63 protein-coding genes (2 of these 63 running past the window's edge) are annotated in these 53,956 nt (G+C 69.6%); 37 read left to right on the forward strand and 26 right to left on the reverse strand.

What is annotated here, in order from left to right:
• Positions 1-29 carry the beginning of an LLM class flavin-dependent oxidoreductase gene (locus HD557_RS26875; protein WP_196876120.1) on the reverse strand. 1,009 nt of this gene lie to the left of the window's left edge, so 29 of the gene's 1,038 nt are visible here — the first part of the coding sequence; its start codon is at positions 27-29; the stop codon falls past the left edge of the window.
• Positions 30-43: 14 nt separating this feature from the next.
• Positions 44-838: a deoxyribonuclease IV gene (locus HD557_RS26880; RefSeq protein ID WP_196876122.1), complete on the reverse strand. Its 795-nt coding sequence runs from the start codon at positions 836-838 to the stop codon at positions 44-46.
• A 71-nt stretch (positions 839-909) separates the two neighbouring features.
• Here HD557_RS26880 and HD557_RS26885 point away from each other — a divergent pair, with 71 nt between their 5' ends.
• From HD557_RS26885 to rplI, 7 genes are all read left to right on the forward strand, one after another.
• Positions 910-1,230, forward strand: coding sequence for a metal-sensitive transcriptional regulator (locus HD557_RS26885; protein ID WP_008355454.1), 321 nt, complete (start codon positions 910-912; stop codon positions 1,228-1,230).
• Positions 1,231-1,264: 34 nt separating this feature from the next.
• The gene (locus tag HD557_RS26890) at positions 1,265-1,468 is read left to right on the forward strand and encodes a heavy-metal-associated domain-containing protein (protein WP_008355452.1); all 204 of its coding nucleotides are present in this window, start codon (positions 1,265-1,267) and stop codon (positions 1,466-1,468) included.
• Between the two features lie 5 nt (positions 1,469-1,473).
• On the forward strand, positions 1,474-4,635 hold the full coding sequence (locus HD557_RS26895; RefSeq protein ID WP_196876123.1) for a heavy metal translocating P-type ATPase: 3,162 nt from the start codon (positions 1,474-1,476) through the stop codon (positions 4,633-4,635).
• 103 nt (positions 4,636-4,738) lie between these two features.
• Positions 4,739-5,026 (forward strand): 30S ribosomal protein S6, encoded by a 288-nt coding sequence (rpsF, locus tag HD557_RS26900; RefSeq protein WP_008355448.1) that lies wholly within the window; start codon positions 4,739-4,741, stop codon positions 5,024-5,026.
• Between the two features lie 104 nt (positions 5,027-5,130).
• The gene (locus HD557_RS26905; protein WP_196876124.1) at positions 5,131-5,718 is read left to right on the forward strand and encodes a single-stranded DNA-binding protein; all 588 of its coding nucleotides are present in this window, start codon (positions 5,131-5,133) and stop codon (positions 5,716-5,718) included.
• A gap of 71 nt (positions 5,719-5,789) precedes the next feature.
• Positions 5,790-6,026: a 30S ribosomal protein S18 gene (gene rpsR / locus HD557_RS26910; RefSeq protein ID WP_008355445.1), complete on the forward strand. Its 237-nt coding sequence runs from the start codon at positions 5,790-5,792 to the stop codon at positions 6,024-6,026.
• Positions 6,027-6,037: 11 nt separating this feature from the next.
• Positions 6,038-6,490, forward strand: coding sequence for a 50S ribosomal protein L9 (rplI, locus tag HD557_RS26915; RefSeq protein ID WP_045550262.1), 453 nt, complete (start codon positions 6,038-6,040; stop codon positions 6,488-6,490).
• Between the two features lie 71 nt (positions 6,491-6,561).
• On the opposite strand, the gene HD557_RS26920 is transcribed toward rplI, so the two are convergent.
• Complete coding sequence (locus tag HD557_RS26920) at positions 6,562-7,137, reverse strand: DinB family protein (RefSeq protein WP_196876126.1); 576 nt, start codon at positions 7,135-7,137, stop codon at positions 6,562-6,564.
• 148 nt (positions 7,138-7,285) lie between these two features.
• Between HD557_RS26920 and HD557_RS26925 the strand changes: the two genes are divergently transcribed.
• On the forward strand, positions 7,286-7,612 hold the full coding sequence (locus HD557_RS26925) for a helix-turn-helix domain-containing protein (protein ID WP_196876127.1): 327 nt from the start codon (positions 7,286-7,288) through the stop codon (positions 7,610-7,612).
• Positions 7,613-7,727: 115 nt separating this feature from the next.
• Entirely contained in the window at positions 7,728-8,399 is a 672-nt protein-coding gene (locus HD557_RS26930) for a hypothetical protein (RefSeq protein ID WP_196876129.1), read from the forward strand.
• Between the two features lie 27 nt (positions 8,400-8,426).
• Here the strand turns inward: HD557_RS26930 and HD557_RS26935 are convergent, their stop codons facing one another.
• Entirely contained in the window at positions 8,427-9,782 is a 1,356-nt protein-coding gene (locus HD557_RS26935; RefSeq protein WP_196876130.1) for an MATE family efflux transporter, read from the reverse strand.
• Positions 9,783-10,252: 470 nt separating this feature from the next.
• Here HD557_RS26935 and dnaB point away from each other — a divergent pair, with 470 nt between their 5' ends.
• The 4 genes from dnaB to HD557_RS26955 all read left to right on the forward strand — a co-directional run bounded on the left by dnaB (position 10,253) and on the right by HD557_RS26955 (position 13,451).
• The gene (gene dnaB, locus HD557_RS26940; protein WP_008355432.1) at positions 10,253-11,683 is read left to right on the forward strand and encodes a replicative DNA helicase; all 1,431 of its coding nucleotides are present in this window, start codon (positions 10,253-10,255) and stop codon (positions 11,681-11,683) included.
• Positions 11,684-11,801: 118 nt separating this feature from the next.
• A complete protein-coding gene (locus HD557_RS26945) occupies positions 11,802-12,401 on the forward strand; it encodes a sulfite oxidase-like oxidoreductase (protein ID WP_196876131.1) in 600 nt (199 codons plus the stop codon).
• A gap of 2 nt (positions 12,402-12,403) precedes the next feature.
• On the forward strand, positions 12,404-13,129 hold the full coding sequence (locus HD557_RS26950) for a ferredoxin reductase (RefSeq protein WP_008355428.1): 726 nt from the start codon (positions 12,404-12,406) through the stop codon (positions 13,127-13,129).
• A gap of 43 nt (positions 13,130-13,172) precedes the next feature.
• The gene (locus tag HD557_RS26955) at positions 13,173-13,451 is read left to right on the forward strand and encodes a DUF6510 family protein (RefSeq protein WP_196876132.1); all 279 of its coding nucleotides are present in this window, start codon (positions 13,173-13,175) and stop codon (positions 13,449-13,451) included.
• Here HD557_RS26955 and HD557_RS26960 read toward each other — a convergent pair.
• From HD557_RS26960 to HD557_RS26970, 3 genes are read right to left on the reverse strand one after another with little or no spacing between them, the layout of a single operon-like run.
• The gene (locus HD557_RS26960; RefSeq protein WP_196876133.1) at positions 13,420-14,688 is read right to left on the reverse strand and encodes a low temperature requirement protein A; all 1,269 of its coding nucleotides are present in this window, start codon (positions 14,686-14,688) and stop codon (positions 13,420-13,422) included. The two genes, HD557_RS26955 and HD557_RS26960, sit on opposite strands and share 32 nt — an antisense overlap.
• Entirely contained in the window at positions 14,688-15,677 is a 990-nt protein-coding gene (locus tag HD557_RS26965; protein ID WP_196876134.1) for an alpha/beta hydrolase, read from the reverse strand. Before HD557_RS26965 ends, HD557_RS26960 begins: the two co-directional genes overlap by 1 nt.
• 5 nt (positions 15,678-15,682) lie before the next feature.
• On the reverse strand, positions 15,683-16,027 hold the full coding sequence (locus tag HD557_RS26970; RefSeq protein WP_196876135.1) for a putative quinol monooxygenase: 345 nt from the start codon (positions 16,025-16,027) through the stop codon (positions 15,683-15,685).
• A 177-nt stretch (positions 16,028-16,204) separates the two neighbouring features.
• Between HD557_RS26970 and HD557_RS26975 the strand changes: the two genes are divergently transcribed.
• Positions 16,205-17,101: an AraC family transcriptional regulator gene (locus tag HD557_RS26975; protein WP_196876136.1), complete on the forward strand. Its 897-nt coding sequence runs from the start codon at positions 16,205-16,207 to the stop codon at positions 17,099-17,101.
• Positions 17,102-17,283: 182 nt separating this feature from the next.
• Here HD557_RS26975 and HD557_RS26985 read toward each other — a convergent pair whose 3' ends face one another.
• From HD557_RS26985 to HD557_RS26995, 3 genes are all read right to left on the reverse strand, one after another.
• Positions 17,284-17,742 carry a GNAT family N-acetyltransferase gene (locus HD557_RS26985; RefSeq protein WP_196876137.1) on the reverse strand — a complete coding sequence of 153 codons (459 nt, stop codon included), beginning with the start codon at positions 17,740-17,742 and terminating at the stop codon, positions 17,284-17,286.
• Positions 17,743-17,837: 95 nt separating this feature from the next.
• The gene (locus HD557_RS26990; RefSeq protein ID WP_196876138.1) at positions 17,838-20,867 is read right to left on the reverse strand and encodes a family 16 glycoside hydrolase; all 3,030 of its coding nucleotides are present in this window, start codon (positions 20,865-20,867) and stop codon (positions 17,838-17,840) included.
• 125 nt (positions 20,868-20,992) lie between these two features.
• Positions 20,993-21,592, reverse strand: a complete 600-nt coding sequence (locus HD557_RS26995) for a TetR/AcrR family transcriptional regulator (protein ID WP_008355411.1) — start codon at positions 21,590-21,592, stop codon at positions 20,993-20,995.
• 71 nt (positions 21,593-21,663) lie between these two features.
• Between HD557_RS26995 and HD557_RS27000 the strand changes: the two genes are divergently transcribed.
• Complete coding sequence (locus HD557_RS27000; protein WP_040754628.1) at positions 21,664-22,164, forward strand: DnaJ family domain-containing protein; 501 nt, start codon at positions 21,664-21,666, stop codon at positions 22,162-22,164.
• A gap of 18 nt (positions 22,165-22,182) precedes the next feature.
• Here the strand turns inward: HD557_RS27000 and HD557_RS27005 are convergent, their stop codons facing one another.
• Positions 22,183-22,620, reverse strand: coding sequence for a MarR family winged helix-turn-helix transcriptional regulator (locus tag HD557_RS27005; RefSeq protein WP_008355409.1), 438 nt, complete (start codon positions 22,618-22,620; stop codon positions 22,183-22,185).
• An 86-nt stretch (positions 22,621-22,706) separates the two neighbouring features.
• Between HD557_RS27005 and HD557_RS27010 the strand changes: the two genes are divergently transcribed.
• The gene (locus HD557_RS27010; RefSeq protein WP_196876139.1) at positions 22,707-23,603 is read left to right on the forward strand and encodes an alpha/beta hydrolase; all 897 of its coding nucleotides are present in this window, start codon (positions 22,707-22,709) and stop codon (positions 23,601-23,603) included.
• Here HD557_RS27010 and HD557_RS27015 read toward each other — a convergent pair.
• Both HD557_RS27015 and HD557_RS27020 read right to left on the reverse strand, forming a co-directional pair.
• On the reverse strand, positions 23,600-24,040 hold the full coding sequence (locus HD557_RS27015) for an iron chaperone (RefSeq protein ID WP_196876140.1): 441 nt from the start codon (positions 24,038-24,040) through the stop codon (positions 23,600-23,602). The two genes, HD557_RS27010 and HD557_RS27015, sit on opposite strands and share 4 nt — an antisense overlap.
• A 74-nt stretch (positions 24,041-24,114) precedes the next feature.
• The gene (locus HD557_RS27020; protein WP_008355406.1) at positions 24,115-24,792 is read right to left on the reverse strand and encodes a TetR/AcrR family transcriptional regulator; all 678 of its coding nucleotides are present in this window, start codon (positions 24,790-24,792) and stop codon (positions 24,115-24,117) included.
• A 103-nt stretch (positions 24,793-24,895) separates the two neighbouring features.
• Here HD557_RS27020 and HD557_RS27025 point away from each other — a divergent pair, with 103 nt between their 5' ends.
• The 4 genes from HD557_RS27025 to HD557_RS27040 are packed head-to-tail and all read left to right on the forward strand — an operon-like array spanning position 24,896 to position 29,406.
• Entirely contained in the window at positions 24,896-26,053 is a 1,158-nt protein-coding gene (locus HD557_RS27025; protein ID WP_231380477.1) for an acyl-CoA dehydrogenase family protein, read from the forward strand.
• 44 nt (positions 26,054-26,097) lie between these two features.
• A complete protein-coding gene (locus HD557_RS27030) occupies positions 26,098-27,075 on the forward strand; it encodes an AurF N-oxygenase family protein (protein ID WP_231380478.1) in 978 nt (325 codons plus the stop codon).
• Position 27,076: 1 nt separating this feature from the next.
• Complete coding sequence (locus tag HD557_RS27035) at positions 27,077-27,895, forward strand: alpha/beta fold hydrolase (RefSeq protein WP_008355403.1); 819 nt, start codon at positions 27,077-27,079, stop codon at positions 27,893-27,895.
• Positions 27,892-29,406 (forward strand): flavin-containing monooxygenase, encoded by a 1,515-nt coding sequence (locus HD557_RS27040; protein WP_196876142.1) that lies wholly within the window; start codon positions 27,892-27,894, stop codon positions 29,404-29,406. Before HD557_RS27035 ends, HD557_RS27040 begins: the two co-directional genes overlap by 4 nt.
• On the opposite strand, the gene HD557_RS27045 is transcribed toward HD557_RS27040, so the two are convergent.
• Both HD557_RS27045 and HD557_RS27050 read right to left on the reverse strand, forming a co-directional pair.
• Entirely contained in the window at positions 29,403-30,053 is a 651-nt protein-coding gene (locus tag HD557_RS27045; RefSeq protein WP_196876143.1) for a class I SAM-dependent methyltransferase, read from the reverse strand. The genes HD557_RS27040 and HD557_RS27045 overlap by 4 nt on opposite strands.
• 15 nt (positions 30,054-30,068) lie before the next feature.
• A complete protein-coding gene (locus HD557_RS27050) occupies positions 30,069-30,827 on the reverse strand; it encodes an IclR family transcriptional regulator (RefSeq protein ID WP_008355401.1) in 759 nt (252 codons plus the stop codon).
• Between the two features lie 125 nt (positions 30,828-30,952).
• On the opposite strand from HD557_RS27050, the gene HD557_RS27055 reads away from it, so the two are divergent.
• The 10 genes from HD557_RS27055 to HD557_RS27100 are packed head-to-tail and all read left to right on the forward strand — an operon-like array spanning position 30,953 to position 39,351.
• Positions 30,953-31,525: a tripartite tricarboxylate transporter TctB family protein gene (locus tag HD557_RS27055; RefSeq protein WP_196876144.1), complete on the forward strand. Its 573-nt coding sequence runs from the start codon at positions 30,953-30,955 to the stop codon at positions 31,523-31,525.
• A gap of 4 nt (positions 31,526-31,529) precedes the next feature.
• Positions 31,530-33,035, forward strand: a complete 1,506-nt coding sequence (locus HD557_RS27060) for a tripartite tricarboxylate transporter permease (RefSeq protein ID WP_008355398.1) — start codon at positions 31,530-31,532, stop codon at positions 33,033-33,035.
• Between the two features lie 36 nt (positions 33,036-33,071).
• The gene (locus HD557_RS27065; RefSeq protein ID WP_196876145.1) at positions 33,072-34,067 is read left to right on the forward strand and encodes a Bug family tripartite tricarboxylate transporter substrate binding protein; all 996 of its coding nucleotides are present in this window, start codon (positions 33,072-33,074) and stop codon (positions 34,065-34,067) included.
• On the forward strand, positions 34,067-34,750 hold the full coding sequence (locus HD557_RS27070) for a methyltransferase (RefSeq protein ID WP_196876146.1): 684 nt from the start codon (positions 34,067-34,069) through the stop codon (positions 34,748-34,750). The genes HD557_RS27065 and HD557_RS27070 overlap by 1 nt, the downstream gene beginning before the upstream one ends.
• Positions 34,747-35,148, forward strand: a complete 402-nt coding sequence (locus HD557_RS27075) for a universal stress protein (protein ID WP_008355392.1) — start codon at positions 34,747-34,749, stop codon at positions 35,146-35,148. The genes HD557_RS27070 and HD557_RS27075 overlap by 4 nt, the downstream gene beginning before the upstream one ends.
• Before the next feature lie 34 nt (positions 35,149-35,182).
• Positions 35,183-36,001, forward strand: a complete 819-nt coding sequence (locus tag HD557_RS27080; RefSeq protein WP_196876147.1) for an NAD(P)-dependent oxidoreductase — start codon at positions 35,183-35,185, stop codon at positions 35,999-36,001.
• Positions 35,998-37,341, forward strand: coding sequence for a TRAP transporter large permease subunit (locus tag HD557_RS27085; RefSeq protein ID WP_196876148.1), 1,344 nt, complete (start codon positions 35,998-36,000; stop codon positions 37,339-37,341). Before HD557_RS27080 ends, HD557_RS27085 begins: the two co-directional genes overlap by 4 nt.
• 16 nt (positions 37,342-37,357) lie before the next feature.
• Complete coding sequence (locus HD557_RS27090; RefSeq protein ID WP_196876149.1) at positions 37,358-37,606, forward strand: hypothetical protein; 249 nt, start codon at positions 37,358-37,360, stop codon at positions 37,604-37,606.
• Positions 37,603-38,580, forward strand: a complete 978-nt coding sequence (locus HD557_RS27095; protein ID WP_196876150.1) for a cyclase family protein — start codon at positions 37,603-37,605, stop codon at positions 38,578-38,580. The genes HD557_RS27090 and HD557_RS27095 overlap by 4 nt, the downstream gene beginning before the upstream one ends.
• A gap of 48 nt (positions 38,581-38,628) precedes the next feature.
• Positions 38,629-39,351, forward strand: coding sequence for a CPBP family intramembrane glutamic endopeptidase (locus tag HD557_RS27100; protein WP_307785721.1), 723 nt, complete (start codon positions 38,629-38,631; stop codon positions 39,349-39,351).
• 16 nt (positions 39,352-39,367) lie between these two features.
• Here the strand turns inward: HD557_RS27100 and HD557_RS27105 are convergent, their stop codons facing one another.
• The 4 genes from HD557_RS27105 to HD557_RS27120 are packed head-to-tail and all read right to left on the reverse strand — an operon-like array spanning position 39,368 to position 42,735.
• Positions 39,368-40,279, reverse strand: a complete 912-nt coding sequence (locus HD557_RS27105) for an NAD(P)H-binding protein (RefSeq protein ID WP_196876151.1) — start codon at positions 40,277-40,279, stop codon at positions 39,368-39,370.
• A 21-nt stretch (positions 40,280-40,300) separates the two neighbouring features.
• Positions 40,301-40,672, reverse strand: a complete 372-nt coding sequence (locus tag HD557_RS27110) for a hypothetical protein (protein ID WP_008355378.1) — start codon at positions 40,670-40,672, stop codon at positions 40,301-40,303.
• 33 nt (positions 40,673-40,705) lie between these two features.
• Positions 40,706-42,121, reverse strand: coding sequence for a dihydrolipoyl dehydrogenase (lpdA, locus tag HD557_RS27115; RefSeq protein WP_196876152.1), 1,416 nt, complete (start codon positions 42,119-42,121; stop codon positions 40,706-40,708).
• On the reverse strand, positions 42,118-42,735 hold the full coding sequence (locus HD557_RS27120; protein WP_008355375.1) for a TetR/AcrR family transcriptional regulator: 618 nt from the start codon (positions 42,733-42,735) through the stop codon (positions 42,118-42,120). The genes lpdA and HD557_RS27120 overlap by 4 nt, the downstream gene beginning before the upstream one ends.
• Before the next feature lie 67 nt (positions 42,736-42,802).
• On the opposite strand from HD557_RS27120, the gene HD557_RS27125 reads away from it, so the two are divergent.
• Together HD557_RS27125 and HD557_RS27130 are read left to right on the forward strand one after the other, a co-directional pair.
• Positions 42,803-43,480, forward strand: a complete 678-nt coding sequence (locus tag HD557_RS27125) for an SGNH/GDSL hydrolase family protein (RefSeq protein WP_196876153.1) — start codon at positions 42,803-42,805, stop codon at positions 43,478-43,480.
• Positions 43,481-43,523: 43 nt separating this feature from the next.
• A complete protein-coding gene (locus HD557_RS27130; RefSeq protein ID WP_196876154.1) occupies positions 43,524-44,300 on the forward strand; it encodes a pentapeptide repeat-containing protein in 777 nt (258 codons plus the stop codon).
• A 7-nt stretch (positions 44,301-44,307) separates the two neighbouring features.
• Here the strand turns inward: HD557_RS27130 and HD557_RS27135 are convergent, their stop codons facing one another.
• From HD557_RS27135 to HD557_RS27145, 3 genes are read right to left on the reverse strand one after another with little or no spacing between them, the layout of a single operon-like run.
• Positions 44,308-45,354 (reverse strand): NAD(P)-dependent alcohol dehydrogenase, encoded by a 1,047-nt coding sequence (locus HD557_RS27135; protein WP_196876155.1) that lies wholly within the window; start codon positions 45,352-45,354, stop codon positions 44,308-44,310.
• A 32-nt stretch (positions 45,355-45,386) separates the two neighbouring features.
• Positions 45,387-45,845 carry a MerR family transcriptional regulator gene (locus HD557_RS27140; protein ID WP_307785722.1) on the reverse strand — a complete coding sequence of 153 codons (459 nt, stop codon included), beginning with the start codon at positions 45,843-45,845 and terminating at the stop codon, positions 45,387-45,389.
• Between the two features lie 40 nt (positions 45,846-45,885).
• Positions 45,886-46,545, reverse strand: a complete 660-nt coding sequence (locus HD557_RS27145) for a LysE family translocator (protein WP_196876156.1) — start codon at positions 46,543-46,545, stop codon at positions 45,886-45,888.
• Positions 46,546-46,617: 72 nt separating this feature from the next.
• Here HD557_RS27145 and HD557_RS27150 point away from each other — a divergent pair, with 72 nt between their 5' ends.
• From HD557_RS27150 to HD557_RS27160, 3 genes are all read left to right on the forward strand, one after another.
• Positions 46,618-47,067, forward strand: a complete 450-nt coding sequence (locus HD557_RS27150) for an Lrp/AsnC family transcriptional regulator (protein ID WP_008355362.1) — start codon at positions 46,618-46,620, stop codon at positions 47,065-47,067.
• A 192-nt stretch (positions 47,068-47,259) separates the two neighbouring features.
• The gene (locus HD557_RS27155; RefSeq protein ID WP_231380479.1) at positions 47,260-47,733 is read left to right on the forward strand and encodes an agglutinin cell wall attachment protein; all 474 of its coding nucleotides are present in this window, start codon (positions 47,260-47,262) and stop codon (positions 47,731-47,733) included.
• Positions 47,734-47,797: 64 nt separating this feature from the next.
• The gene (locus tag HD557_RS27160; protein ID WP_231380480.1) at positions 47,798-48,163 is read left to right on the forward strand and encodes a hypothetical protein; all 366 of its coding nucleotides are present in this window, start codon (positions 47,798-47,800) and stop codon (positions 48,161-48,163) included.
• 72 nt (positions 48,164-48,235) lie between these two features.
• Here HD557_RS27160 and HD557_RS27165 read toward each other — a convergent pair whose 3' ends face one another.
• Genes HD557_RS27165 through HD557_RS27180 form a run of 4 tightly spaced genes read right to left on the reverse strand, consistent with a single transcriptional unit; the run spans position 48,236 to position 52,313 of the window.
• On the reverse strand, positions 48,236-48,991 hold the full coding sequence (locus tag HD557_RS27165) for an SDR family NAD(P)-dependent oxidoreductase (RefSeq protein WP_008355356.1): 756 nt from the start codon (positions 48,989-48,991) through the stop codon (positions 48,236-48,238).
• 14 nt (positions 48,992-49,005) lie between these two features.
• Positions 49,006-50,025, reverse strand: a complete 1,020-nt coding sequence (locus tag HD557_RS27170; protein ID WP_008355354.1) for a transketolase family protein — start codon at positions 50,023-50,025, stop codon at positions 49,006-49,008.
• The gene (locus tag HD557_RS27175; protein WP_008355353.1) at positions 50,022-50,888 is read right to left on the reverse strand and encodes a transketolase; all 867 of its coding nucleotides are present in this window, start codon (positions 50,886-50,888) and stop codon (positions 50,022-50,024) included. The genes HD557_RS27170 and HD557_RS27175 overlap by 4 nt, the downstream gene beginning before the upstream one ends.
• Positions 50,889-50,891: 3 nt before the next feature.
• Positions 50,892-52,313, reverse strand: coding sequence for an MFS transporter (locus HD557_RS27180; RefSeq protein WP_008355351.1), 1,422 nt, complete (start codon positions 52,311-52,313; stop codon positions 50,892-50,894).
• Between the two features lie 201 nt (positions 52,314-52,514).
• Here HD557_RS27180 and HD557_RS27185 point away from each other — a divergent pair, with 201 nt between their 5' ends.
• Both HD557_RS27185 and HD557_RS27190 read left to right on the forward strand, forming a co-directional pair.
• Positions 52,515-53,165, forward strand: coding sequence for a GntR family transcriptional regulator (locus tag HD557_RS27185; RefSeq protein WP_008355349.1), 651 nt, complete (start codon positions 52,515-52,517; stop codon positions 53,163-53,165).
• 103 nt (positions 53,166-53,268) lie between these two features.
• Positions 53,269-53,956 carry the 5' portion of an ABC transporter ATP-binding protein gene (locus tag HD557_RS27190; protein WP_008355348.1) on the forward strand. 101 nt of this gene lie beyond the right edge of the window, so 688 of the gene's 789 nt are visible here — the first part of the coding sequence; it begins with the start codon at positions 53,269-53,271; its stop codon lies off the right edge, out of view.

Consider the following 53,956-nt stretch of genomic DNA (forward strand, 5'->3'; position numbering starts at 1 on the left):
AAGCCGAGCCTGCGGAGCGGTCGCGTCATGTCTGCCGTGGGCCTCAGAGCCGCTCGCGGAGCCAGGCGAAGTCGCTGGTGTGCTCCGCGGCGCCGCCCGGGGTCTCGCAGATGACCGGAGCGCCGGCGTCGCGGACCACGCCCGCGAGCAGGTCGGGGTCGATGCGTCCGGCGCCGAAGTTGGCATGGCGGTCGGCTCCGGAGTCGAACTCGTCGCGGGAGTCGTTGCAGTGGACCAGGTCGATGCGGCCGGTGATCTTGCGGACGTCCTCGACCAACGTCTCGAGCGGATTTCCACCGGCGTGGGCGTGGCAGGTGTCGAGGCAGAAGCCCACGTTCTCCGCGCCCTCGGCGGTGGAGATCGCCTCCCAGACGCCGGCGATCCGGTCGAGGTAGCGCGCCATCGCGTTGTCGCCGCCGGCCGTGTTCTCGATCAGGAGCGGGACCTTGATGTCGGTGGCCTCGATCGCCTTGCGCCAGTTGTCGAAGCCCTTCGCCGGGTCGTCGTCCTTGTTGACGTGACCGCCGTGGACGATCAGGCCCTTGGCGCCGACCTCGGCCGCGGTGTCCATGTGCTGCTGGAGGAGCTTGCGGCTCGGGATCCGGATCCGGTTGTTCGTCGTGGCGACGTTGATGATGTAGGGCGCGTGGACGTAGAGATCGACACCGGCCTCCTCCGCGCGGGCCTTGAGCGCTGCGGCACCCTCGGCGTACGTCACGACCGGGCCCTTGTAGGACTGCGGGTCGCCGAGGAAGAACTGCACCAGGCTCGCCCCGCGCGCGGTCGCCTCGGCGACGGGGTCGGTCTGGTCTACGTGGGCACCGATCGCAACAGCCATGGCTCCAGTCTAGGGCCCGGCACCGACATTGCGGGGTTGACTTCATACCATACGGGGGTATGGTAGGCGCCATGGACGAGCACACCGGGCCCGAAGGCCACGCGGATCACGGATACCTCCACAACAAGAACAAAGAGGCGTATCTCAAGCGCCTCAAGCGCATCGAAGGTCAGGTGCGCGGGCTCCAGCGGATGGTCGAGGACGAGGCCTACTGCATCGACATCCTCACCCAGGTCTCCGCCTCCACCAAGGCGCTCCAGGCGGTCGCTCTCGGGCTGCTCGACGAGCACCTCGGTCACTGCGTCGCCGGCGCGGTCCAGAACGGTGGCGCCGAGGCCGACGAGAAGCTCGCCGAGGCCTCTGCTGCCATCGCGCGCCTCGTCCGGTCCTGATTGTCAACAATCCAACAACCCTAGGAAGAGTCTCATGAGCACCCAGAACTTCACCGTCGTCGGCATGACCTGTGGCCACTGCGTCGCCTCCGTCACCGAGGAGGTCACCGAGATCGCCGGTGTGAGCAACGTCGACGTCGACCTGGCCTCCGGCAACGTCACCGTCACCGCCGCCGAGCCGATCTCTGACGACGCCATCCGCGCGGCCGTCGAAGAGGCCGGCTACTCGCTGGCCTGATCACGATGAGCCCCACCGCCGCCACCCCCACGGAGCAGCAGCTCGAGATCGAGGGCATGACCTGCGCGAGCTGCGTGCGCCGCGTCACCAAGGCCATCAGTCGTGTCGAGGGTGTCGAGGACGCCAACGTCAACCTCGCCACCGAGACCGCCCTGGTGCACTTCGATCCCACCCGCACCGACCTCGCCGAGATCAGCGCCGCCATCGAGAAGGCGGGCTATCAGGCGATCCTGCGATCGTCGACTGTTGACAATCCGCAGGAGCCTCACGTAGCTGAGGATGATCGGGACGTACGCCGCGAGACAGAGCTCGTCCAGCTCAAGCGGCGGTGGATCACGGCCCTGGCGGTGGGGCTCGGCCTGATGGCCCTGATGTACGTCCCGCTCCCCGTCGACGCGATGGAGCCGGTCATGTCGATCGTGCTCGTGGTCGCTGCGATCACCCAGTGGTGGGCGGGCCGGGAGATCTACCTCGCGGCGGCGCGCGGCCTGCGCCACGGCTCCGTCGACATGAACACCCTGGTCACGCTCGGCACCGGCATCGCCTTCGCCTACAGCGCCTTCGTGACCCTGTGGATGGGGCAGGCCGAGGCGTGGGGCCTGCCGCTCCACCTCTACTTCGAGACCGCCCTGGTCATCGTCGCGCTGGTGCTGATGGGCCGCTGGCTGGAGGCCCGGGCCAAGTCGCGTACGGCCGATGCGGTCAAGGCCCTCGTCGGTCTGATGCCGGAGACGGCCACGGTCGTCCGCAACGGCCGTGACGTCACCGTCCCGGTCGCGAACCTGAAGGTCGGCGACCGGATCCGGGTGCGCGCCGGGGAGAAGATCCCGGTCGACGGCCGCATCGTCGCCGGGGCGTCGTACGTCGACGAGTCCATGCTCACCGGCGAGAGCGACCCCGTGCGGAAGGCCGAGGGCGACATCGTCATCGGCGCGACCATCAACCAGACCGGCTCGTTCGAGATCGAGGCGACCGCGGTCGGCTCCGAGACCACGCTGGCGCAGATCATCGCGATGGTCGAGTCCGCGCAGGGCTCCGGCACCAAGCTGCAGCGTTTGGCCGACCGGGTCTCCGAGGTGTTCGTGCCCGCCGTCCTGGTCGTGGCCGCACTGACCTTCGTGGGCTGGCTCGTCCTCGGGCCTGACGCCGAGCGACTCACCAGCGCCGTCACCGCGGCCATCGCGGTCCTCATCATCGCCTGCCCCTGTGCCCTCGGCCTGGCCACCCCGGCCGCCGTCATGGTCGGCGCCGGGCGCGCCGCCGAGCTCGGTGTGCTGGTCGGGTCGGGCGAGACCCTCGAGCGCGCCCGCTCCGTGACCGCCATCGTCTTCGACAAGACCGGCACCATCACCCACGGCAAGCCCGAGGTCTCCGACATCACCGTGGCCGCCGACTGGGCCCCGGATGCGCTCGTCCGCATCGCCGCGGCCGCCGAGACCGGCAGCGACCACCCGCTGGCCACGGCGCTCCGAGCCCGCGCGGAAGCGTCCGGAGACGCCGCCGACGCGCAGGTCTCGGCGTTCGAGGCCCACCCCGGACGCGGGATCAGCGCCGTCGTCGACGGGCGCCGGGTCGTCGTCGGCAACTCGGCGATGCTGGCCGACGAGGGCATCGACGCCGCCGACAACGGCTCGGTCCTGGTCGCGGTCGACGGGACGTACGCCGGGTCGATCCGCGTCGAGGACCAGGTCCGAGACGAGGCCCGGGAGACGGTCCGCCTGCTCGAGGAGTCGGGCGTCGAGGTGCACATCCTCAGCGGCGACGCGGCATCGACGGTGGCGAAGGTGGCCGACGAGGTCGGCGTACGCCATGCCGCCGGCGGCCTCCTGCCCGAGGAGAAGCTCGCCCGGATCCACCAGCTCCAGGCCGACGGCAAGGTCGTCGCGATGGTCGGCGACGGGATCAACGACGCCCCGGCGCTGGCCCAGGCCGACGTCGGGATCGCGATCGGCACCGGGACCGACGTCGCGCTCGCCGCCTCCGACATCACCCTGGTCGGCGGCGACCTCCGCGGCGTGGTGACCGCACTGGCGCTCTCCCGCCGCACCGTCGCGACGATCAAGCAGGGCCTGTTCTGGGCGTTCGCCTACAACGTGCTCCTCATCCCCGTCGCCGCTCTCGCCCTGCTCGACCCGGTCCTCGCCGGCGCTGCGATGGCGATGAGCTCGGTCAGCGTGGTCACGAACGCGCTGCGCCTGCGCGGCTTCCGCCGACCCGAGACCCCCGAGGCGTACGCCGGTCGCGGCCTCCTCACCAAGGCCCGCGACGGTGGATATCTGCTGGTCACGGCCGTGATCGCGCTCTCGATCGGGGCTGCGCTGACCTACCTGTCGCGCACCGAGCCCGCGCAGCGGGGCATGAACGGCATCCTGGAGTGGGCGCAGGGGATGAGCCCGATGCGGCCGTCGATGACGGAGATGCACGAGGTCGACATCGCCCCCGTCGCCTCCGACGAGTCGGGCATCGACGTGGCGATCACCCGGCGCGAGGGCGGGCTCCGGTTCCTGGTGACGGACGCCGCGACCGGTGAGCCGGTGACCGACCTCGGCCGCACCCACCAGGCCTGGATGCACGTGATCGTGACCAGTGAGGATCTCTCCTGGTTCCGTCACCTGCACGCCGAGCCGACCGGCCGCCCGGGCGAGCTCGAGACCGACGTGACCTTCCCCGCGGGAGGCACCTACCGGGTCGACACCGAGTTCCGCCGCCGGGCCGACATGGCCGATGTCCTCGACCGCCAGCAGCTCACGATCGACGGTACGCAGCCTCCGGCCGTCCCGCTCGAGGCGAGCCCGCGATCGTCGACTGTCGACAACCTCACCGTCACCCTCGAAGGCTCGCTGGTCGCGGATCAGCAGAGCGACCTGCACTTCCGCTTCGAGGACGGCGACGGCAGGATTGTCGACGATCTACAGCCCTACCTCGGCGCCGCCGGCCATGTCGTGGTCATGAGCGCGGACGGCGAGACGTTCGTGCACGGTCACGCCGAAGGTGCCGAGCTGGCGGTCCCCGGGGCCACCTTCGGTCCCGAGCTCGGGCTGCACCTGGACGTACCGGAGGCCGGGCTCTACCGCCTGTGGGCCCAGTTCCGGCTCGGGGACGGCGAGGTGATCACGGTGCCGTTCACGGTCGAGGCCGTGGATTCGGCCGCGGGTTCCGCTGGTTGATACGCTGACGCGTCCCTCTCCACAGACGGAGATGGGACATCGCATCAGCCCTCCTGCCATGGAGAGACCATGGCCGCCGAGTCCGTAGGAGGTGGAGAACGCTATGCGCGCCTATGAAGTAATGGTGATCCTCGAGCCCAGCCTCGATGAGCGCACCGTCGCCCCGACCCTTGACAAGTTCCTGAAGGTCGTCACCAACGATGGTGGCACCGTCGAGAACGTTGACGTCTGGGGACGTCGTCGCCTGGCCTACGAGGTCAACAAGAACGCCGAGGGCATCTACGCCGTCGTCAACCTGACCGCCGAGCCCAAGACCGTTCTGGAGCTCGACCGCCAGCTTGGCCTCAACGAGCAGATCCTGCGTACGAAGGTCATCCGCCCGTCCAAGTGACGCGGATGTCACCGTCGGAAATGTCGGTGCTGGGCCCTATGTTTGGGCTCTAAGTACAACTCCTGACCGACACCGACACCCAGATCAGACTCAAGGGAGATCTCATGGCAGGCGACACCGTCATCACCGTGATCGGCAACCTCACCGACGACCCGGAGCTTCGCTTCACTCCGTCGGGTGCAGCCGTTGCCAACTTCACGATCGCTTCGACGCCCAGCAGCTTCAACCGGCAGACCAACGCGTGGGAGGACGGGGAGACCCTCTTCCTGCGCTGCTCGATCTGGCGTCAGGCTGCTGAGAACGTCGCCGAGTCCCTGCAGCGCGGCATGCGTGTCGTCGCTCAGGGCCGCCTGAAGTCGAGGTCCTACGAGACGCGTGAGGGCGAGAAGCGCACTGTCTTCGAGCTCGAGTGCGACGAGATCGGTCCTTCGCTCCGCTACGCGACCGCCAAGGTCACCAAGGCCAGCCGCCAGTCCGGCGGCCAGGGTGGCGGCGGCGGTTACAACCAGGGCGGTGGCTACAACCAGGGCGGCGGCTACGGCGGCCCCCAGGGTGGTGGCCAGCAGGCCCCGGCCGGCAACGACCCGTGGGCCTCGCCGGCTCCGCAGCAGCCCGCCAACGCGGGCGGCGGCGCGCCGGCCAACGACCCGTGGGCGACCCCGGGCGTGGGCAACGACGAGCCTCCCTTCTGATCAACAGATCCACATTCCGAATCCCTCAACCATTCCGGCGCATGCCGGGCTTCTAGAAAGGAAGCACCACAATGGCCAAGGCAGTGATTCGCAAGCCTAAGAAGAAGGTTTGCCAGTTCTGCAAGGAGAAGGCGACCGGTGTCGACTACAAGGACGCCACCCTCCTCCGTAAGTTCATCTCCGACCGCGGCAAGATCCGCGCCCGCCGCGTGACCGGCAACTGCGTCCAGCACCAGCGCGACGTGGCCATCGCCGTCAAGAACGCGCGCGAGGTCGCTCTGCTGCCCTACACCTCCACCGGTCGCTGAGGAGGATCGACATGGCTACCAAGATCATCCTTCAGCAGGAGGTCACCGGGCTCGGTTCCGCCGGTGACGTCGTCGAGGTCAAGGACGGCTACGCCCGCAACTACCTGATCCCGCGTGGCGACGCCATCCGCTGGACCCGCGGCGCCGAGTCGCAGGTCGAGTCGATCAAGGCTGCGCGTTCGGCTCGCTCCGTGCGCGACGAGGCTCACGCCGCCGAGATCAAGGGCAAGCTCGAGGCCAACACGGTCAACGTGAAGGTCCGCGCCGGCAAGGACGGCCGCCTCTACGGCGCCATCACCGCCGCCGACATCGCCGCCGCGGTCACCGAGACCACCGGCGAGTCGATCGACAAGCGCACCATCGCGCTGGGCAACCCGATCAAGTCGCTCGGTTCCCACGAGGTCTCCGTCAAGCTCCACGACGAGGTGTCCGCCAAGCTGGCCCTCAACGTGGTCCCCGCTTGATCTAGGGATTCACACAGGCCCGCCTCCTTCGGGAGGCGGGCCTGTTCGTTTTCACCGAGAACCGGCGGGTTTCAGAACCTGTTGGCGATCTCGGTCAGCTTGGCGACGTACGCCGGCCAGTCGTACTCCGAGGGGATGTTGTCACCGGGCTTGCGCCAGCCGACCGCTCCGTCGACCTCCTCGCGGAGGATGTCGGCCTGGCCACAGTGGCCGGCGAGATCGGCGAAGAGGTGCACCAGCATCTGGTGGAGGGTGACCTCCTCGCCGCCCCAGTGCGGCACGTGGCCGACGGCGTCGATCGGCAGCGCGTCGATCGTCTCGTTCCCGTGAGCGATGACCCGGCGGTAGCGATCGATGATCCCTGCGACCGTCTCGTCCTCGGTGGCGTACCAGTCCGCCTGCGGGTCGACCTCGAAGTCCTCGTCCGCGATCAGTTCCTCGGGGTGCGGATACGGGCGACCGAACGTCGACCCCAGGTAGACGGCCTCGACCCCGGTGACGTGCTTGATGATGCCGAGGAGGTTGGTCCCGGTCGGCGTACGCGGCAACCGCGCCTCTCGCTCCGGCAGGTCCTCGACCTTGGAGATCAGCGCCTCGCGGCGTGCGTCGAGGTAGCTCTTGAGGGTGCTCTTCGGATCAGCGGCCATGTGCTGACCTTCGCGCCAAGCGGGATCCGGCGCAACCGAGTATGTGGGACCGGTTGTCTCGAAACCTCATCGAAACATCGGGCGGATCTATAACCTGTTCTCTTGCGGATCGCCGGGGATCCGCTGGCGGCCATTCGGGAGGTCCCCCATGTTGACCGATGACAACCGCGCCGTGCTGGGAAAGCTCGAGGGGATCAAGCCGCACTCCAGGTGGATTCTCGGCGAGACGCTCGAGGTCATGCTGCACAACGGCGTCGACCGGCCGGCGGATGTGGCGGTGCGGATGCAGCTGCCGCCGTCGACGGCCGCCTACCGGGTACGTCTCCTGCGCGAGCTCCTCGGGCCGGACCTGCACGACCCGGCTCTCAGGCTGGCGATGATGCGGGCGTTGCGGTCGGCGCTGCCGCGCTGGCGGGCGGAGGCGGCGTACGCGAAGCGGCGCCGGACGAAAGGTAACCGGGACACATGTTGTTGATATGAACGAAATAGTGCGGGTCCCTGGTCCGGACCAGCCCGTCCGTGCCGAGCCGCTCCTAGCGTGATCGTCGGCCGAGACCACTCGGCCGACCCCACCACCAGAGGAGCGTGTCATGTCGAACATGTCCAAGCTGGCCAGATTCACCGTCGTACCGGTCGCAGCCGTCGCCGCGATCGGCCTCGCCTCCCCGGCAGCCTTCGCCGCCTCGAGCTACAACCTGAGCGCCGGATCCGCAGCCGCCGGGTCGAGCGTCGCCTTCGGAGCGCAGGGGAGCGGTATCACGTTCACCGACGTCACCGCCGGCGCCACGGTCACCTGCAGCGGCAGCTCGATCTCGGGCACCGCGACCCCGGGTGCTGCCATCAGCGGCACCGGGATCGCCGCGCTCGACGGTTCCAGCGTCTCCTTCACCGACTGCACCGGCCCTGCGGGGATCGACTTCACGGTCACCGGATCGGGCACGTGGTCACTCGATGCCACCGGTGACACCGATGCGAACGGCTCCACCGCCGGCAACATCAGCGGGATCTCGGCCAGGGTCAGCGGCTCGGGCTGCTCGTTCGACGCGACCGGCTCGGTGGCCGGTGCCTACACGAACGGCGCCTCCTCGGGCACGCTCACCCTCCCCGGCAGCGAGCCCACCCTGACGCTGTCCAACGTGTCCGGCTTCCTGTGCGGTGTCGCCGGCATCGCCAACGGCGACCAGGTCTCCTTCGCGGCGACCTACACCGTGAACGCGACCGACGCGGCCAACAACCCGATCCAGGTCACCAGCAACCCCTGATGTCAGCACTGGCTGGTCACCGTCGGCTCAGACGCCGGTGACCAGCCAGTGGTCGCTGCGCGCACGGAGCGTCAGCACCACGAAGCGGGCGCCCATGAAGCCGATCGCGAAGGTGATCCACACCCACACCAGCCCACCGCCCAGGATGACGGCCAGGGCGACCAGCGGGACATAGGCGACCAGGGTCCAGATGCCGCCCCAGGCCAGGTAGCGCCCGTCGCCGGCGCCGATCAGCACCCCGTCGAGCACGAAGACCACGCCGGCCAGCGGCTGCGCGATCGCCGCCACGATGACCACCGGCACCAACAGCTCCCGCACCGCCCGGTCCTCGGTGAAGAGTGCGCCGAGGAAGGGCGAGAGAGCAGCCAGCAGTACGCCGACAGCAACCCCGATCACGACGCCCCACCACACCATCCGGGCCGTGATGGCCCGGGTCTCCCGGGTGTCGCCGGCCCCCAGCGACCGACCGGTCAGCGCCTGGGCGGCGATCGCGATCGCGTCGAGCACGAACGCCAGGAACGTCCACAGGGTGAAGGCGATCTGGTGGGTCGCCAGCCCGACGGCCTGGTCGCCGACGGTGAGATGGGTGACGGCGTACGTCGTGACCAGGAGCGCCACCCGCAGCGTCAGCGTGCGCACGACGAGGGCCACACCGGCCCGCGCGGCGGCTCGGATCCCGGGCGCGTCCGGTCGCAGCGGCACCGACTCGGCGCGGGCGGCGCGCACCACGACGTAGGTCAGCATCCCGGCCGCCAGCACCTGTGCGATCACCGACCCGATCGCCGAGCCCGCGATCCCCAGACCGGCGCCGTAGACGAGGCCGAGGTTGAGCACGATGTTGAGTACGTTGGCGACCACTGCCGCGACCAGCGGTGTCCTGGTGTCCTGGAGCCCGCGGAGGACGCCGGTCGCTGCGAGCATCATCAGCAGCGGCGTCACACCGAGGACGGCGATCCGGAGGTAGGTCGTCGCCGGGCCGACCACGTCGTCGCCCGCGCCGATCGCCCGGCTGAGGGGCTCGGCCAGCACCATCACCGGGACGGTCACGACGACCCCGATGATCACCGCGAGCCAGATCCCGTCGATCCCCTGCCGGAGGGCACCGGCGGTGTCGCCGGCGCCGATCCGGCGGGCGACCGATGCTGTCGTGCCGTACGCGAGGAAGACGCAGAGACCGACGATCGTCTGGAGCACGACCCCCGCGACACCGAGGCCGGCGAGCTCGCGGGTGCCGAGGTGGCCCACGATCGCGGAGTCCGCCAGCAGGAAGAGTGGCTCCGCGACGAGTGCCAAGAACGCCGGGATCGCGAGCCGCCAGATCTCCTTGTCGAGGCCTCGGCGGTCGGTCTTCGAGTAGCTCTTCGCATCCGCCGGGGTCGTCACGGTCTCAAGGTTAAACACCGCCGGCGCGAAGCGTTGTTCAGGGCAGGTGGAAAACCTGTGGAAAACGTCGTTGCGGCGCTATGTCGACAAAACGCCTGAGGTGGAACGACGATCCTGGGGGTAAATCAGGATGCGTTGCGTACTTTCTTCCGTCCACAGGACGTGAACTACGAAGTCGCAGGTCAGAGTGGGTTTACTGATTACGTTGCACTAGTTATGCACAGCCAGTTCCCCAGGCTGTTCACATTGACCAGGGTGTCGTCCACCGCTATCCCCTGGTTATCCCCAGGGCCTGTGGATAACCCTCTGTCGCCGATGTGGTCTGCGACGTAGGGTCGCGGAGACTTGAGGTGTCGTCGAGGGTCGGCCCGGGACTGCGCGAGCAGAACTGTCGGTGCTCACCCGTAGCGTGGGAACCGGACCGACCGAGATCACGCCGCGACGATCCGCAGACATGGAGGGGCAAGGGAATGAGCGTCACTGAGACCGGCTCGATGGACGGTCCGGGCGACTTCCCGGAGCCGCCCTTCGAGGAGTGGGGCGACGGCCCCGCGGCGTACGAGCCGGGCAACGCTCCGCGCGCGGTCAACGACCGCACCCCGCCGCAGGACATGGCCGCCGAGCAGGCCGTCTTGGGCTCGATGCTGATCTCCAAGGACGCCATCGCCGACGTCTCCGAGACGCTGCGCGGCACCGACTTCTACCGCCCGACCCACGAGTCGATCTACGACTCGATCCTCGATCTCTACAGCCGCGGCGAGCCGGCCGACATGGTCACCGTCGCCGACGACCTGCGGCGCAAGGGCGAGCTCGAGCGCATCGGTGGTGCGCCCTACCTGCACACGCTCGCCTCCAACGTCCCGATCGCCGCCAACGCGGCCTACTACGGCGAGATCGTCCGCGACAAGTCCGTCCTGCGGCGCCTGGTCGAGGCCGGCACCAAGATCGTGCAGATCGGCTACGCCGGCGAGGGCGAGGTCGACAACATCGTCGACGAGGCCCAGGCCGAGGTCTTCAAGCTCACCGACAAGCGCTCCGGTGAGGACTACTCGCCACTCGCCGACATCATGGACGGCGTCCTCGACGAGATCGAGGCGATCTCCAACCGCGAGGCCGGCCTCTACGGCGTCCCGACCGGCTTCGCCGACTTCGACGAGCTCACCAACGGCTTCCACTCCGGCCAGATGATCATCGTCGCGGCCCGACCCGCGATGGGTAAGTCGACCCTGGCCCTCGACTTCTGCCGGGCGGCCTCGATCCACAACAACCTGACCAGCGTCTTCTTCAGCCTGGAGATGAGCCGCTCCGAGATCACCATGCGTCTCCTCTCCGCGGAGGCGAAGGTGCCGCTCAACCACATCCGCAACGGCAACATGTCCGACGACGACTGGAACAAGCTGGCCCGCAAGATGGGCGAGGTCTCCAGCGCGCCGATGTTCATCGACGACAGCCCCAACATGACGATGATGGAGATCCGCAGCAAGGCCCGAAGGCTCAAGCAGCGCCACGACCTCCGGCTCATCGTGATCGACTACCTCCAGCTGATGAGCTCCGGCAAGAAGGTCGAGTCCCGTCAGCTCGAGGTCTCCGAGTTCTCCCGTCAGATCAAGCTGCTGGCCAAGGAGCTCGAGGTCCCGATCATCGCGCTCTCCCAGCTCAACCGTGGTTCCGAGCAGCGCGCCGACAAGCGCCCGGCCGTCTCCGACCTCCGTGAGTCCGGATCGCTCGAGCAGGACGCCGACATGGTCGTCCTCCTCCACCGTGACGACGTCTACGAGAAGGAGTCGACCCGCCCCGGCGAGGCGGACGTGATCATCGCCAAGCACCGTAACGGCCCCACCCGCGACCTCGTCGTCGCCTTCCAGGGTCACTACAGCCGCTTCGTCGACATGGCCCACTGACGCCTCGGGCGACGCCGAGCTCGTTTCCCACCACGGGGGCCGAGCTTTGGAACTACGCTGCGATGGGGCGCGGCACCCGACAGCCGCTGACCCTCGAGAGAAGGGTAGGTGGCTTGAGATGGTGCACGTGACGCGCGGCTTCACGGGCAGGCACCCTGCAACGGACGACCGACTGCCTCCTGGGCAATACCTGACCGACGACTTTCCCGTGCTGTCCGCCGGTCCGACACCCGCCATCCGACGAGACGAGTGGACCTTCAGCATCAGGGACGGAGACCAGGCCCTGCGATCCTGGACATGGGACGAGTTCACGGCCCTGCCCGCGGAGGACATCACGGTCGACATCCACTGCGTGACTCGTTGGAGCCGACTGGACACCGCCTGGAGAGGTGTCGCCATCGACGATCTCCTGGCAGACGTCGACACCGCGGCCGAGTACGTGCTCGCTCGCTCCTACGGCGGCTACACCACGAACCTTCCGCTCGAGGACCTGCTCGACGGCAAGGCCTGGATCGCTTACGAACACGACGGGGACGACCTTCCCGCCGAGCACGGCGGACCAGCTCGACTTCTGGTCCCGCACCTGTACCTCTGGAAGTCCGCCAAGTGGATCAAGAGCCTCGATCTCGTCGATGACGACGACCCGGGCTTCTGGGAGTCGCTCGGCTATCACGACTACGGCGACCCATGGCGCGAACAGCGATACCAGGGCGACTAGGCGTGCGGCGCTGGCAGAGCGCCACCGTGACCGGAAGTCGCGCGGAGACGGCCACGGCCCACACCTTGTCCCTGCGGGTCGACGAATGGAATGGCCACCTGCCCGGGCAGCACGTCGATGTTCGGCTGACCGCCCCGGACGGCTACCAGGCCGTACGCAGCTACTCACTCGCAGCGCCGGCCGACGACGGCGTCATCGAGATCACCGTGCAGCGCCTGCCCGGAGGCGAGGTCTCTGAGTTCCTCACCGATATCGCCATGATCGGCGACGAGCTCGAGGTCCGAGGCCCTCTCGGCAACTGGTTCGTGTGGGATCAGGAGGACCCTTCGCCCGTTCTCCTCGTCGCGGGCGGATCGGGCGTCGTTCCTCTCATGTCCATGATCCGTGCTCGCCACCAAGCCGACATCCAGACACCATTTCACCTCATCCACTCCGTACGAACCCCGCAGGATCGCATCTACGGAGACGAGCTCACCCGGCTCGCAGCCCAGGCCGGAGGGCCTTCGGTGACGTGGCTGTACACACGCACCGCACCCCCGTCCGAGACGCGTCCGCCAGGTCGACTCCGTCAGAACGATCTCGACGACGGAAGCAGTTGGACGTCGGGGGCAACGCCGACCTGTTTCATCTGCGGCCCCACCGGTTTCGTCGAAGACGCGGCGAACCACCTGCTCGCAGCCGGGCACCATGCCGACCGGATCCGTACCGAACGTTTCGGCGGCCGGTGAGCGAGACCACTGCACCACGAGTCATGGAAAGGAAGACCCTGTCATGAGCGAACACCGTGACGGCAACGCGCTAGCAGGACCGCTCGCCGACATCTTCACCGTCGAAGCCACCACCGCCGAGGTGCGGTGCCGAGCCTGTGGGCTGTCGACAACGCTGGCCCAGCTCGTCGTCTACGGGCCCGAGCCGGGCCTCGTGGGACGCTGCCCAGGGTGCACCGAATACGTCATCCGCGTGGCGACGACGCCGTCAGGCACCTGGCTCGACCTCGGCGGAGCCACCTCGTTCCACTTCACATCGACGGTCGACGTTCCGATCCGCTGAGAGCGTGCGGGGCGAGGGCGGCCGCGAGATCGCGGTGTCCGACGAGCTCGAACCCCGCGATGGGGATCACGGCCGCGACCGCGATCACCGCCAGGCCCACGGCGATGGAGACGCCCGCTGCGACCAGGACGACGGCCAGGACGGTCACTGCCGAGGTGCCGATGATCAGGCCGACGTGACGACGGTTGCGGCTTCTGACCAGGGTGCTCCACTGGGCGTAGAGCATCCAGACGAAGATCACCAGGGGGATCGCGACCGTCAGGATGGTGGGTACGGCCCCGATCTCGGAGTCGTGCTCGAGGCGGAGTGCGGCGACGTGCAGGCCGGCACCGACGGCCACGATCGCGCCCACGATGACGTGGTGCCCGTAGGACCAGAAGAACACCCGCTCCCGGTGGACTCGGAGGACGAGTGCTGAGGGGACGGTGAAGTACATCCACCACATCGCGAGCGCGAGCCCGATCCCCGCGGTCGCGGTCACGGCCGCATCGATGCTCCAACCGGCGGGACCGTGCACTGTCGCCGACACCGCGGCGATGGTGCCGAGGACGACCTCGCCGAGGGCGACGATGACGAGCAGCCCGTAGCGCTCCGCGACGTGGTCGGCGTTCCAGGGAGTCCCGCCCTTCCCGCGCTGCGCGATCACCGGCCCGACCGTCTCGATCGCGAGCAGCGCCACCCCGACGACTGCAGCTGCGGGCAGCGGAAGGGCGGCCGCCACGAGGATCGTCCATCCGGCCTGGGCGAGGGCGATGGTCCAGAAGTACGTCATCAGTGCCGGCCGACGTACCGGATCGTTGCGGGCCGCCCGCAGCCACTGGACCGCCATCGGCACGCGCATCACGACATAGCCGCCGACCACGATGCCGTAGCCGCCGTCCTCGGCCCCGGCGAGCGAGGCGAACATCTCGGGCAGCCCGAGCGCGACGATGCCGACGCCGACCATCTGCACCATGGTGGTGAGCCGGCAGATCCAGTCGTCCTCGTCGTACGCCGATGCGAACCAGGTGTAGCTGCCCCAGGCCCACGAGATCAGAACGACCCCGAGGCAGAATCCGACGACCCCGACAGCTGGCCGGCCCGCCGCGACGTGGTGCGCCAGCTCGTCGGCCGCTTGTCCGAAGGCGACGATGAACACCAGGTCGTACAGCAGCTCCAGCGGGGTGGCCGATCGGTGCTCCTCGGCCGGTGAGCGACCCACCAGGCTGCGCCGACGGTGCGCGAGTGCGCTGGCCATCAGCTCGCGAGCCTCGGGTCGCAGAGCACGCGCGAGAGCCAGTCGCTTCGGGCGGCTCGTGCTGCCTGCGACACCTGGGCCTGGGGGAAGAGGGCATCGAAACCGTGGAAGCCACCGGCCCAGACGTGGAGCTCGGCCTGCCCGCCCGCGGCCCAGATGCGGGAGGCGTACGCGACGTTCTCGTCGCGGAAGACCTCGGCACTACCCGCGTCGACATAGGTGGTCGGCAGCCCGGCGAGATCCTCGTCGAGCGCCGGCGAGACGTAGCCGGGAACGTCGCCGTCGGCGAGATCGCCGAGGACCGATCGCCAACCGAACTCGTTCGCCTCGCGGGACCAGACACCGGGACCCGTGAACTGGCGGCTGGACTCCGTCGTGTTGCGATGGTCGAGCATGGGGCAGATCAGGACCTGAGCCGCGATCGCCGGACCTCGCCGATCGCGCGCCAGCAGGGTGGCGCCGGCCGCGAGCCCGCCACCCGCGCTCGTACCGGCAACGATGATCCGAGCGGGATCGATGCCGAGCTCGTCCGCGTGCGAGGCCACCCAGCTGAGGCCGGCATAGCAGTCCTCCACGAGCGTCGCCCCCGATGCCTCGGGCGCGAGGCGGTAGTCGACCGACACCACGGTGGCGCCGAAGCTTTCGAGCCAGTCGAGCGGGATGTCGATCTGGGAGAAGCGGTCACCCATGACCATCCCGCCGCCGTGCACCCAGTAGATGCACGGGGCCGCCGTGCCGGGTTCGCCGCCTCTCGCCGGGGTGAGGATGGTGAGAGGGAGAGGCGCGCCGTCGAAGCTGCGGACGGTGATGTCGCGCTGGTTCAGATCGTGCCCGGCAAGCGCCACCTCGGCGTCGACGGTCGCGAACGGGCGGATCATGGGAAGGGTCTCCGCGCTGAGCGGAGGAACCTCGGGCATGTCGGCGAGCAGCGCGCCGAGCTCAGGATCGAGGCTCGGCCGAGCGGTCGTCATGGTGGCTGCGTCGTCCATGGCGGTCACCGGCCGGTGGCGGACGGGGACAGGGCCGGGGCAAGGATCGCCTTGCCGCCCAGCGGGACGAAGTCGGCGTACGTCGAGTCGGCGACGAGCTCTGCGAAGCGGGCGATGTAGCCCTGCGACTCGGGGTCGTCGAAGACGGCGTGGTGCACCTCTTCGCTCACCCAGCCTTCTACGAGGTGGACCACGTCGGGCTGGGTGGCCGACCGGCTGACCAGGAACACGAGGCAGCCCTCGTGCGCGGAGGGTCCGGCGGTGGGACCGGAGAGCAGGAGCTCGACGAGCTCGTCCGCCTTCCCCTCCTTGGCGGTCATGGTGGCCTGGAATCCGTACTCGATGTTCATCGCTGTCGCCTTTCGGGTGGTGTGCTCCGCACCGATCGGTGCGGGGCTTTCGACCCGTTCAGCGAACCAGTCCGGGCTTCCGCGGCGTGAGACCAGACATCGCCGATGATTGCCTGATCCTGCTCGAAGAAGCAGAACCAGGCGACGACAGCCAGGTTGGCGACGTACCTTCGTCAGGTGACCGACACCCCGCTCGAAGAGCTGCGCCGACGCATCGAGAAGCACGCCCGGCCCGACCAGACGACCCCGATCGAGGGGATGCTGCTCGCCCGCGCCGATGCGGTGGAGGCACCGTCGACCAACGGTTCCGGCACGGTCTTCGCGCTGATCACCCAGGGGCGCAAGCGGATCTCGGTGGGCGATCGCGTCCTCGAGTACGGTCCCGGGCAGTACCTCGTCGCCTCTGTCGACGTCCCGATCACCGGTCACTACAGCGAGGCCTCTCCGGACCGGCCCGCGCTCGGATTCGGGCTCGTGCTGCGGCCCGCCGCCATCGCGTCACTGCTGCTGGAGGCGCCACCGGGGGTGGTGGCCGTACGGAACAGTGCCGCCCCTCCTGCGATCGGTGTCGCCGACGCCGAGCCCGAGCTGATCGACGCCGTCCTGCGGATGGTGCGCCTCATCGACCGGCCGCAGGACCGGGCGGTGCTCGCGCCGATGGCGGAGCGGGAGATCATCTGGCGACTGCTCACCGGCCCGCTCGGAGCGAACCTCGCGCAGATCGGGGTCGCCGACAGCTGCACCACCCAGATCAGCCGCGCGGTGCGGTGGATCACCGAGAACTACGCCGAACCGTTCCGCGTCGACGAGCTTGCCGGCAGCTGCGGGCTCAGCGTCTCCGCCTTCCACCGCAAGTTCCAGGGCATCACGGCGCTCAGCCCGATCCAGTTCCAGAAGCAGATCCGGCTCCACCAGGCACGACTGCTCCTGGTCTCGGGAGCCGACGACGTCGCGACGGTCGCCCACCGGGTCGGCTATGACAGCGCCACCCAGTTCAACCGCGAGTACCGCCGTCGCTACGGCGAGGCCCCCGGCCGCGACACCAGCCGGCTGAGGAGTCTCTCCGCGGGCTGACCAGGCATCCGATGCCGTGACCGGGTCAGGAGTCCCGAGGGTCGGCCGCGGCCCGGGCGCGCTCGATGTCGGGTACGTGGGTCTCGGCCCACTCCCGAAGCGCGCTCAGCGGCGGCAGGTGCGTGAACCGCATCGGCTCGGAGTGCGAAGCCGTGGAGTGGCCGTGCTCCGGGACGGCCAGATCAGTTCGCCAGATCGAGCGACCAGGTCACGACCCGATCGCCGTCGTCGTACTCCCACGGGTCGGAGACAGCGGTGAAGCCCGCCCGTTCGTAGAGCGCGATGGCGCGTACGTTCGTCTCTCTGACATCCAGCTCGATGCGCTGGAGCCCGGCAGCCCGCGCATGTTCGGCGGCGTCTGCGACCAAGGCTGCGCCCATGCCGCGCGAAGTGGTCGACGGGTCGACGCAGAGCCGGGACAGCAGCGCGACGCCCTTCTCTCTGGTGAGAGTGAGCGCGAACCCGTCGGGTGCCGACCCGACGACGGCGAAGCGTACGGTCGGCTCGTCGAACGCCGCTTGCGCTCGCCGCGCAGCTTCGTCGGCGACACCCGTGCCGTCTCGGGCGACCATCACGCGCGTCCACAGATCGACGCAGCGGGCGACGTCGCCGATGGATCCGGGGTGGATCGAGAAACTCATGCGTCCAGTGTCGCCTCTTGGCGGCAGTCACACGTGCGCCGGCGTGAGCGCCCTGCATAAGCAGGGCGCCCCGCCGGCGCGAACGTTGATCGACGTCAGTCGGTGAGCTCCTTCACCTGGACGTTGCGGTAGTAGACGGTCTCACCCCCGCCGTGGTTCTGCATGCCGACGAAGCCGGCGAGGTCGCGGGCGGGGTCGGTGCTGGTGAAGTCGTTCACCAGGGTCCCGTTGAGGAAGATCTTGACGGTCGAGCCCTCGACGCGGATGTCGTACGAATTCCACGACCCGACCGGCTTGAGGGCGGCCGCGACAGCCTCCGGGTCCGCTCCCTGGAAGGTGTAGATGGCGCCGGTGGTGCGGTCCGGGGCGTCGGTGGCGTCGATCTGGACCTCGTAGCCCTGGTTGACCGCGACCCACGGGTCGTTGCCGGGGTTGGGGAAGCCGATGAAGACGCCGCCGTTGTTGTCGTTGACCAGCTTCCAGTCGAGCTTCAGGCTGTACTCGCTGAACTCCTGCTCGGCGTACCACAGCAGGCCCAGGCCGTTGGTCGTACGCAGCGAGCAGTCGTCCTGCCGGCCGAACGAGCCCGGTCCGGCCATCCGCCACGGGGCCAGCGAGGCCAGGGTCCCGTCGAAGAGCGACGTGTAGCCCGGGGCGGGTCGCCGCGGCGTACAGACGTCCTCGCCGCCGCCGACCTTGAGCACGTCGAAGTTCACGTTCCCGTCGTCGCCCTCCTCGTAGCGAAGGGTGATCCGGTTGACGCCGGCCTTCAGCCGCATCGGCCGGGTCGCGGTGCCCCAGGTCTGCCAGTCGCCGGTGGACTCCAACGCCCACGGCTCGACCTCGGTGCCGTTGAGGTAGACCGAGACCCGCTTCGTGCCGGGCGCCGGGTCGGGGCCGTTGGCGTAGCGCAGCCGGACCGGGTACGTCCCGGCGCGTGCGATCTTCGCATCGAAGGTGACCGAGGCACCGATGTTGCCGAAGCCGTCCACGAACCCGGAGCCGGAGTAGCCGTTGTGCTCGACCGCGACGTTGGCGCTGCCGCGCAGGGTGGCCTCCTCAGCCTCGAGGTAGTTGCGGTCGGCCGGCGACTCGTAGCCGGGGATCGAGTTGAGCGTGTACCACGCCTCGGTGTTCCACAGCTCCTTGCCGCCCTCGCTGGAGAAGGGCCGCGGCGAGCGCAGGTGCACGACCCGGCCCTCCTCGAGGCCGTCCACGGTGAGCCTCACCGAGGTGCGGTCGGCGGACACCTCCGCGCCCGAGACGAACAGCGGACGCTCGTCGACCTTCGGGCCGCCGTACGTCGGCCGCGGCGCGTAGCGCCAGTGGGTCATCCGGAACGCGGCGTTCGGGTCCGCGGCGATCTTCTCGACCGTCTCCTGGGACAGCGGCTTCGTGTAGCGGATCTCGAAGCCGTTCCTGGTGGCGCGCATCTGGTGCATGTCGAACGCCGAGCCGTCGTTGGGGCTCATCCGCTGCAGGCCGTAGCGGAGCTTGCCCGGCTCGCTCCAGTTGCCGGCCTCGCCGATGCCGCCGACGTAGATCGACCCGTCAGGGCCGAGCAGGGTGCGGTTCACCCCGGCCTCGAGGCCGGCGGAGTAGCGGAACACCGCGCCCTGGTACTCGCCCTCGACCTTCTCCAGGAAGCCGCGCTGCAGGCCGCCGTAGGTGACGTCGCCGAAGATCATCTGACCGGCGTACGCACCCTTCTCCAGCATCATGGGGCTGCTCGGAGAGTTGCCGATCTCGTTCTGCGGCACCCACAGGGCGGGGCCGGTGACCGGCTGGTCGTCGAACGGGCCGGCCGGGTTGGTGTAGTGGTTGAAGAACCGCCCGGGCTTGACGTGCACCAGCTTCGAGCTGGGCAGCCAGGCGCCCTGGTTGTCCATCACGAACAGGTCGCCGTCGGGTCCGCGCATCATCCCGTTCGGCGTACGCAGCCCGCCCGCGACATAGCTGACCTGACCGGTCTTGCGGGAGATCTTCACCGTCGTGCCGCGGTTGCGCGCCGGCTGCGGGTCGGTGGTCGCGCCACCGAAGTTGATGGCGACGGAGAGGTTGACGTAGAAGTTCTCCTCGTCGTGGAGGAGGCCGAAGGCGAACTCGTGGAAGTTCTCGCCGAAGGGCCACTCCGCCACCTTCCGGTGGTCGTCGTAGAAGCCGTCCCCGTCGGGGTCGGTCAGCTCGGTGAGCTGGTCACGCTCGGAGACGAAGATCGACTCGCCGATGACGGCCACGCCCATCGGGTTGAACAGGTCGGTGGCGACCTTCTCGACCGTGACGTCCTCGGGCCCGTCGGCGGTGCGGGCGTTGCTGAGCAGGAAGATCTCGCCCGGCTCGGGGTTCTCCACCCAGCCGGACGGGCTCACCGACCCGGAGGTCACCACGGCGAGCCGGCCGTCCGCCGCCCAGTCCAGCGCGGACACCATCGGCTCGAAGCCCTCGGGCCGCAGGTCGGTCAGGTCGTACGCCGGGTGCACGCTGTCCAGCTGCATGCCGTCACCGGCGGTGTCGTTCTGCCCCTCGCAGTACTTCGTGCCCGGTGCGGTCACCCGCACCACCCCGGTCTCGGTGCTCAGGACCTCGGTCGGCACCAGCGCGAAGTCCGCCGCGCCCGGCGGACGCCACTGCAGGCGCAGCACCTCGCCGCCGCCGTTCTCGAAGTGCTCCACCCGCAGATCGTGGAAGCCCTCGCTCAGGCTGACGGAACCGTCCTTGGCGGTCTCCCCGTGCAGCCCGTCGTGGTTGATGACCTCCGAGCCGTCGATGACCAGCCGGGAGCCGTCGTCGCTGATCAGCCGGAAGTCGTACGTCCCGGCAGCATCGATGCGCAGGTTGGCCAGGGCGTGCGAGATGAACCGCTCGGCGAGGCCGAAGTCCTCCGGCGAGTCGTAGTCGATGACCGAGGTGAGCCTGTCGACGTTGGGCGTCTGGCCTGCGCGCAGCGTGCACAGCTGCTCGATCGGCCGGCTCATGTCATAGGTGCGCAGCGTGACGCCGGGCTCCTGTGGTGGTAGCTCCGCCTCCTCGGCGGCAGCCGCGGGGCCGCTGCCGAGCAGCGCGGCCACGACTGACAGGCCGACGAGTGGGCCGAGCACGGCCCTGGACGGGGGAACATGGATCATGGGGGCCTCCGCGAGAGATGTGGCGTGAGTCACATCAGAAGGTAGGGACCCTGCGAGACTTCGTCAAGAAGTTTGAGAACTTTCGCAAGTAACTTGGAAATGTGCGGAGGTGGCGATACCGAGGATCAGGATCCCGAGAAGAGTCGGTCGAGGTGTTGATCGACGGCAGCGAGCGCAGCTCCGGGTTCGATCACGCCGAGCTCCAGGAGCGGCGTGAACCCGGTCAGCGCGAGGATGAGATCGGTCTCGATCGCAGGGTCGCGTTCCGAAGGGATCTGGCCGTCGGCGATCGCCTGCCGGATGAGGCGCTCGACCAGGTCTCGTCCCTCCCTGAGCCCGGCGCGCGCCACCTCGCGCAGCTCGGGGTCGTGCAGCGCCTCGAGGACGTACGCCGCATTCATCCGGCTCGTGGTGTGAGCGTCGGGGTGCAGCGGGAGCATCTCCGTGACGACCACCCGCAGGACGTCTCGGGGGTGAGGATGCTGGCCGAGCCCGGCCAGACCGTTCGCCACCCGAGATGAGGTCTGCTCGGCGGCGAACTCCATCGCGAAGGCCAGCATCGAGGCACGGGACGAGAAGTAGTGCTGGAGCTGTCCGAGGGACACGCCCGCCTCGTGGGCGACCTCGCGCATGGTCGCGCGGGGCCACCCCTGTTGCTCGACCACCCGCCACAGCGCGTGCGCGATCGCTTCCCGTCGTTCGCGGTGGTCGACGATCTTCGGCATCTCCGTGGCCTCCCTGGTTTCAATACGCGTGACATAATACAGGTGACTTATATCCGCAAAGAGGTCAGGTGATGAGTGTGCAGCCCCATGACCCGTACGCCTTCGCGATCGACGACGCGGTCGGGGTGGCGCTGCTGGCCGACTTCCAGGTCCGGAAGGCGATCGCACGTGGCGACTTCGACGACCTGCCCGGCAGTGGCGAGCCGATCGACCTGCCGGACCAGCATGACCCGGAGTGGTGGGTCCGGAGCCTCGTCCAGCGTGAGCGCATCGCGCTGCTGCCGTCGTCCATCCAGCTCCGCAAGGACGACGCCGTCCTAGATGAGCGCCTGGACGAGCTGGTGGACGAGAAGGCCGTACGCCGCGAGATCGACGACTTCAACGAACGCGTGATCCGCGCTCGCTACGAACCGCCGGCGGGACCGCCACTGATCACGATGCCGCGCGACCCCGACGCCACGGTGGCCGCATGGGCGGAGCGCCGAGCGGCGCGAGCGGCGAAGACCCGCGAGCCCGCTCGGGCGGCTGGGCCGCGGCGGACCCGACGGCCCAGATTCTTCCGCCGCCGGTAGACGACCGGTCCGGGTCGCTCACCGCGACAGCTCCTCCAACGCCGTCCGGAGCTGGCTCAGGACCCGCGCGGTCGTCGCCAGATCGTCGGCCGCGATCCCCTGCAGGCGCTCGGCGATCACCGCGTCGACGGTCGGCGTGGCCGCGGTGAGGGCGCGCTCACCGTCTGGCGTGAGCGCCAGGATCGAGGACCGCCGGTCGTTGGGGTTCGATGCCCGCCGGCACAGGCCCGCCGCCTCCAGCCGGTCGACGGCCTTGCTCGCCGTGCCGACGCCGATGTCCATCGACGCCACGATGTCGGAGACGCGGCACTCAGGAGTCGTCGCGATCAGGTCGAGCATCTGGAACTGCCCGAGGGTGAGGCCATCGTGTCCGGCGCGCACCCTCGCGTCCAGCTGGTTGAAGAGCCGCGTCTCGGCGCGGACGAGGTCGGAGAAGAACTGCCAGCCGTCGGGCATGAGGAAAAACCTGCTTCCAGGGAATTATATCGAAAGGAATCTACTTCCATCCGATACAACTATCGTCCCATGCAGGAGGCATCATCGTGAGCAAGCAGCAGCGCGACGCACTGGACGCAGCGATCCGCGACTTCCCCTTCGACCCCTCGGTGAGCGTCGAGGAGGCCCGTGCCGGCTTCGACGCCGGCCAGACCCGGCCGTTGCCCGACGAGGCGCGGGCGCGGGCGGTCACGATCGGCGGGATCCCCGGACTAGAGCTGTATCGCGACGCCACCGAAGGCACCCTGTTGTACCTCCATGGTGGCGGATACGTCGTCGGCTCCGCGCGCACCGGTGCCTCGCTCGCCGATGGCCTGGCCGGTCGCGCCGGGCTGCGAGCGATCTCGATCGACTACCGGCTCGCCCCGGAGGCTCCGTATCCGGCGGCCGTGGAAGACGGGCTCGCGGCGTACCGTGGCCTGCTCGACGCGGGCGTGGAGCCTGATCGGCTCGTCCTGGCCGGTGACTCGGCCGGGGGCGGCCTGACGATGGCGACCCTGCTGGCCGCGCGGTCGGCCGGTCTGCCGCAGCCGGCCGCCGCGGTGCTGTTCTCGCCGTGGACGGACCTCACGCTCTCCGGTGCGACGATCGAGACCAAGCTCGATGCCGACCCGCTCTTCGACCGTGCCGCCCTCGAATGGTTCGCCCGTCGCTACCTCGGCAGCGCCGATCCGACCGATCCGCTGATCAGCCCCGCATTCGCCGACCTCGCCGGTCTTCCCCCGCTTCTGATCCAGGTCGGCTCCCACGAGGTGCTGCTGGACGACTCCCTCCGGCTCGCCGCCAGGGCGGCCGAGGCGGACGTGGAGGTGATCCTCGAGGTCGGTGCCGAGCTGCCGCACGTCTTCCAGAACCAGGCCGGTTCGCTCGACGAGGCCGATGCGGCGCTCGACCGGGCGAGCCGGTTCCTCTCGGAGCGGCTCGCGGGGGCGCTCGCGGTCTAGCTCACCGCCCGCGTGACCAGCTCGGTGAGCTTCTCCTCGACGGCGGGGGTCATGGTCGTCACTGCGAAGACGGTCGGCCAGATGTCGCCGTCGTCGAGGTTCGCCCACTCCTGGAAGCCGATCTCGGCGTAGCGCATCTTGAACTTCCCGGCGCACTTGTAGAACACCACGACCTTGCCGTCGGCGTTCGCGTAGGCCGGCATGCCGTACCAGGTCTTCGGTGCCAGGTCGGGGGCGTGCGTGGTGACGACCCGGTGGAGCGTCTCGCCGATGGCGCGGTCGTTGTCGTCCATCGCCTCGATCTTCGAGAGGCAGTCGGCGAGGTCCGCCTCGGCCTTCTTGCTGCCGCTGCCACGCTTGGCGGCCGTCCTCCGCTCGGCGGCCGCCTCCTTCATGGCGGCCTTCTCTTCCTCGGTGAATGTGCTGCTGTTCGCCATCGGTCTTCCCTTCCTGGTCGGTCTGTTGAGACGAGCCTAGAAAGTCCGGAGCACGTACGCTTCTTCGTTCCTGATCAGTCGAGCGGCGTGTAGACCATGTCCTCGCGGACCTCGAGCCCGAGGTCGTCGAGCATGTCGATGAGCACCACGACCACCTGCCGGGTGAGCCGGCCGACGAGCTGGTCCCTGGTCTCGTCGTGGTGGTCGAGCCACCAGATGATGCTGGCGTCGACCATGCCCATCAGGCCGGCGAGGATGCCGTCCGAGGGCGTGTCGCTGATGTCGGAGGCGCGAAGGTAGGAGCCCATCGCGTCGATGAGCTCGTCGAGGAAGCGGTTGCGTCCCATCCGGGCCCGGTGCAGGGCCCTGGTCTGGTGCTGTGCGGCGACGAACCGGTAGAGGTTCGGGTGCTCGTCGGCCCAGGCGACACAGGACTCGAGGATGCCGCCGACGACCTCATGCGGGGTCCCGGCACGGGCGAGATGAGGGCGTACGCGGCGGATCAGCTCGGTCGACGCGAACCGGACGACCTCGGCGTCGAGCTGCTCCTTGCTGGCGAAGTGCCGGTAGACGTTCGGGCGGGGGAGGCCCGCGCGCTCGGCGACCTGGGCCATGCCGACGCCGGGCCCGCGCTCCTCGATCGCCTCGACGGCCGCCTCGACCACCTGGGCGCGGCGTGCGTCGTTGTCGAGCGCCTCCTTCGCGGAACGGCGCCGGACCGTGGAATCCACCCACTTCACCACGTCAACCACATCGTCACCCTAGCGAGACATCACCGGCTACACCTTGTATCCAGCGGATAAGTGGGACACCATGTCCTTGATACAGCATGTACCCACCACCGAAAGGCCACGCATGTCCCGCCGCTCGCCCTGGATGGACCAGGACCTCGACGACCTACGCGACCTTGCCCGGACCTTCTTCGAGAAGGAGGTCAAGCCGAACATCGACACCTACATCGCCGACAAGCACGTCGACCGTGAACTGTGGCGCAAGGCCGGCGAGCTGGGCCTGCTGTGCCTCTCGATCCCGGAGGCGTACGGCGGTGGCGGCGGCACCTTCGCCCACGAGGCCGTGCTGATCGAGGAGCAGGCCCGGGTCGGCGACACCGCCTTCGGTGCCTCGCTGCACAGCGGGATCGTGGCCCACTACCTGCTGGCGTACGGCACCGAGGAGCAGAAGAACGAGTGGCTCCCGAAGCTCGCCTCCGGCGAGGTGGTCTCCGCGATCGCGATGACCGAGCCCGGCACCGGCTCCGACCTGCAGGGCATCCGCACCAAGGCGATCAAGGACGGCGACGAGTACGTCGTCAACGGCGCCAAGACGTTCATCACCAACGGCCTCCTGGCCGACATGGTGCTGGTCGCGGTGAAGACCAACCCCGAGGAGGCGGCCGCCGGGATCTCGCTGGTCATCGTCCCGACCGATGCCGAAGGCTTCCGTCGTGGCCGGGTGCTCGACAAGATCGGGATGAAGGGGCAGGACACCTGCGAGCTCTTCTTCGACGACCTACGCATCCCCGCGTCGAACCTGCTCGGCGACAAGGAGGGCGACGGGTTCGTCCAGCTGATGATGCAGCTGCCGCAGGAGCGGCTGATCGTGGCGGTCGGCAGCGTGGCGGCGATGGAGTTCTGCTTCGAGGAGACCCTGCGGTACGTCAACGAGCGCACCGCCTTCGGCCGGCCGGTCTTCGGCTTCCAGAACACCAAGTTCGAGATGGCCGAGATCGCGACCGAGGCCCGGGTCGCCCGCTCCTTCATCGACGAGTGCGTCGAGCTGCACGTCAAGGGCGAGCTCGACATTCCGACCGCCGCGATGGCCAAGTACTGGAGCTCCGAGCGCGCCGGCATCGTCGTCGACAAGTGCCTCCAGCTCTTCGGCGGCTACGGGTTCATGGAGGAGTACCCGATCGCCCGCGCCTTCACCGACCTCCGCGTCCAGCGCATCTACGCCGGCACCACCGAGATCATGAAGGAGATCATCAGCCGATCCCTTCCGGTCCCCACCCGATGAGAACTCCGACGAGAGCTCCGACGAGAACCATGAAGGAGGTCGTCATGAACACGACGACGAAGCAGTCCTACTACGACACCCTGCGGACGCTCTCGGAGGCGTCGGTGGACCAGCACTTCCAGGCGTTCAAGGACATCGCCTGGGACGACCCCGAGTTCCACCTCGACCCGAACGACGAGCGCTTCATCCTCACCGACGCCGACGAGATCGGCCGTCACGAGTGGTACAAGTCGCTCTCGAAGGAGCGCCAGATCCAGGTCGGCGTCTACCGCTACGCGCAGATCGCGAAGGTCGGGCGCCAGTTCGAGCAGGTGCTCATCGCCGGGGTGATGCACCACCTGATCCTGGCGAAGGACGGCAACCCCGAGTTCCGCTACGCGATGCACGAGGTCACCGAGGAGACCCACCACATCCAGATGTTCCAGGATTCGGTCAACCGGTTCGTGGAGAACTCCGGGGTCGACGGTGTCGCCGGGGCCCCGGGATGGTTCGCCTGGCTGGCGCCGCTGGTGACGTCGGCCGGGACCTGGTTCCCGGAGATCTTCTTCGTCGGCATCCTCGGCGGCGAGGAGCCGATCGACCACCTGCAGAAGAGCATCCTGCGGGCCGGCGGCAGCCACCCGCTGATCGACCGCGTGATGCAGATCCACATCGCCGAGGAGGCGCGCCACATCGGCTTCGCGCACCAGTACCTGGAGCACCACTGGGCGCGGATGAACCCCGTCAAGCGGCGCGCGCTGACCTACCTGTTCCCGGTCGTCATGCGACTCCTGTGCGACGTGATCATGGTGCCGAGCAAGCAGGCGCGCGAGGACATGGGCATCCCGAAGGACGTCGCCAAGGAGATCTGGTGGAAGTCCGAGGACTCCGAGAAGCTCCTGCGCGACCTCTTCTCGGACGTACGCCTCCTGGCCGACAACCTGGGCATCCGCAAGGGACCGGCCAGGCTGGTCTGGCGGGCCCTGGGCATCGACGGGCGGGCTGCGCGCTTCCGCGCGGAGCCCTCGAACGCGGCGGTCTGACGTGCTGGCGTACGAGAGCGCCGGCTCGGGCGAGCCGCTGCTGCTGATCCACGGCATCGGCCATCGCCGCCAGGCCTGGCACCCGGTCGTCGACCGGCTCGCCGAGCACCACGAGGTGTTCCTGGTGGACCTGCCCGGGCACGGTGAGTCGCCGGCCCATGTGACCGACGGCCGCTCGCCGCGGCAGGCGCTGATCGAGCCGCTGGAGGAGTTCATGGCAGCGGCCGGTCTGGAGCGTCCGCACGTGGTGGGCAACAGCCTGGGTGCGCTGATCTCCCTGGAGATGAGCAAGCACGGGCTCGCCCGGAGCGTCACCGCGATCTCCCCGGCCGGTTTCTGGCGCAACGACGTCGAGTTCGCCTACGTGCGGGCGCTGTTCGCCTCGGTCATCGCCACCTCGGGCGTGCTGAAGCCGGTCGCGCCGTGGCTGCTGCGTCACCCCTGGGGCCGGACGCTCGGACTCAGCTGGGCGAGCGCCCGGCCGACGCTGATCGCGCCGGAGGTGGCGTACGAGGACCTGCGGAACATGCTCGACTCCAAGCAGGCCGTGCGCGACATCATCCGCGGTGGCTACCTCTTCGACGGTGCCGTGCCGGCGGATGTGCCGATCACGATCGCCTGGGGCAGCAAGGACCGGGTCCTGCGTCCCTACCAGGCCGGCCAGGCGCGGGTGCGCCTGCCCGGAGCCCGCCACGTCGAGCTGCCCGGCTGCGGGCACGTGCCGATGGCGGACGACCCCGACCTGATCGCCGACACCATCCTGGCGACCACCCTGGCGACGACCCAGGACACGAGCACGGACCTCCGGAGGACCGCATGACCACCCACCGCCACGTCGACGTGCTCATCGTCGGGGCCGGCCTGTCCGGTGTGGGCGTCGCCAGCCAGCTGACCCGCGAACGGACCGGGCGGACGCACGCCATCCTCGAGCGCCGCACCGCGATGGGCGGCACCTGGGACCTGTTCCGCTACCCCGGCATCCGCTCGGACTCCGACATGTTCACCTTCGGCTACGGGTTCCGGCCGTGGCACGGCACCAAGGTGCTCGCCGACGGCCCGAGCATCAAGCGCTACATCGAGGAGACCGCGGACGAGTACGGCGTCACCCGGCACACCCACTTCGGCCGCAAGGTCGTCTCCGCCTCCTGGTCCAGCGAGCGTGGCCTGTGGACCACCACGGCGCTCGACGAGACCACCGGCGAGACGGAGGAGTGGACGAGCCACTTCCTCGTCGGCGCGACCGGCTACTACGACTACGACCAGGGTCACCGACCTGTTTTCCCTGGTGAGGACCGGTTCCAGGGCGATCTGATCCATCCGCAGCACTGGCCCGAGGACCTCGACCACACCGGCAAGCGCGTCGTCGTCATCGGCAGCGGCGCCACCGCGATCACCCTGGTCCCGAACATGGCCGAGAAGGCCGAGCACGTCACGATGCTGCAGCGCTCGCCGACGTACGTCGTGCCGGTCCCGGCCGACGACCCGGTCTCGGCCGCGTTCAACCTGCTCAAGGTGCCGAGCCGCGCGGTCTACGGCACCGGCCGCGTACGCAACATCCTGCTGCAGCAGGGCATGTACCGGTTCTGCCGCACCGCTCCCCAGGCTTCCCGGAAGGCGATCCTGGCCGCGATCCGCGCCCAGGTCGGCGGCGAGGTGGACATGAAGCACTTCGAGCCGAGCTACAACCCCTGGGACGAGCGGCTGTGCGTGGTGCCGAACGGTGATCTGTTCTCCGTCCTGCGGCGCGGCGAGGCCTCGATCGTCACCGACACGATCGACACCTTCACCGAGACCGGCATCCGGCTGGCGTCCGGCGAGGAGCTCCCCGCCGACATCGTCATCACCGCCACCGGGCTCAAGATCCAGCTGCTCGGCGGCATGCGCGTCGAGGTCGACGGCGAGCCGGTCGACACCCGCGACCGGATGCTCTACAAGGGCACGCTGGTCGAGGGCGTGCCCAACGCGATGATCGTGATGGGCTACACCAACGCGTCCTGGACGCTGAAGGCCGATCTCGCCGGCGCGTACCTGTGCCGCCTGCTCAAGCACATGGCCCGCAACGGCCACGGCCAGGTGGTCGCGGAGGCGGCGGACGATGATCGCGAGGAGGTCTCCGTGATGGGTGCCTCGATGCGGTCGGGCTACATCCAGCGCGGCGACGCCGTGATGCCCCGCCAGGGCAAGCGGGCCCCGTGGCAGATCCGGCAGGACTACCTCTACGACACCCGCGAGCTGCGGCTCCGCTCCGTCGACGACCCGAACCTCCGGTTCACGTCGCGGACCGTGCCCGCCCCCGTCGCCGCGCCGGTCGGCGAGCGGGTGCCCGCCTAGCGGCCGGCCTCCGGCGCCCGCCCGACGACGATGGCCCCCGGGACCTCGTCGTCGGGTCGCATCAGGAGCTCGGCCTCGATGGCGAAGCCGGCCTCGCGCAGCCATCGGGAGATCTGCTCGGGCCGGCGCCGGTGGCTGTCGACGTTGATCGGGCGCCCGGTGTAGCCCGTGGTCGAGTGCCGGGTCTCGTCGCCGACGTGGAACCCGACCAGGACCGGTGCGCCGGGCCGCAGCACGCGCCGGAACTCCGCGAACACCCCGGGCACCGCTGCGTCGGGGATGTGGATGACGGACCAGAAGGCGAGTACGCCGCCCACGGATCCGTCCGCCAGCGGCAGATCGGTCATCGACCCGACCTCGAACCCGAGATCCGGGTGGTCGCGCCGCGCGATCGCGATCATCTCGGGGGAGAGGTCGATCCCGAACGCGTCGACCCCGAGGTCGTGGAGGTGGCGGGTGACGTACCCGGGACCGCAGCCGACGTCGGCCACCGGCCCACCGCCGCCGTCCCGCACGGTCTCGGCGAAGACGGCCAGCCCCGCACGCAGGTAGGGGCGATCGTCCAGCAGGCCGCGCACCTTCTCGGCGTAGCCGGCGGCGTCCGTGTCGTAGGACTCGCGGGTCTGGTTCAGCCAGTCGTCGGGCATCGCGGCGGCTCCTGGTCAGCCCACGCGCGAGGCGAGGGCGCTTGCCGCCTGGCGCACCTCGTGGCCGAGGGGAGTGGGGTCGGCGAAGGCGGGGTTGGTGGTCTGGCCGGCGACCTGGATCGCCGCGAGGAACTCGCCGTCGGCGCTGATCAGGGGTGCCCCGACCGAGGATGCGCCCACCACGCGCTCGTCGTGGGACGCGACCCAGCCGCGCTGCCGGATCTCCTCGAGCTCACGCCGGAAGTCCTCGAGCGAGACCCGGGTCCCGTCGGCCCGGGTGAACTCGTCGATCCCGCCGAGCACTGACTCGAGATCCTCGGGATCCATGTAGGCAGCGATGACCTTGCCCGCACCGAGGTGGAGCGGCAGCCGCTCGCCGATCGGGAGCACGTAGCGCAACGGGTCGCTGCCCTCGACCCGCGCGATCACCGCGCGCGACGAGCCGGCGCGGACGAAGACGGACGCGGTGAGTCCGGTGGCGGCGGCGAGCTGCTGCAGGATCATCGGCGCGGTGGCCGCCAGCCGGTTGGTGGCCAGGTAGGCGTGGGCCCCGAACAGCATCGCGACACCCGTGCGGTAGCCGGTGCCGTCCTGCTCGACGCGACCGCGGGCCTCGAGCGCGTTGAGGATGCGCTGCGTCGTGGCGACGTGCAGGCCGGCTCGGCGCGCGACCTCGCTCAGTCGCAGCGGCGTACGCGTCGCCTCGAGGACCTCGAGGACGTCGATGGCTCTCTCCAGAGACCGCATCGTGCTTGCCGGTTTCTCCTCGCTCACGTGCCTCCTCCGTTTCGTCGCGACGCATCGAATCCTCGCACCCCCGACCGCGGGGGCTTGACAGGGTGACGACCGTCACGGATAGTTCCTCATGCCGTGATACACCTTATCACAGAATGAGAAACATGAGCGACAACACCAACATCCCCGCCTCCACGGCGGCAGGCGGTCCAGCGACCGCCGACGAGCGACGCAGGTCCGTCCTGCCGTTGGTCGTCGCGGCGCTCGTCGTCGCGATCGGAGCGGCCGCGTTCATCGGCTCGCGCTCCCTCGGCTACTGGGACGACCTCGGGCCCGGGCCAGGCTTCTTCCCGCTCTGGCTCGGCGTGCTCCTGGTCGCGCTGGGGCTCGTCTGGTTCGGCCAGGAGCTGCGAGCCCGCCTCCGTCCTGAGACCCCCGAGAACCCGAACAGACCGGCCGTCGACGAGGAGGAGACGCCCGACTACTCCCTCCCGACCGTGCTGGCCATCCTGGTGAGCCTGTGCGTGCTCGCGGCCTGCCTCGAGCTGGTCGGCTACCAGGTCAGCATGCTGGTCTTCCTGCTCTTCCACCTGCTGGTGGTCGGGCGCCGTGGGCCGCTGCAGTCGCTGGTGATCGCGGTGATCGGGAGCTTCGGCGTCTTCTACGCCTTCACCCGGCTGCTGACGGTTCCGCTGCCGGTCTCCAGCATCCCGTTCCTGCGCGACCTGGGGCTGTGAGGTCATGGACTCCTTCACCGCACTCCTCGACGGCTTCGCCTCCGCGCTGACGCCGCAGAACCTGCTCTTCGCCCTGATCGGCTGCCTGCTGGGCACGATCCTGGGCATCCTGCCGGGTATCGGCTCGACCGCCGGCATGGCGATCCTGATCCCGCTCACCCTGACCATGGACCCGACGAGCGCGATCATCATGCTGGCCGCGATCTTCTACGGGGGCGCGTACGGCGGGACGATCACGAGCGTCCTGCTGAACATCCCGGGCGAGGGCGAGTCGGCGATCACCTGCATCGACGGCTATCAGATGACGTTGCGCGGCCGGGCCGGAGCAGCGTTGGCCACGGCCGGCATCGGCTCGTTCATCGGCGGCACGATCGCCACCCTCGCGCTCGTCGTGGCGGCGAAGCCGCTCTCGGAGCTGGGCCTGCGGATCGGGCCTCCGGAGTTCTTCTCCCTGGTGCTCATCGGTCTGGCCCTGCTGGTCGGCCTGGTGGGGCGGTCGGTCCTCAAGGGGCTCATCTCGGCCTGCCTCGGGCTGCTGATCGCGATGGTCGGCATCGACCCGGTCATGGGCCTGCCCCGGTTCACCTTCGATCAGCCGCACTTCTTCGACGGCATCAGCTACGTACCGGTCCTGGTCGGCATCTTCGGGCTCGGCGAGCTGCTCGCCACCAGCGGCGGCGCGGCTCCCAAGCCCACGGCGCCGACGCTTCGCCAGCTGCTCCCGACGCGGACCGACCTCCGCCGGGCCGCGCCGGCGATCGGACGAGGTGCGTCGATCGGCACCGTCATCGGACTCATCCCCGGGGTGAGCGCGGCGATCTCGTCGCTGCTGGCCTACAGCACCGAGAAGAAGGTCTCGCGCCACCGCGACGAGCTCGGCAGCGGCGCGATCGAGGGCGTGGCCGCTCCCGAGACCGCCAACAACTCGCACAGCAACGCCGCGTTCATCCCGCTCTTCACCCTGGGCATCCCGGCCTCGCCGGCGATCGCGGTGCTCATGGGCGCCTTCCTGCAGAACGGGCTCACCCCCGGACCGCAGCTCTTCACCGAGGCACCCGACCTGGTCTGGACGGTCATCGCGAGCCTGTTCGTCGGCAACCTGCTCCTGCTGGTGCTCAACGTCCCGATGGTGGGGCTCTGGACCCGGATCCTGGCGATCCCCTACTCGGTCCTGCGCGCGGTGATCTTCGCCTTCATCGTGATCGGCTCGTACGCGGTCAACAACAGCGTCATCGACATCTACGTGATGGTGTTCTTCGGGATCGTCGGCTTCGTCTTCCGACAGGTCCATCTGCCGCTCGCCCCGCTGGTCCTGACGCTCATCCTCGGTCCCTTCATCGAGAGCGCGCTGCGGGAGTCCCTGCAGATCTCGCAGGGCGACTTCGGGATCTTCGTCGACCGTCCGCTGTCGCTGGTCTTCCTCCTGGTCGCCCTCGCGGTCCTCGCCGCGTCGGTGTTCAGCGCCGGCCTGAAGAGAAAGGCGGGGCTGCCCACCGACGCCGAAGTCTGACCCACCCCTCCCTCCACGAAACGAAAGGTCATCACCATGAACCGCGCACCTCGCGTACTCACCCTCGCCGGTGTCGGGCTCGCGTGTCTCTCGCTCGCAGCCTGCTCCCAGTCCGGCACCACCGCCGCGGCCGGCGACTACCCGACCAAGCCCATCGAGCTCGTCGTCGGGTACGAAGCGGGCGGCCCGACCGACATCGGTGCTCGCATGCTCGCCAAGGAGCTCGAGGACGAGCTCGACGCCACGATCACGGTCGTCAACAAGCCCGCCGCCAACTCCCAGGTCGCCTACACGGCGCTGACCCAGGCGAAGCCCGACGGCTACACGATCGCCGCCACCACGTTCCCGTCGGCGATCATGACCGTGCTCGACGAGAGCCGGGGCGCCTCCTACGAGCGCGACAGCTTCGCGCCGGTGGCCCTCCAGGTCGTCGACCCGACCGCGGTGGCGGTCGCCCCCGACAGCGACATCAAGACCCCGAAGGACCTGGTCGAGGCCGCCAAGGCGGAGCCCGGCAAGCTGCGCGCGACCACGACCGGCGTCGCCAGCAACGAGCACTTCGCCCTCGCCAGCCTGAAGGAGGTCTCCGGCGCCGAGCTCGCCCCGGTGCACTTCGCCGACGGCAGCACAGCCGCCACCACCGCCTTCCTGGGTGGCAACACCGAGGTGCTCCTCACCAACGTGAGCGATCTGCAGCCGCTGGCCGACTCGGGCAAGGTCCGCATCGTCGGCGTGATGGACGCCGAGCGCGCCGAGTCGCTGCCCGACGTACCGACGTTCAAGGAGTCCGGCTACGACGTGGAGATCTCCTCCTCGCGCGGCTACGCCTTCCCGGCGGGCACGCCGGACGAGGTCGTCGACGAGATGTCCACCGCCATCGGCGAGATCATGGAGGACCCGGCGTTCCAGAAGAAGATGACCGACGCCGGCCTCGCCCCGTCCTACCTGGACGCCGAGGAGTACTCCGCCTACTGGGACGAGACCGAGAAGACCTTCGGCGACCTCTTCCCGCTGGTGAAGGCGGACAGCTGATGACCGACAGCATCCTCACCGACCAGCAGCTCAACCCCGGCGGTCGCGTCGCCAGGTCCCGGCCCGAGCGTCCCGACGAGGCCCTCCTCGACCGGTTCCGCCGCCTCCCCACCGCGAACATCGGTGACGCCATGGACCGGTTGGGCTCACTCGACTCCGTCATCGCACCCGCCTGGCCCGGCGCCAGCATGGTCGGCACCGCGTTCACGGTCTGGACCCGTCCCGGCGACAACCTCGGCATCCACCAGGCGCTCACCCAGGTCGAGCCGGGTGAGGTGATCGTGGTGAGCGGCGGCGCCGACGAGTCGCGCGCACTCATCGGCGAGCTCGTCGGCGGCAAGGCCAAGGCCCGTGGCGTCGCCGGGTTCCTCCTCGACGGCGCCGTCCGCGACGCCGACGGCCTGGCCGAGTACGAGATGCCCGTCTTCGCCCGGTCCCGGACGCCGGCCGGTCCCTACAAGGACGGTCCCTACGCGCTCTCCGTCGACGTCGCCGTCGCCGGCGTGGTCGTACGCCCCGGCGACATCATCGTCGGTGACGCGGACGGCGTCGTAGTGGTCCCGCTCGAGTCCGCGGCTGTGATCGCGGACCGGGCCGAGGCCAAGCACGCCGCCGAGGAGGCGACCCGCCGCGACATCGACGCCACGCTCGGCGTCACCACCACAGCAGGGGATCAGCGATGACCATCATCGTGGGCTACATGCCCGGCGACGCCGGCGAGCGTGTCCTCGCCGGCGCCGTCCGGGAGGCCCGGACCCGGGGCAGCTCCCTCCTGGTCGTGAACTCCTCGACCGGGGGCGCCTACGCCGACCGCGGCCTCCTCCCGGCCGCCGAGCTCGAGGCGGTGCGGCAGCGACTGGCCGCCGACGGCCTCGAGGTCGACGTGCGCCAGTACGCCGAGGCCGTCTCCGTCGCCGAGACGCTCATCGACGAGGCGGAGCGGGTGAGCGCCGACCTGGTGGTCGTCGGTCTCCGCCGCCGCTCGCGCACCGGGAAGTTCCTCCTCGGCAGCACGGCCCAGACCGTGCTGCTGCGCGCCCCCTGCGACGTCCTGGCCATCCGGATCCCCACCGACGACTGACCCCTTGACCCTTCCACGCACTGAAAGTTCGACGATGTCACACAGCACGACCTCCGACAGTCCGCTCCAGGCCACCCACGTGGCGATCCTCGGCCTCGGCGAGGTGGGCCGTATCTACGGCGCCGCCCTCGCCGAGGCCGGCCACCGGGTGACCGGCTTCGACCCCTACCTCCACGAGTCGCCGGCAGGCGTCGAGGTGGCGGACACCCTGGAGAAGGCGGTCGAGGACGCCCGGATCGTGGTCGTCCTGACCGCGGCCTCGGCGAGCCGCTCGGTCGCCGAGTCGGTCGCCGGCGCGCTCGCACCGGACGCCGTCTATGCCGACTTCACCTCCTCCGGGCCGCTGGAGAAGCGCGAGCTGGCCACCGTGTTCGAGGGGCGTGCGGACGTACGCCTGGTCGACGTCGCCATCCTGGGACCGGTCATCCTGCTGGGCACGGCCACGCCGCTGATGGCGGCCGGACCGGCCGGCGAGGTGGTGGCGGAGCTGATGCGGCCGCTGGGCACGCCGGTCGAGGTGGTGGGCGGCGACCTCGGCGACGCGATGGCCCACAAGCTGCTGCGCAGCGTCTTCATGAAGGGGCTCGCCTCGGTCGTGGTCGAGGCGGTCGGTGCCGGACGTGCCGCCGGGATGGAAGAGTGGACCCGTGGCCAGATCGCAGGCGTTCTCGCCGGGGACGGACAGGCGGTCATCGACCGCTTCCTCACCGGCACGGCGAAGCACGCCGCTCGCCGGGCGGCGGAGATGCGCTCGACCAGTGCCTACCTCGCCGACCTGGGGGTCCATGCCGAGATGACGGAGGCCTCGATGACAGCGCTGGAGCGGATGGCCGGCGACGGGAAGCCGTCGTGATCGGTGTCTGGGCGCTCGGCGTCTACCTGGCGGTGATCCTGGCCTGGACGACCGTGCTGCGCCGCAACGTCGGCGAGGCGATGGTGGTCGGGTTCGTCGTCGCCGCGGTGTTCAACGGCAGCCGGTTCCTCAGCGCCGGCTGGGACGCGCTCTCCGCCGCGCTCGTCGACGAGATCGTCTACGCCACCGTCATCTTCGTCTTCATGGGCTACCTCCTGGAGAAGGCGGGCGTCACCCACCGGATGATCGACCTGCTCGACGCCCTCATCGGACACCGCCGCGGCGGCCCGGCGTACGTCTCGACCGTCGCCTCCGCGGGCCTCGGCAGCATCGTCCACAACCAGGCCGCCATCGCCGCCACCGTCGGGTCGGTGACGATCCCCTGGATGGAGCGCACCCGCGTCGACCGCACCACCACCGCCACGATCGTGGCCGGCAACGCGGGCATGGGCATCACCTTCCCGTTCAGCGCCTCGATGTTCGTCCTGGTCGGCTCCTCGGTCGGCGGCGCCCTCGTCGACGTCGACTCGCTGATCGTGCCGCTGCTCATCGGCGGCCTGTGGTGCGTGCTCCACCGCCTGATCGTCACCTACCTGCTCGTACGCCGCTCCACCCGCGGGAGCGGTCCGGCCGTGTCGCGCAGCGGCCGGGACGTACGGGCCGCGTTCTCCCACGGCTGGCCGACGCTGCTGCTGTTCGCCGGGATCGCCATTCCGATCGTGCTCACCACCGGCGCCGTCGCCGAGGCGCTCACCGAGCGGATCGGCACCGACGTGACCGAGGCGCTGAGCCCGATCTTCTGGATGCCGGTGATCCTGATCCTGATCGGCCTGCTCCTCGGCCGTGGCCGGCTGCCGCGCGACGGCCGGGGATGGGCCGAGCTGATCGGCAGCTCGGCGCCCCGGTTCGGGGTCGTCGGCCTGACCGTGCTGTTCGCCTTTGCCGGCGCGAACGCGCTGGCGACGACCGGCCTGCCCGAGCAGCTGGCCGGGCTGCTCGGTGACCTCGACCTCCCGGTGTGGCTGCTGGCCCTGGTCATCGGGATCATCGTCGTCGCCGTCGCGGCACCGCTCTCCAGCACGGCGACGATGGCAGCCGTCGGTGTCGTCGGCGTCGCCGCGCTCGTCGCCGCTGGCGTACCCGCCACCACCGCGGCGGTCGCGGTCCTCATCTTCTCCTCCTGCGAGGCTGCCGTGCCGCCTGGCGGAGCGCCGCTGTACGTCGCCTGTGGCATCGCCGGCGTCGATCCGCTACACACGTTCCGCAGGATGCTGGCCTACTACGCGCTGCCGCTGCTCGGCATCGGCGTGCTCGTGGCCTCCGGAATCCTGCCGGTCTGAGAAAGGACGGACACCCATGACCCGATCGATCCTCCACACCCTCTTCGTCTCGTCGCTGGTCGTCGCGCTGCTCGGCGGTCTCGCGCTCATCGGCCTGCAGGCCGTCGGCCTGGTCGTCGGCAGCCAGGCGCTCGTCGTCGGCCCGAACGGCCTGTTCAAGACGATCCTGTGCGTCGCCGCCTCGATCGCGGCCGTCGCCGCCTACCTCCTCACCCACGTCGGCTCCGAGGTGAAGGCGCGCGACGACGCAGGAGCGACCAGATGACCACCCACGACCGCCCGAGCCGGGCCGAGCTCCACGACCGACCGGGGCTGTTGCGGGGCACCTCCTGGGAGCTCTTCGAGGACCCCTGGCGCGGCACCCCGTCGTTCGCGGACGAGCAGGCCGTTGTCGCGGCTGCGGGCCTCGTCCAGCTGGGGGAGGCCTTCGGGCTGGACTACCCGGTCAACGCGTTCATGCCCGGGATGTCCCAGGCCAGGAAGCCGGCCGCGCACGTCATCTACGCCAACCACCCGGCTCACCGCGACGACCATCTCGACAGCTACTACCTCCAGTCCTCGAGCCAGATCGACGGGCTGCGCCACCGGCGGGCCGACGACGCCGGGTTCTACGCCGGGACCCCCGACGAGCTGATCATCCCGGGCACCGAGGAGATCGGCATCCAGGTCTGGGCCGACCGTCCCATCGTCAGCCGGGGCATCCTGGTGGACATCGCTGGCCTCCTCGCCCGGCGCGACGAGAGCCTCGACCACGAGGCCGGCGAGCCGATCCCGTACGAGTACATCGACCACGCCCTGACCGCCCAGGCGATCGAGCTGCGTGCCGGTGACGTCGTCATGCTCCACACCGGGTGGTGCGAGTGGTTCCTCGAGCTCACCGCCGAGCAGAAGCTGGCCCAGCAGGCCCTCCGCCGCGCCACCGGCATCGCGCAGAGCGAGGAGGTGCTCGATTGGGCCTGGGACACCGGCCTGGCGCTGCTCGCCGCGGACACCTTCGCCGTCGAGTGCCTGCCGCCCGTCCCCGACTCACCGTTCCTCAGGTCGGCGCCCAACGACCGCGGGATGATGCACCAGGAGTTCCTCGCCAAGCTCGGCATGCCGCTCGGTGAGCTGTGGCGGCTCGGGCCGCTGGCACGCCGCATGGACCAGCTGCAGCGGTGGGACTGCTTCGTCACCGTCAAACCGCTCAACGTCACCGGCGCGACCGGATCACCGGCGAACGCCATCGCCATCCTCTGACCGGGACGTAGGTTGGACGGCGTACGCAGCCGTCACCGGATCCAGAGAGTGGGGAGTGCCGTGCGCCGCTGGGTGCGCAGGTCCTTGTGGGACGTCGTCCCGCGCGATCACCGCCAGAGCGACGCCGCCCTGCGCCGCCGTCAGCTGGTCACGGCCGGCTTCGTGCTGCTCGGGGCGGTGGTGCTCGGGGTCTCGCTGCGCATCGAGCCGGGCAGTGTCTGGTTCTATCCCGCCACCTTCGCGCTGGCCGGGGTGTGGGCGCTCGGCGCCTTCGTCTCCGGGCCGCTGCACCTCGGCCGGATCCCTGCCTGGCGCCGGCACGAGCGGAAGGGCGAGCATCGGCTCGTCCGCCCGGTGCTGGCGCCGATCCTGATCGGCCTGGGCCTGGCCGGCATCTTCGTGATCGGCGGCCTGGTCGTGCGCGAGATCGACTGGCTGGACCGGCAGGTCCGCTCCGTCCTCGACTTCGCCGACCAGGGCTCGCTGCCGATCCTCGTCGTGGTCACCGCGGTCAACGGCGTGGCCGAGGAGCTGTTCTTCCGCGGCGCGCTCTACGCCGCCCTGCCCCGCCATCCGGTCGCCTGGTCGTCGGTGGCCTACGTGATCGCGACGCTGGCGACCGGCAACGTGATGCTGACCTTCGCGGCGATCCTGCTCGGGGTCGTGGTCGGGCTCGAGCGGCGCGCCTCCGGCGGCGTGCTCGCGCCGATCCTCACCCACTGCGCCTGGTCGCTGTCGATGCTGCTCGCCCTGCCGCTGCTCTTCGGCTGAGGAGACCGGCGGCGCCTCAGAGCGTGTTCTGGTCGGCCAGCCGTTCGGCGAGGGCGCGGCGTACAGCCTCCCGGTAGGGCAGCGGATCGCCGGGCACGACGTCGAGGATGCGCCGGTCGCGTACGACGACCTCGGTGGTCATCGAGTCGATCAGGTTGCGCCCGGTGGTCACGTCGACGTCGGTCACCAGGGCCAGCCAGTACGACGACAGCCGGGGCGTCAGCACCGGCACGGGCGCGACCGGGATCGATCGGCCGTTGGCCACCTCGGAGGCGACGGTCAGCATGTCGAGGTACGTCATCGCCTCGGGGCCGCCGATCTCGAAGACCTCGCCGATCGCGTCCTGGTTGTCGATGACACCCGCGAGATAGCGGATGACGTCGTCGACGGCGATGGGCTGGGTGCGGGTGGCGGTCCACCTCGGCACCACCATGGCGGGGAGGTTCTTGACCAGCTGCCGGGTCAGCTCCCAGGAGACGCCGCCGTGGCCGACGACGATCGCCGCTCGCAGCGTCGTGACGGGTACGCCGCCCTCGCCGAGCAGGGACTCGACCTCGCGCCGGGAGCGCAGGTGGGGCGAGAGGTCGCCGTCATCGTCGCCGAGCCCGCCGAGATAGACGATCTGCCGCACCCCCGCCCCGGCTGCGGCAGCACCGAAGGCCCGGGCGGCTCGCGCGTCGCGCTCCTCGAAGTCGTCGTGGTCGAGCGAGTGCACCAGGTAGACCGCGACATCGGCGCCCTCGAGCGCGGCCGGCAGCGTGGCCGGGTCGTCGACGTCGGCACCCACCGCCTCGCCGGGGCCGTCGTAGTCGTCCGGCCGCCGGGTCATCGCCCGCACCGTGACGTCGCGTTCGGTCAGCTCCGCGACCAGCCGCCGACCGATGAACCCGGTCGCGCCGGTGACGAGCACGGTGGTCGAGGTCTCCATGGGTCGAGCCTACGGACGCCGTCAGCCGACCGGGCGGCAGTCCTGCCCGCACCCGTCCTCGGGGACCGGCCCGGAGGCGTGCGACGCCGGCCGGTGCAGCACCGCGCCGGTCGGGGTGACCACGACGTCGGAGCCGTCCACGAGACCGGTGCCGTCGACGATCAGCGCGTGCTCGCGCGGCGTGAGCGGGGCGTACGTCAGGGTGAGCACCGGGTTGCTCGCGAGGTTCGCCCGCGTGCCGCCGCCGGGGTCGGAGATCCGCAGGGACGAGCCCTCGACGACCGGGTCCACGACCACGACCTTGATCCGCTCGCCCGCGGTGGTCAGCAGGAACCCGCTGCCGAAGCGCTCGAGCGTGGCGGCGAGATCGGACAGTGCGACCGGGATGCTCATATCCGGCACCTTAGTCCGACCTCGCCGGGCGGGTCAGAGGTTGATCATGTGGCCCGCGATCCCGTGGACGGCCTCCTTGACCGCCTCGGAGAGCGTCGGATGGGCGAACACGTTGCGCGCGACCTCGTCCGCGGTGAGGTCCCACTGCTGGGCCAGGGTCAGGACGGGCAGCTGCTCGGTGGCGTCGGGGCCGATCACGTGGGCGCCGAGCAGCTCGTTGTGCTCGGCGTCGGCCACGACCTTCACGAAGCCGACGGTCTCGCCGAGGCCGCGCGCCTTGCCGTTCGCGGAGAACGGGAAGGTGGCGGTCTTGACGTCGTAGCCCTTCTCCTTGGCCTGCGCCTCGGTGTAGCCGAAGGACGCGATCTGCGGCTGGCAGAAGGTCGCCCGCGGGACCATGTCGATGTCGATCGGCATCGTCTCCACGCCGGCGATCGTCTCGGCGGCGACGACGCCCATCCCCTCGGCGACGTGGGCGAGCATGAGCTTCCCGGTGACATCGCCGATGGCGTACACGTGCGGGACGTTCGTACGTCCGCGGTCGTCGATCGCGATGGCCTCACGGTCGGTCAGCTCGACGCCGAGCTTCTCCAGTCCGTAGCCGCTCACCCGCGGCGCGAAGCCGAACGCGGCGAGCATCGTGTCCGCCTCGAGGACGGTCTCGCCTGCGTCCCCGACGGGAGAGACGGTCACGCGGACCCCGGACCCGGTGTCCTCGGCCCGCGTCACCGCGGTCGAGGTGAGGACCGTGATGCCGAGCTTCCGGTACTGCCGCAGCAGCTCCTTGGACACGTCGGCGTCCTCGGTCGGGACCATCCGGTCGGCGTACTCGACGATGGTGACGTCCACGCCGAAGCTCTTCATCACGTAGGCGAGCTCGACGCCGATCGCACCGGAACCACCGATGACGATCGACTCCGGCAGCTCCTCGGTGAGGATCAGCTCCTCGTACGTCACGATGTTCTGCCCGTTGGGGACGACCCCGGGCACGCTGCGCACGGTCGCGCCGGTCGCGATGATCAGGTCGTCGCAGGTGTAGGTCGTCGTGACGCCGTCCCGGCCGGTCACCTCGATCGCCAGGGTGCCGTCGGCCTGCGGTGCGGCGAGCGTGCCCCAGCCGTCGATCTCGGTGATCTTGTTCTTCCGCATCAGGAAGTGGACGCCCTTGGCGCTCGCGTCGGCGACCCGGCGGCTGCGCTGCCAGCTCCCGGAGTAGTCGACGCTCGCGTCGCCGCGGATCGAGAAGGCGTCCTTCTGGTGGGTCAGCATGTGGGCGATCTCGGCGTTGCGCAGCAGCGCCTTGGCCGGGATGCACCCGACGTTGAGGCAGACGCCGCCCCAGTACTTGTCCTCCACGACGGCGACGGACCGGCCGAGCTGGGCGGCGCGCACCGCCGCGGTGTAGCCGCCGGGCCCTGCTCCCAGGACGATGACATCGATGTGGCTCATAGGTTCTCCTTCTCCGTGGCGCCGATGATCCGGCGCATCCCCTGGTAGGCGTGGTCGGCGGCCCGGTCGTCACCGTGCAGGAGGAGGGCCGGGGTGATGAACGAGGCGAGCGACTCGAGCCCGAACACGACCGCCTCCACATCGGTGTCCTCCGGCAGGTCGCCGGCCTGCACGGCGGTGGTGACGTCGGCGCGCAGCGCGGCCCGCCACTGGGTGCGTCCCTCGAGCAGTCGCTCGTGGACGACGCCGGAGCGGCCGTCGTAGTCATAGGTCACCTGCGTCATCAGGCACCCGCCGGGATAGCCGGGGTCGGCGGCGTACTCGGTCCAGGCCTCGCACGTGGCCAGCAGCCGGGGGAGGCCCGCCGGGAACCGCTTGACCGTGTCCCAGACCCGGGTGCGGAAGTCGGCGAAGACCATCTCGACCGTCTCCAGCTGGAGGGTCTCCTTGGTGCGGAACTGCCCGATCACCCCCGACTTGCTCATCTGGACGATGTCGGCCAACCGCCCGATCGTCACGCTGTCCAGACCCTCGACGGAGGCCAGGTCGGCTGCTGCCTTGAGCACGCTCCGTCGGGTCTCGAGTGCCGCCTGCGCGGACGCACGTCCTGCCATGCCTTCGATTTTAGCGCACGACCGATCGCTATTGCATAACGTACGATCGTGCGCTTAATCTCATTTCATGACGACCCACGAACTGGCCGGCGGCTTCGAGCTGGAGGCGACCGATCCGCACTGCGTCGACCCCGAGGCCGCCGCCGACCGCCTCCGTCACCAGCCGTGGCAGCGCTTCGCCGTGCTCGGTGACAGCGTCACCGCCGGGGTGAGGGGTCCGCTGGACGGCTACCGGGACGCGTCTTTCGCCGATCGCCTCGTGGAGGCGCTGGCGAGCACCCGCCCCGGGTTCGAGTCGGTGAACCTCGCCATCCCCTACCTGACCGTCGCCGAGATCCGGGAGGTCCAGCTCGAGCCGGCCCTGGCGTTCGCGCCCGACGCCGTGCTCGTGAGCGCGGGCGGCAACGACGCGTTCAACCCGTTCGACCCCGACCACCTGCGTACGCAGCTCGAGCTGCTCCTCGCGCCGCTGGCCGAGAGCGGCGCCACGGTCCTCACCGTCGGGCTCTTCGACCTCGCCCGCTCCGGGCTCGTGCCCGCAGACCAGGCCGTGGAGATGGCCGAGCGGTTCGACGCCCTGGACCGGATCACCGCCGACGTAACCCAGAACCTGGGTGGCATCCACATCGACACCCACCACCACCCGCTGTCGGCCGACGCGTCGATCTACGCCCGCGATCGCATCCACGGCAACGCCCGCGGGCACGCGGTGGCCTTCGCCGCCATCGTCGACGCCCTCGCCTGACCGGAGCGCGGCGCCGCCGGGCCGGAGGGCTAATCTGCCTCCGATGAGCACGTACCGGTCCGACTGCTCCCGCTGCGCGGGCCTGTGTTGTGTGGCGCTGCCCTTCGCCCGCTCGGCGGACTTCCCGGAGGACAAGGCCGGCGGCGACCCGTGCCGCCACCTCGGACCCGACTTCGGCTGCGGGATCCACGAACAGCTGCGGGACCGCGGGTATGCCGGGTGCACGGTGTTCGAGTGCTTCGGCGCAGGTCAGCAGGTCACCCAGGTGACCTTCGGCGGTGCGGACTGGCGCACCGAGCCGGCGTCGCGGCAGGAGATGTTCGACGTCTTCGCGGTGATGCGGCAGCTGCACGAGATGCTGGCGCTGCTCCAGGAGGCGGTCGAGCGCAGCACGTCACCCGACCTCGCCGAGCTGGCCGCCCGGATCTCCTCGGCGGCGGGCGGCTCCGCAGACCAGGTCCTCGCCACCGACGTCGGCGCACTCCGCTCGGCGGTCGGGGGCGCGCTCCGCCGGGTGAGCGCCGAGGTGCGCCACCCCGCAGGCCAGGCGCTGGCGGGTGCCGACCTGCTCGGTCGTGACCTGCGCCGGAGAGACCTGCGCCGTGCCGACCTCAGGGGCGCGCTCCTGGTGGCCGCCGACCTGCGCGGCGTCGATCTCACCGACGCCGACCTGCTCGGCGCGGATCTCCGGGACGCGGCCGTCGCGGGCGCGGACCTCTCGCGGGCGCTCTTCCTCAGCCAGGCGCAGGTCAATGCCCTGCGAGGAGACGGGAGCACCCGCCTGCCCGCAGGGCACGACCGGCCCGCCCACTGGGGCTAGGACGCGCTCAGGCCAGCGTGGCCGTGTCGATCACGAAGCGGTAGCGCACGTCGGAGGCCAGGACCCGGGCGTACGCCTCGTTGATCTGCTCCGCCGCGATCACCTCGACGTCGGCGCCGATGCCGTGCTCGGCGCAGAAGTCGAGCATCTCCTGGGTCAGCGGGATGCCGCCGATCATCGAGCCCGCGAAGTTGCGGCGGTTGGTGAGCAGCGAGAACACGTTGACGCTCAGCGGCGCGGGCGGGGCGCCGACGTTGACCAGCGTGCCGTCCACGGCGAGCAGGCCGAGGTAGTCGTCGACGGGGATCTCGGCGCTGACCGTGTTCACGATCAGGTCGAAGCTGTTCTTCAGCGTCTCGAACGTCGCCGGGTCGGAGGTGGCGTAGTAGTGGTCGGCACCGAGCCGCAGACCGTCCTCCTGCTTCTTCAGCGACTGCGAGAGCACGGTGACCTCGGCGCCCATCGCGTGGGCGATCTTGACGCCCATGTGGCCGAGGCCGCCGAGCCCGACGATCGCCACCTTCTTGCCGGGGCCCGCGCCCCAGCGCTTCAGCGGGGCGTACGTCGTGATGCCGGCGCACAGCAGCGGCGTCGCGGCCGCGGCGTCCAAGCTCTCGGGCACCTTGAGCGCGAAGTGCGCGTCGACCACGACATGGGTGGAGTAGCCGCCCTGGGTGAAGGAGCCGTCCCGGTCCTTCGCGGCGTACGTCCCGACACCGCCGCCCGGGGTCGAGCAGTGCTGCTCGTCGCCGTTGCGGCAGTTGTCGCACTCGCGGCACGAGTTGACGAAGCAGCCGACGCCGACGCGGTCGCCGACCTGGTGGTTGGTGACGGCCGAGCCGACCTCGGTGACGCGGCCGACGATCTCGTGGCCCGGGACGACCGGGAACGGCTGCGGGCCCCAGTCGCCGTTGACGGTGTGGATGTCGGAGTGGCAGATGCCGGCGTACTCGATCGCGATGAGGACGTCGTTCTCCCCGACCGGGCGGCGCTCGATGGTGGTCGGGGCCAGCGGCTCACCGGCGGAGGGGGCTGCGTACGCGTTGACGCGCATGGATGTTCTCCTGGGTCTGAGATGGGGGTGGATCAATGGTTCTCGCGGCTGCGGATCTGGCCTGCCAGCGCGTGTGCCTGCTCGCCGATCTGATCGGCGCGCACCTCGTCGCCGGCTGCGACGGCTCGCCAGTAGTCGGTCTTGAGACCGACGTACGCCCGCCGCAGCTCGAGAAACTCGGCCTCCCGGGCGAGGTGCGCGGCATGCTCGGTGAGCATGTCGATCTGCTCGCGCGCGCCGTCGCGCCCGAGACGGCTGTTGCCGACGTACGTCCTCATGTCGTCGATCGAGAGGCCGATCGCGGCGAGGCACGCGACGCCGGTCAGGCGATCCAGGTCGGTCTCGTCGTAGACCCGATGGCCGCTGCTCGCGCCGCGGCTGACCGGCTCGATCAGCCCGATCGTCTCGTAGTAGCGCAGCGTGCTGGCCGGCAGCCCGGTCAGCGTCGCCACCTCCCGGATCGTGTACGTCCGAGTCGTCGATGCAGTCACGTCGACGACGCTAAGAACTTCAAGTACTTGAAGTCAAAGGTCACGCTGACCCGGTGAGCACGAGCGCGCCGAGCCCGGTCATCGCGGTGCCCGCCAGCCCTTCGGTACGCCGTGCGAAGGCCGGTGACTGCAGGCGCGGAGCGAGCCGGGTGATGACGGTGATCAGCGCGGCGTACCAGACCAGGCAGAGCAGCCAGAAGGTCGCCGCGAGAGCGATGTGCTGGGCCAGCGGCGTCAGCGGCGAGAGGTCGAACTGCGGGAACAGCGACAGGTAGAAGGCGGCGACCTTCGGGTTGAGGAGGTTGCTCAGCAGGCCCTGGCGGAAGCATGCCGAGCGTGCGATGCCACCCGGCCTCGGGCGGGCGATGGCGGCTGCGGCTGCCGATACGCCCGGGGTCCGATGCTCGCGGCGGGCGCGGACGTAGGCGCGCAGGGCCTGGACGCCGAGGTAGACGAGGTAGACGCCGCCGGCGACCCGGACGATCTGGAACAGGGTGGGAGAGGCGGTCAGCAGGGCGGTGATGCCGAGGGCGGCGGCGGTGCCGAGGATCGCGAGGCCGGTCATGATGCCGGCCGCGGTCCAGAGGGCCCCGGCGCGTCCGCTGCGGGCGGCGTTGCGCAGCGTCAGCATCATGTCCGGGCCGGGGACGACGATGACGACGAGCGAGGTGGCCGCGAAGGCGACCAGTTGTTCCACCATGCACGCCATTCTATCGCTCATTCGGCGCACTTTGATTGCCGATAATGTCCTCAGTGGCGGATACTGAGCAATATGACGAGCATCGATGCCACCGACCGAGCAATTCTCCGTGAACTCACCATCGACGGTCGGTTGAGCAACGTGGAGCTGGCCTCTCGGGTGGGCCTGACACCTGCGCCGTGTCTGCGCAGGGTCAGGCGCCTGGAGGAGTCCGGGGTGATCGCCGGCTATCGGGCCCGGTTGGACCCGGTGGCCTCGGGGCGGGAGTTCTGCGTCTACGTGCTCGTCCAGATCACGATGACCAGCAGGGAGGTCGTCGAGCAGTTCGAGGAGAAGGTCGCCTCCTACGAGGAGGTCACCGAGATGCGGCGCGTCTACGGCGAGATCGACTACGTGATCCGCGTCGACGTCGCCGACAGCAACGCCTTCGAACGCTTCCAGACCGAGAAGATGTACCCGCTCCCGGGCGTCCACCGCATGGTCTCCCATCCCACGATGAAGGCCGTCAAGAGCAACGACTGACCGTCAAGAACAGAAGACGTACGTCACGGCTCGCAAGCCCAGCGAAGGCAAACCGGCCGACTTCCTGATGTGTGACTTCGACCGCGAGATGAAGCGCTGTGCCGGTGTCGTGCGAGACACTGCTGACCTCGGTGTCCCGGAGCCGGATCGGGTGACTGTGGACGTACGCCCCGACGACGAAAGGGCTCGGCAATGTCAGTGATCGATGTGACCGCTCCTTCGGTGGTTCGGCAGGAACAGCTCTTCGAGCAGATCGCCATCCGCCTCCCGGACGAGGTCGACGGCGACTGGACGATGCTCGTCTTCAACCACCGCAATCTCCTGGGTCTCTCCAACGGCCGCATCGACATCCATCGACCAGGTGGCTACATCGACTACTCCGTGCCTCCGGACGTGGTCGTCCCGTCGATCGACGAGCTCAGGCGGGTCATGTACCGGCCCGGAAGGGGCGCCTGGTTCTCGGGGCGATGGACCATCACCAACATCGACGGCAACGGCGAGAAGATCTCGGCCAACGCCTCGTTCAATCGCGACGACGAGCCCGTGTGGCGCCGCACCGTGCACCCCGAGCTGTACGCCCTCGACCTCGAAGCCTTTCCGCGCGACGAGGAGAGCACTCCTGACTGGCTACGTCAGAAGGTTGCTGAGGCACGAAGTGGGTCGTAGACAGGCTGTGCGCGGGCGCGGGTTTGCAGACCCGAGCAAGACGACGCGCACATTGCGGGTGGTCTTGGCGTTCGTCGTGCTGTTCACGGTCTCATTCGCGGCGTCGACCGCCATCACCACATCGTTCAGCGCTGGCGAACTCTCGGGAATGCCGTTGACGGCTTTCGTTGCTGCGGCCGGAGCCACCTTCATCGGATGGCTGACGCTGATGGTGTTCTCGTACTCCGCCGCCTTCCGTGGGCGCCGGCCGGTTCCGCTGGCGATCGTTTCCTTGGCGGCTGCACTTGTCGGCGGCGCCGCCTGCATCCTCGCGCTCACAGCCAGTGTCCTGATCGGGCACACCTTTGCTGGCCCAATCCTTGCTCTTCAACTCGTCTGGAGCTTTGCGCTCGGTGTACTCGGGTTCCTGGCTTTGGCAGGTAGCCGTTGATGAATCGGGGTCTCCCGCCCCACGATGAAGGCCGTCGAGAGCAACGACTGACTCACCGTGGGGTCGGGAGCGTCAGTGCATGTGTGACCCGCCGTTGACGTCGTACGTCACGCCCGTGATGTAGCCCGACTCCGGCCGGCACAGGAAGGTGATCAGGTCGGCGACGTCCTCGACGCGGCCGTTGCGGCCGACCGGGATGCCCTCGATCAGCTTGGCCTTGCGCTCGCCCTCGAGGGCGCCGCCGGTGATGTCGGTGTCGATGAGCCCAGGGGCGACCGAGTTGACGGTGATCCCGTACTGACCGACCTCGCGGGCGAGCGCCTTGGCGAACCCGAGCTGTCCGGCCTTCGCGGCCGAGTACGCCACCCCGCCGAAGACCCCGCCGCCGCGCTCGGCCGAGACGGAGGAGAGGAAGACGACCCGGCCGAAGCCGCGCTCGACCATGCCAGGCGTGACCCGGTGGGTGATGTTGAAGGCGCCGCGTACGTTGACCGCGAAGACGCGGTCCCACTCGGCAGCGCTGACCTCGAGGAACGGGACCGGTGAGGTGATGCCGGCGTTGTTGACCAGCGCGCCGATCGGTGCGGCGGAGCGCTCGAGCTCGGCGACGGCGGCCTCGACGGAGGTCTCGTCGGTGACGTCGCAGGCCAGGCCGTGGGCCGCGACGCCGTGCTGCGAGGCGATCTCGGCAGCGGTCTCCTTGGCAGCGACCTCGTCGAGGTCGAGGATGGCGACATCCCAGCCGGCGGCGGCGAGGGCGTGTGCGGTGGCGCGGCCGATGCCGCGACGGGAGGCGGCGCCGGTGACGATGGCAGTGCTCTTCGACATGTCAGTTCTCCTGGTCAGTGGGTGAGCTCGGTGCGGACGCGATCGACGATCGAGGCGGTCGACAGCCCGTAGCGGTCGTGGAGTGTGGGCAGGGCTCCGGCGGCGAGGAACTCGTCCGGAAGCGCGATCGGCACGATCCGGCGGCCGACCGCGGCGAAGGCGAGCGTGGACGCGACCGCCTCGGCGAGCCCGCCGACGACGGTGTGGTTCTCGAGGGTGACGACCAGCCGATCGCCGGAAGCGGCGGCGATGATCGCCTCGCGGTCGAGCGGCTTGATCGTCGGCACGTGCAGGACCGAGACGTCGACGTGGTCCTTCTCCAGCCGCTCGGCGGCCTGCAGGGCGCGCATGGTCATCAGCCCGGTCGAGATGAGCACGACATCACGCCCGGTACGCAGCTCGGCTGCCTTGCCCAGCTGGAAGGTGTAGTCGTACTCGTCGAGCACCCGTGGCACCGCGCCGCGCAGCAGCCGGAGATAGGTCGGCCCGGCATGCGAGGCCAGCTGCGGCACCGCCTGCTCGAGGTCGACGGCGTCGCACGGGTCGACGACGGTGAGGTTCGGGCAGGCGCGCAGGATGGCGAGGTCCTCGGTGGCCTGGTGGCTGGGACCGTAGCCGGTCGTCAGTCCGGGGAGCGCCCCGACGACGTTCACGTTCAGCCCGGGCTCGGCGATGTCGAGGCAGAGGAAGTCGTAGGCCCGCCGGGTGGCGAAGACGGAGTACGTCGACGCGAACGGCACCAGCCCCACCTCGGCCATGCCGGCGGCTGCGCCGAGCAGGGCCTGCTCGGCCATCCCCATCTGGAAGAACCGCTCCGGGTGGGCCTCGCGGAAGATGTGCATGTCGGTGTACTTCGCCAGGTCCGCGGAGAGCCCGACGATCTCGGGTCGCTCCTCGGCCAGCGCCGCGAGCGCGTGGCCGAACGGGGCCGGCGTCGTCTTCTGTCCCGGGTCCGCGAAGGACGCGATCATCGCCGACGTGGTGAGCTTCTTCTTCACGGGAGCGGGAACGGCGGGGGCAACGGTGCTGGTCATCGGGTGAAACCTTCCTCGAGCTGGGTGCGGGCGATCTGCCACTCGTGCTCCTCGACCCGCATGAAGTGGGCCTTCTCCCGGTTCTCCAGGAGCGGTACGCCGCGGCCGATCCGGGTGTCGCAGACGATCACGCTCGGCGACCCCCGATGAGCGGCCGCCTCGTCGAAGGCGTCGACGAGAGCGCCGATGTCGTTGCCGTCGACCCGGACGGCGTGCCACCCGAAGGCACGCCACTTGTCGGTCACCGGCTCGGTGCGGAGCACGGTGGCGGTCGGGCCGTCGGCCTGCAGCGCGTTGACGTCCACGATGGCGGTGACGTTGTCGAGCTCGTGGCTGGAGCACTCCAGCGCCGCCTCCCAGGTCGATCCCTCGTCGAGCTCACCGTCGGAGAGCAGGTTGAAGATCCGGGACTCGCTCCCCAGTCGGCGCAGCCCCAGGGCCATCCCGGCGGCAACGGTGAGACCGTGGCCGAGCGACCCGCCGGAGATCTCCATCCCGGGGGTGTAGGACGCCATGCCCGACATCGGCAACCGCGACTCGTCGGAGCCATAGGTCTCCAGCTCGGAGACCGGGATGGTGCCGGCCTCGGCCAGCGCGGCGTAGAGCGCGATCGCGTAGTGGCCGATGGAGAGCAGGAACCGGTCGCGGCCGACCCACTCGGGGTCCTCGGGTCGGAATCGGAGCCGGTCGCAGTAGGCGACGGCGAGGATGTCGGCGACCCCGAGCGCCTGCCCGATGTAGCCCTGGCCCTGCACCTCGCCCATCAGCAGCGCGTTGTGCCGGATCCGGTGGGCCGACTCCCGCAGGCGCGAGATCCGCTTCTGCCGGGTCGGTGCCTCGGCGATCGTGTCTGTGGAGGTCATCGGTCACTTTCCTTCGGAGGTGGCGGTCGCCGGCGGGGCGACCTGGTGGGTCGGGGCGGACGGAGTGGCACCGCGCGAGGCGATTGCGACCCGCTCGAGCTCGGCGACCTCGGCGCGCTCCTTCGGGCCCCAGGTCTCCGCGGTGATCACCGCGGCGACCAGACCGAGCAGGCCGTAGGCCGAGAGCAGCAATGCAGGGCCGATCCAGCCGACCCCGGCGTACAGGGCGGTGGCGATCAGCGGCGTGAAGCCGGAGACGACGGCGGAGAGCTGGTAGGCGAGCGACGCTCCGGACGTACGCGTCTTGACCGCGAACAGCTCGGAGAACCAGGCGCCCTGCACGCCGGCCAGCGAGTTCTGGCAGATCGTGTAGCTCATCACGAACGCGATCACGATGAGCGCGGCGGTCCCGGTGTTGATCAGCAGGAACAGCGGTACGCCCCACGCCAGCGTCACGATGGTGCCGAACACGTAGACCGGCCGGCGCCCGATCCGGTCCGTGAGCGCGCCCCAGAGGGTGGTGGCGGCGATCCCGAGCCCGGCCGCCAGCAGCAGGCCGGTGAGGATGACCGGTCGCTCGGCGAGGTCTTCGCTCTCGAGGTAGGAGAGCAGGAAGGTGACCGAGACGGCGTACCCGGCGGTCTCGGCGATGCGCAGGCAGAAGGCGCGCAGGACGTTGCGCCAGTCGGTGCGGAGCACCTCGAGGAGGGGGTTCTTGGCGACCTCGCCCTCGCTCTTGATCTCCTCGAACTCCGGCGACTCCTCGACCTTGAGTCGGATCACGATGCCGACCACGATCAGCACGGCGCTCAGCAGGAACGGCACCCGCCACGCCCACTGGTCGCCCAGCGGCACACTGGCCAGGAACGCCAGGTTGGCGAGGAGCAGGCCGACCGGGAAGCCGGCCTGGGTGATGCCCGTGTAGAGCCCTCGGCGACGCCACGGCGCGTGCTCGAAGGTCATCAGGATCGCGCCGCCCCACTCGGCTCCGAAGGCGAGGCCCTGGACGACGCGGACGGCCACCAGCAAGACCCCGGCCCAGACACCGACCTGCTGATAGGTGGGTAGCAGGCCGATCATCACCGTCGCGATGCCCATCAGGAGCAGCGAGCCGACGAGGACCGGCTTGCGACCGATCTTGTCACCGAGGTAGCCACCAACGATCCCGCCCAGCGGGCGCACCGCGAAGCCGACGCCGAGGGTGGCGAAGGAGAGCAGGGTGCCCGAGAGCGGGTCGCTCGAGGGGAAGAAGACGGTGTTGAAGTAGAGCGCCGCAGCCGTGCCGAAGCCGATGAAGTCGTACGTCTCGATCGTCGCGCCGATGGAGGATCCCATCGCGACGCGCTTCTTGGCGGGCGTCCCCTCGACCGGGTGCCAGCTGGCAGCCGCGGCGAGGTGGGGGTCGGGGAGGGGTTTCCCGTCCATCTGAGTCTCCCTGGGTCACGGAGAGGTCTGTCTCTCCTCGTTCAGTTGACTGTTAACAGTCGACATCGAGAGTGACTCACGTCACGAGCGCCTGTCAAGAGCTCGTGTGTATAAATGTTGACAGTCGCCATTTCGACAGCCCGCCGCGTACGATGAACCGCGCCGGCCCACGCACGCCGGCAACCGATGGAGGAGACGACCGTGGCCACGACCGAGCCGTTCACCCAGCTGGACCGCAGCACCCTGCGGGAGCGTGCGCTGCAGACGCTGCGCGGGGCGATCACCTCGGGGCAGTACCGCCCGGGCGACCATCTGGGCGAGGTCGAGCTCGCCACCCGCCTCGGGATCAGCCGCGGCACGGTCCGCGAGGCGCTGCGCCACCTCCAGCAGGAGGGCCTCGTCGAGCCGGGAGTCCGCGGCCGGCTGCAGGTCTACAGCATGACCGCCGAGGAGGTTCGCGGCCTCTACCAGGTACGCACCGCCCTGGAGGGTCTCGCCGTCAAGACGATCATCGCCTCACCGCGGCGTGCGGAGGCGGTGGCGCGGCTCCGCGAGGAGCTCGAGCGCCTGGCCGACGAGAAGGCCGACTTCGCCGAGCGGCTGGAGTCTGACCTGGGATTCCACCTGCTGATGTGCCAGCTCGCCGATAACCCGATGCTCGTGGAGAGCTGGCGCCACCTGGAGGGGCGCATCCGGGTCTCGATCATGAGCAACAAGGCCGACGAGCTGCCCGAGATCATGTCCCGCGATCAGCACGCGCCGATCGTCGACGCCATCGAACGGGGTGACACCGAGGCAGCCCTCGGCGTCGTGGAGTCCCACATGCAGGCGGCCGCGGACGTCTACGCCTGAGACCCGCGTTCCACGCTCCTGAAGGCCTCGATCGGGGCTGTCGAAAAAAGGTCAGAAAGAATCCTTGACCTTGACCCAGCGTCAACCCTCGACGCTATTCGACATGAACCCGACACCAGCAATCGAGATCGCCGGACTGACCAAGTCCTACGGCGACGTACATGTCCTCCAGGGCGTCGACCTGAGCGTCGAGAAGGGCAGCATCTTCGCCCTCCTCGGCTCCAACGGCGCCGGCAAGACCACGACCGTGAAGATCCTGACGACGCTCCTCAAGGCGGACGGCGGCCAGGCGACGGTCAACGGCTTCGACGTCGCGACCCAGGCCCAGGACGTACGCACGTCCATCAGTCTCACCGGCCAGTTCGCCGCCGTCGACGAGATCCTGACCGGCCGCGAGAACCTCATCCTGATCGCCAAGCTGCTCCGCCAGAAGAACCCGGGCGCGGTCGCCGACGAGCTCCTCGCCCGGTTCTCGCTCACCGAGGCCGGCAACCGCAAGGTCGCGACGTACTCCGGTGGTATGCGCCGCCGGATCGACATCGCGATGAGCCTCATCGGCAACCCGCCGGTGATCTTCCTCGACGAGCCGACCACCGGCCTCGACCCCGAGGCGCGGATCGAGGTGTGGGCCACCGTCAAGGAGCTCGCCGACAGCGGCACGACGGTCCTGCTCACCACGCAGTACCTCGAGGAGGCCGAGCAGCTCGCCGACCGGATCGCGATCCTCCACGAGGGCCGCATCATCGCCAACGGCACCCTCGCCGAGCTCAAGGCGATGTTCCCGCCGGCCA

Origin of the sequence: Nocardioides luteus (genome assembly GCF_015752315.1) — a bacterium.
In the GTDB taxonomy this organism is placed as follows: domain Bacteria; phylum Actinomycetota; class Actinomycetes; order Propionibacteriales; family Nocardioidaceae; genus Nocardioides.

Excerpts from the sequence above, each read along its gene's own strand:
- HD557_RS26880 (WP_196876122.1), bottom strand. The coding sequence starts at position 838 with ATGGCTGTTGCGATCGGTGCCCACGTAGACCAGACCGACCCCGTCGCC.
- HD557_RS26885 (WP_008355454.1), top strand. The coding sequence starts at position 910 with ATGGACGAGCACACCGGGCCCGAAGGCCACGCGGATCACGGATACCTC.
- HD557_RS26890 (WP_008355452.1), top strand. The coding sequence starts at position 1,265 with ATGAGCACCCAGAACTTCACCGTCGTCGGCATGACCTGTGGCCACTGC.
- HD557_RS26895 (WP_196876123.1), top strand. The coding sequence starts at position 1,474 with ATGAGCCCCACCGCCGCCACCCCCACGGAGCAGCAGCTCGAGATCGAG.
- rpsF (WP_008355448.1), top strand. The coding sequence starts at position 4,739 with ATGCGCGCCTATGAAGTAATGGTGATCCTCGAGCCCAGCCTCGATGAG.
- HD557_RS26905 (WP_196876124.1), top strand. The coding sequence starts at position 5,131 with ATGGCAGGCGACACCGTCATCACCGTGATCGGCAACCTCACCGACGAC.
- rpsR (WP_008355445.1), top strand. The coding sequence starts at position 5,790 with ATGGCCAAGGCAGTGATTCGCAAGCCTAAGAAGAAGGTTTGCCAGTTC.
- rplI (WP_045550262.1), top strand. The coding sequence starts at position 6,038 with ATGGCTACCAAGATCATCCTTCAGCAGGAGGTCACCGGGCTCGGTTCC.
- HD557_RS26920 (WP_196876126.1), bottom strand. The coding sequence starts at position 7,137 with ATGGCCGCTGATCCGAAGAGCACCCTCAAGAGCTACCTCGACGCACGC.
- HD557_RS26925 (WP_196876127.1), top strand. The coding sequence starts at position 7,286 with ATGTTGACCGATGACAACCGCGCCGTGCTGGGAAAGCTCGAGGGGATC.
- HD557_RS26930 (WP_196876129.1), top strand. The coding sequence starts at position 7,728 with ATGTCGAACATGTCCAAGCTGGCCAGATTCACCGTCGTACCGGTCGCA.
- dnaB (WP_008355432.1), top strand. The coding sequence starts at position 10,253 with ATGAGCGTCACTGAGACCGGCTCGATGGACGGTCCGGGCGACTTCCCG.
- HD557_RS26945 (WP_196876131.1), top strand. The coding sequence starts at position 11,802 with ATGGTGCACGTGACGCGCGGCTTCACGGGCAGGCACCCTGCAACGGAC.
- HD557_RS26955 (WP_196876132.1), top strand. The coding sequence starts at position 13,173 with ATGAGCGAACACCGTGACGGCAACGCGCTAGCAGGACCGCTCGCCGAC.
- HD557_RS26960 (WP_196876133.1), bottom strand. The coding sequence starts at position 14,688 with ATGGCCAGCGCACTCGCGCACCGTCGGCGCAGCCTGGTGGGTCGCTCA.
- HD557_RS26965 (WP_196876134.1), bottom strand. The coding sequence starts at position 15,677 with ATGGACGACGCAGCCACCATGACGACCGCTCGGCCGAGCCTCGATCCT.
- HD557_RS26970 (WP_196876135.1), bottom strand. The coding sequence starts at position 16,027 with ATGAACATCGAGTACGGATTCCAGGCCACCATGACCGCCAAGGAGGGG.
- HD557_RS26985 (WP_196876137.1), bottom strand. The coding sequence starts at position 17,742 with ATGAGTTTCTCGATCCACCCCGGATCCATCGGCGACGTCGCCCGCTGC.
- HD557_RS26990 (WP_196876138.1), bottom strand. The coding sequence starts at position 20,867 with ATGATCCATGTTCCCCCGTCCAGGGCCGTGCTCGGCCCACTCGTCGGC.
- HD557_RS26995 (WP_008355411.1), bottom strand. The coding sequence starts at position 21,592 with ATGCCGAAGATCGTCGACCACCGCGAACGACGGGAAGCGATCGCGCAC.
- HD557_RS27000 (WP_040754628.1), top strand. The coding sequence starts at position 21,664 with ATGAGTGTGCAGCCCCATGACCCGTACGCCTTCGCGATCGACGACGCG.
- HD557_RS27005 (WP_008355409.1), bottom strand. The coding sequence starts at position 22,620 with ATGCCCGACGGCTGGCAGTTCTTCTCCGACCTCGTCCGCGCCGAGACG.
- HD557_RS27015 (WP_196876140.1), bottom strand. The coding sequence starts at position 24,040 with ATGGCGAACAGCAGCACATTCACCGAGGAAGAGAAGGCCGCCATGAAG.
- HD557_RS27025 (WP_231380477.1), top strand. The coding sequence starts at position 24,896 with ATGTCCCGCCGCTCGCCCTGGATGGACCAGGACCTCGACGACCTACGC.
- HD557_RS27030 (WP_231380478.1), top strand. The coding sequence starts at position 26,098 with ATGAACACGACGACGAAGCAGTCCTACTACGACACCCTGCGGACGCTC.
- HD557_RS27040 (WP_196876142.1), top strand. The coding sequence starts at position 27,892 with ATGACCACCCACCGCCACGTCGACGTGCTCATCGTCGGGGCCGGCCTG.
- HD557_RS27045 (WP_196876143.1), bottom strand. The coding sequence starts at position 30,053 with ATGCCCGACGACTGGCTGAACCAGACCCGCGAGTCCTACGACACGGAC.
- HD557_RS27055 (WP_196876144.1), top strand. The coding sequence starts at position 30,953 with ATGAGCGACAACACCAACATCCCCGCCTCCACGGCGGCAGGCGGTCCA.
- HD557_RS27060 (WP_008355398.1), top strand. The coding sequence starts at position 31,530 with ATGGACTCCTTCACCGCACTCCTCGACGGCTTCGCCTCCGCGCTGACG.
- HD557_RS27065 (WP_196876145.1), top strand. The coding sequence starts at position 33,072 with ATGAACCGCGCACCTCGCGTACTCACCCTCGCCGGTGTCGGGCTCGCG.
- HD557_RS27070 (WP_196876146.1), top strand. The coding sequence starts at position 34,067 with ATGACCGACAGCATCCTCACCGACCAGCAGCTCAACCCCGGCGGTCGC.
- HD557_RS27075 (WP_008355392.1), top strand. The coding sequence starts at position 34,747 with ATGACCATCATCGTGGGCTACATGCCCGGCGACGCCGGCGAGCGTGTC.
- HD557_RS27080 (WP_196876147.1), top strand. The coding sequence starts at position 35,183 with ATGTCACACAGCACGACCTCCGACAGTCCGCTCCAGGCCACCCACGTG.
- HD557_RS27090 (WP_196876149.1), top strand. The coding sequence starts at position 37,358 with ATGACCCGATCGATCCTCCACACCCTCTTCGTCTCGTCGCTGGTCGTC.
- HD557_RS27095 (WP_196876150.1), top strand. The coding sequence starts at position 37,603 with ATGACCACCCACGACCGCCCGAGCCGGGCCGAGCTCCACGACCGACCG.
- HD557_RS27105 (WP_196876151.1), bottom strand. The coding sequence starts at position 40,279 with ATGGAGACCTCGACCACCGTGCTCGTCACCGGCGCGACCGGGTTCATC.
- HD557_RS27110 (WP_008355378.1), bottom strand. The coding sequence starts at position 40,672 with ATGAGCATCCCGGTCGCACTGTCCGATCTCGCCGCCACGCTCGAGCGC.
- lpdA (WP_196876152.1), bottom strand. The coding sequence starts at position 42,121 with ATGAGCCACATCGATGTCATCGTCCTGGGAGCAGGGCCCGGCGGCTAC.
- HD557_RS27120 (WP_008355375.1), bottom strand. The coding sequence starts at position 42,735 with ATGGCAGGACGTGCGTCCGCGCAGGCGGCACTCGAGACCCGACGGAGC.
- HD557_RS27125 (WP_196876153.1), top strand. The coding sequence starts at position 42,803 with ATGACGACCCACGAACTGGCCGGCGGCTTCGAGCTGGAGGCGACCGAT.
- HD557_RS27130 (WP_196876154.1), top strand. The coding sequence starts at position 43,524 with ATGAGCACGTACCGGTCCGACTGCTCCCGCTGCGCGGGCCTGTGTTGT.
- HD557_RS27135 (WP_196876155.1), bottom strand. The coding sequence starts at position 45,354 with ATGCGCGTCAACGCGTACGCAGCCCCCTCCGCCGGTGAGCCGCTGGCC.
- HD557_RS27145 (WP_196876156.1), bottom strand. The coding sequence starts at position 46,545 with ATGGTGGAACAACTGGTCGCCTTCGCGGCCACCTCGCTCGTCGTCATC.
- HD557_RS27150 (WP_008355362.1), top strand. The coding sequence starts at position 46,618 with ATGACGAGCATCGATGCCACCGACCGAGCAATTCTCCGTGAACTCACC.
- HD557_RS27155 (WP_231380479.1), top strand. The coding sequence starts at position 47,260 with ATGTCAGTGATCGATGTGACCGCTCCTTCGGTGGTTCGGCAGGAACAG.
- HD557_RS27165 (WP_008355356.1), bottom strand. The coding sequence starts at position 48,991 with ATGTCGAAGAGCACTGCCATCGTCACCGGCGCCGCCTCCCGTCGCGGC.
- HD557_RS27170 (WP_008355354.1), bottom strand. The coding sequence starts at position 50,025 with ATGACCAGCACCGTTGCCCCCGCCGTTCCCGCTCCCGTGAAGAAGAAG.
- HD557_RS27175 (WP_008355353.1), bottom strand. The coding sequence starts at position 50,888 with ATGACCTCCACAGACACGATCGCCGAGGCACCGACCCGGCAGAAGCGG.
- HD557_RS27180 (WP_008355351.1), bottom strand. The coding sequence starts at position 52,313 with ATGGACGGGAAACCCCTCCCCGACCCCCACCTCGCCGCGGCTGCCAGC.